This is a genomic window from Ferrimonas aestuarii (genome assembly GCF_005116665.1).
Taxonomy (GTDB): Bacteria; Pseudomonadota; Gammaproteobacteria; order Enterobacterales; family Shewanellaceae; genus Ferrimonas; species Ferrimonas aestuarii.
Window position 1 is genome coordinate 1 of record NZ_SWCJ01000013.1, and the last position, 57,671, is coordinate 57,671.

Consider the following 57,671-nt stretch of genomic DNA (forward strand, 5'->3'; position numbering starts at 1 on the left):
TGACGACCGTGCTTTCGGAGCCAAACCAACACGGTACTTCTTCCTTGGATACCGTACCGCTTTTGTGCCTGTTTGTATGTCATTTCGCCTTTTTCTACCTGTTCAACCACAGATAATTTAAAGGCCAATGGGTAATCACGCTGCGAGCGTCTGCGTCGCTTGGGCTCTACCTTTTCCATAATAGGTCTCCAATGTGTAAACCTATTTCAGGACGGGTCAGAGAGAACAAAAAAAGCCGAAGGTCTCCCTTCGGCTTTATACAAAATCGCTAATCTGTGGGCCGCCGAGCAAGGAACCAGCCCACCATCATCAACGCTTTTGCACCTCTTCGAACCACAGGTTGTGGTGTTGCTTGGCCCAGTTCTCGTCACACTTACCGGTCACCATGCACTCCATGCCACCTTCCGACATCACGGTGGCCATAAAGATGTGAACCACGGCAAAGGCACCCAGAATGACCGCACACACTAAGTGCAGCAGCAAGCTGAGGTTGGCTGCGTCCTTGGTTTCCACCAATGAAGGAAACATCATCACCAGTCCTGAACCAACAATGATGGCGCCGCCAATGGCAAAGGTCCAGAACCACAGTTTCTCACCGGCGTTAGCGAAACCTGCGTCTGGGTGCTGCCCTTTGAAGCTGCCAAAGTTTAGGTAACCACCGGCCTTGCCAAACCAAGCCAGATCACAAGATTCAGGCATCTGCTTAGGCATCCATTTGATCACCATCACTAGCCAGCCAACAATGAATGGCCACGCCATCATGTCATGCAAAGACACACTGGAGTTGATCACGCCAATCCAATGACTGGCGCCCATATTCGGTTCCAACAGGAAGCGTCCGGTGCCCATGATTAGGCCGGTCGCAATCAGGAACAAACAGGCGATGCCACCGAGCCAATGAACAAAGATGTCCATGCCACTCCAGCGATCCACCTTGTTACCGGAGAAGCCGCCGGCCAACTTGGATTTGCCGTTAAGCACAACAAACAGGCTTAAGACGGCGATCATGCCGAAGAACGAATAGGTCAGCATCCCAGACCAAAACGTGGCCGGTGCCAGCGCATCCAGATAGTTTGGTGCAACGACCGGGTCGATCACAGGCAGCTCTGGTGAGATTGGCATACCGCGAAACTCTGGAATATCGCCAGCAATTGCAATCTCTTCAATAGGTTGCCACTGCTGCGGCTGAAGTTCACCGGAAGCAGCCATCGCCTTGGCGGCGAATGCGGTGAGCAGCATACACTGCAATAACACCATCATGCGTTTCATTTTCTGTCCTTAAGTCTCCCAAGAGACCTGTTGTTGGGGAGCGAACTCCCCAGCATTAATGGGTAAAGCGGGTCGCAATAAAGCGCCCTAATGACAGAGCGTACTGGCGCCAGAACTCAAGCTGGGCCTGTTGCGCCATGCCATCAACAAACTCTTGGTACCAAGTCCCTAGGTGGGCAGCGAAGAACTCTTGAGCCAGTGCGTTAATGTCGGCCACGGTGGCATCGTTTCCCTTGGCGGCGTGTTCATGAGCCAACACCTCCAAGCAGTAGAGAAACTCCAGTTCGTTACCGATAAAATCCGCAGGCTCACTTAAGCCCTCATCCACCACCAAGCCGATATGCTGATAAAATTCAGCCACGGCAACGGTTTTGTCGGTATTGATCTGTCGGCCAGTGGCCCGATACACCGATTCATAGGGAGGTACCAGCAAACGAGTAGGACCAATGCACATGCGATTAAAGTCGCACTCAAGCTCCAGCGGATTGTCTTGATGCGCTTTCGCCGCTTCAAGGAGCGCTGGCGCGCCCCCCTGGGCCTCAAAATAAGCTATTAATCGCTCAAGGGACTCTGGGTTTGAAGGCTCAAACAACATGCCTTTGAAGGCGTGAAAGGCCTGCGCGTTTGGCCCGAACTCGGTTTGCATCATGAGCGCTCCTTGATGATCACCATGTTAGGCTTAGTCAGGCAGTCGCCGTAGCCCACCCCCTGCTTGCTGGCTGACGTTTTCTGAGCCAGCACCTGGTTAACGTTGTCAGATTTCAAGCACTGCACCGGGCAACCATCGACACACGCTGGGTTCTTACCCTGATCGATAAGCTCGATGCACATGTTGCACTTGGCCGCCTTACCGTCGGTGTCGATCATCGCCACAGCATCATAAGGACAGGCAGAAACGCACAAGCCGCAACCGGTGCACTTTTCCCTGTCCAGCACCACTAGGCCATCGTGTCTTAAGGTGTACGCCTGAGCTGGACACACCATCAGACACGCTGGATTGCTGCAATGCATGCAGGAGTGGCTTAGCCATACGTCGACGATGCCATCGCCCTTTTGAACCTCATAACGGTCCACTTTACGAAAACGAACGTTTTCCGGCAGTTCGTTGTGGATTTGGCAGGCCACAGTACAAGCACCACAGCCGACACAGTTCTCTTGTCTAAAAACAAATCCACGTTGATGTTGGTTTTGCATCGATTACTCCTTACGCCTTGCTCAGGCCTACACGGGTTGAGTGATAGGCAGAGCAACCGCCCATATCGGTCAACTTGTCGGTGGTCAGGTTGTTGGTACAGCTGTTGAGCCCCTGAGGATCCATGCGACGCCAGTTATTCTTAGGTGCCATGATGGTTCCTGGGACAACCTGGCTGGTCACCTGGGCCACAAAGTAGGCCTCACCACGATGGTTGTTCAGGCGAATCCGGTCGTTGTTCTTAATGCCATATTTCTCGGCATCAACCGGGCTTATCTTGGCGAAGTAAGCTGGGAAGTTACGGATGTACTTCACGTTGTAGAAGGAGCTGTTGGCGCGCTGAGGAATGGCCGGCGACAGCAGTCTGAATGGCAACTCGCGCTCCTCTTTGATCATCTCCTCTTCTGGCAGACCCAGATCGATCACCGGATCGAAGCCAGCCTTCTTCATGTAGTCAGAGTAGAGTTCAATTTTGCCGGACTCGGTAAAGTACTTACCGTCACCGAAGAATGGCTTAGGCACGTTGACGCGCACGAACTTCTCTTTGGCGATCTTCTCGTAAGTGATGCCTTTATAGGCGTAATCATCGGTGTCGAGGAAGTCACGCAGAATGCCTTCATGGTCAACCTGGAATTCAGGATCGTCATAGCCCATGTGGTGAGCCAGTTCCTTAAAGAAGGTCCAGTTGTCTTTGGACTCACCCACAGGCTCAATCACCTTTTCACAGATCTGCTGGTAGTAGCAGTTGTAATCTGGGCAGTAATCATCGGACTCGAACTGGGTTGCCGCGGGCACAATAATGTCGGCCAGCTCGGCGGTGTCGGTCATGATGAAGTCATGAACCACTAGGAACAGATCGTCACGCATCGCCCCTTCTCGGCACGCGTTGGAATCTGGGGCAACCGCCACAAAGTTACCGTTGTAGTTGATCAGCGCATGAATAGGCTTACTTGGCTTGCCGTACGCGGTGGGGTTGGTTGGGTGAATCGCCTTGGCGATCTCAGTCATGTTAATGTGCTGAGCCGTCTTGTAGTTGGTCCGCAGATGGGACGCCGTACCCTTGGCGTAGTTCATGCCATCGTCGGCTTGAACGTTGTCGTAAACAAAGCCGTTTCCGATCTCACCAAAGTTACCGGTAATGGCGTGCATCATGGCGATGGCACGGGACATACGAGCACCGTTGAAGTTACGCTGCATGCCGTAGCCCAGACGCAATACCGACTTAGGCGACTCACCGTAGACTCGAGCAAACTCAAACATCTTCTCTCGAGGCACACCGGTAACCTGCTCGACTTCGTCGTAGCTGATGTCATTCAGACGTTGCAGCAGCTCGTCATAACCTAGGGTGTTTTTAGCGATAAATTCATGATCAACTAGGTCTTTTTCAACCAAGTATTTCATGATACCGGCTGCCAAGTGGGTATCCGTAGACGGCCGAGGTTGCAGCCAAATGTCAGCTTGAGAGGCGATCGGAGTACGAATTGGGTTAACCACCAGTAACTTGGCACCGTTATCCATGGCACGGTGGATGTACTTGATACCGTGGACGTTGGTGGCGGTCTCGTTCTGACCCCAAGCAATGTAGCAGTCGGTCAGAGGGTTATCCTCTGGATCGGGACCACGCCAGGTGCCGGTTACGGATTTCAGGCCCTCGTAAGCCGCAAATACACACACCAGACGATCCAGCTGAGAAGAGCCCAGCTTATGGAAGAAACGACATGGGCCGCCGTACTTACCGATCATCCCTTCGTGTCCGGAATAGGAGTATGGCAGCACCGCCTCTGGGCCATGCTCAGCAATCACCTGCTTGAGTCGGCTGGAGATCTCGGCGTAGGCTTCATCCCAACTGATGCGCTTCCATTTGCCTTCGCCCTTTTTGCCCACACGCTTCATTGGATGCAGGATACGGTCGGCGGCATAGGTGTACTGCACATAGGCATGGCCTTTCACGCAGGGGGAAGTACCGGTTTTTTCCTGCTCTTCCGCGCCGCTGACGTAGGTCATACGACCATCTTGAACGCGAAACTTTAATAAGCAACGGTCGGCACAGTTTCGAGCACAGGTGTGATACTTAATTTCACCATTACGCTTGTCCAACAAGCCCTCATGACTGCCTCGGGTTTTGGCGTTAGCCACACCGGGCGCAAGGCCTGAGAGTGAAGTAAACGCGGTGGTTGCTCCAAGGCCTTGGAGAAACTTACGTCTATCGAGTTTCATCATTATATTACCAACTTATTATGCTTTAGCTAATTCTATTTATTTACTTATTCAGGCCTAAAAATATAGGTGCGATGACGAATCGACTTAAGATGAGGATAAATCAAGGTTAACTAATACCAAGAGGATTAAAGTACCTTCATCACCGCACCAAGACTGAACAATTAATTATCTATTGCTAATTATTAAATCTCATACTGAAACAGCTTATTCACGCCGTTGTCGAATGAAACCAAATTGATTTTATTATCAACTTTTACTAAGCCGTGAGGATTGGCAGGAACTTTAATATTCATTCCTGATTCAATCACACCACTCTTATTATTTAGTACTAGGATCTCTGCGCCACTGTTGCTCAACAGGTAGCTGCGGTCATTGTCGATGCTGATGCCACTGATCATCGGCAGATTGTTCAACCAGCGCTGCTGACTGCCATCAAAGCCCAATGGCTGCTCTTGAGACAACATCATGTCATCCACCGCAAAGCGGGAAGCCACAAGGTTTTCAGTCTGTTCATTCTTAGCGGTAATGCTGACAAACTGAGCCGCTGCTTTATCATAGCCAAAAGCAATGGAGTAGCTGTACTTCGCTCGAACGGTAGCAAACTGACCACGCTCGGATTCACCAATGCCATCGGTGCTTTCATTAAAGCGGCGGTAGTTAAGCTCCCAAGTTTGGCCTTTATCCAGTGTTAGCTTGGCAAACGCCTTGTTGTCGCCCATCACCACCAATTCGCTTGGTGAAGTGAAGCCAACGCCAACCAGAGGCGAGATGTGCAGCATGTACATGCCATCGATGTGCGCCTTGGTCATCACCTTGGTCAGGCTAGCATCTAGGATGTAGACCCACATGTCTTCGGTGGTCACCGCATACAACTTGGCTTTCGGCTGGTAATCGATGCCGGTCACGCGGCTGCTGATCTCCGCTGGTAATGGGATGATATCAGATGCAGAAACCGCTTTACCGCTAAACAGAGGCTGAGTGGCTGCCACCGTATCGTAATCGGGATCCGACACCGCATAAGGACCTCGAGCATCCGGAGCATAGCTTGGCCAATGATCCAGTTCCCAGCTCATGTATTTCGGATTGAATGACACGCGACCAGGGCTGTCTTGACCAACGAATGGAGCAGGGCCGGTCTGAGTAAAGGCTTGGACAATGTTGCCGGCAATCACCGCAAGGAATACGTAAGCCGCAGGCTTAACCAGAGCTTCATTGGCTCGGCGACCAGTCTGAGGTGTACCAAACTTATCACCCAACATCAGCAGCAGCACGGCAACCACCACCAGCACCACTAGGAACACCAACAGTGCCCAAGAATAGGTGTGGGCACCCATGATCTTCACAGAGAAGCCCTGGCCGATGTCGCTAGCAAAGTTAAAGCCGGTGTGTACCGACGCCATATAGGCACCGTAGATCCCGAGGAATACCAGAGCCGCAATGTACTTTGGTTTGATGCCGTAACGCACAATGTAGATGGCGGTAAGAGCCACCAGCACCATGGCGGAACGCTCCTGCCAGCAGAACGCACAAGGGTTGTCCTTCATAATGAAGCCAAACACATAGCAGGCAATGCCCACAGGCAACGCCATAATTACCATGGAGGCAAAGGAGGCGAGTTTATTAAATAGCTCAGTTCGAGAATTCATCATGCTTCCTTAATAGTTTCCCATTGGCATCAAGGTACCCCAAGACATCATTATCCAAACAAAGAAACTTAACCCAATAGAGCCGAATAAAAGCCTATCCGCTAACTTTTCTTTCTCTGGTTTCTTTAAAACGATATAGGCTGCAAAAGCCATAATACAGAAGTTTACAAATTCCACTTAGCACCTCAATTAGGTACAACGAGCCCTTAACGGCTAAATATAATATTTAGCCATCACCATAGATTTATTTATTAGTTTTTAGATTAACGAGCGGCGGCCCTACGCCACTCCTGCTCTAAACCATAAATGAGTTTTGATTTAACCCAATTAAAAGACGCCGAGTTATTAATATCTCCATAGAGAATGTAGTTGCCCACATCTCGCTCACAGCTGCGGCGCTCCCGAATGGTTTGCGCTAGCTCATCAGGCAGACGCACGTAATCCACATCTGGCACCATGTCGACAAACTCGCGAGTAAACTGGTTGCAGCTTAGGGTGATGCTGTTTGAGTTTGCCAACAATCGCATGGCGGTCGCCACGCTGTCGGTATAGCCCGAGACCTCCATTTCACAGCCAATCTCACGACACAGGTTCACCAACAGAGGGCAGGTGAGATCGTTGTAGTTATCCAGCTCCAATAGTGGATAACGACTCAGCGATTCCAGTGTCACCTCCCGATTGAACAAGGGGTGAGTGCGATTGGCCAGAATGTACAGATCGGCGGTTTCCGCAAACATATCCCAATTCAGGTTCTTCCCTTCAAATCCTTCGTAAACCACCATAAAGTCGATGTCACCATTGGCCACCTCTGCGCTGCAGTCGTGGCTAAGGGTACGAATCTCGAACTTCAAGTTTGGGGCTTCAGGCAGAATGTGCTGATTCACCACCTGTTGTACGGCGTAGACAAATTCATCGTAAGCCAAAATGGTGAACTGACCACCGGACTCTAAAGGAGAGAACACAGAATAGTGCTGTTCAATTAAGCGGTACTGATTGACTAGGGTTTTTGCCAACGGAATCAGCTGTTGCGTCTTCTCCGTTGGAATCAACCCGCAGGAACGACGCACAAACAGTGAGTCTTTAAAGATATCCCGTAAGCCCTTCAAAGTACGGCTTACTGCAGAAGCGGTCATCCCTAACTCGTTCGCAGCTTGGTGTCCTTGTCCATGCTTATACACGGCCAAAAGCACTTTAAGTTGATTGTAGTTAAGTTGATCCAGCTTCATGACTCTCATACGCAATAATTGGGGTGCCAAGATAGTCTAACTTTCACAGAAATGTCTCCGTGACCCGCCTCACAATACAAACGAGCGAAATTCAAAGAACATGAACTCACCCCTAAGTTGCAAAATTCGATATTTCCTTATTGTCCTTTCGGCAATCCAGATGTGAGCGAAATCACCCGCCTGCCGTTAACATCCCTGCTTACGTCACCCTTCTAGAATCAGAGTCAAAAAAAAATCCGAGGACTAAGCCTCGGATTTATAAAGTAATTACTCTATTTATATTTAGCTATTCTGAACACTCGCTTGCGCTTCGACCGTATCCGGCTCAGTCTTATCAACGATGGTTACCACTGCGGTATCTCCCACCACATTGGTCGAGGTAATCACCATGTCGATGATGCGGTCCAGAGCCGCCACCAGAGCAAATGCCTCGACAGGCAGGCCCATCTGGTGAATCAGTACCCCAATCATCACCATGCCGCCCCCAGGAACCCCACCGGCACCCACTGACAACAAGAAACACGCCATCACCAGAGCAGGAAGTTGCTCCATGGTAATCGGTGCCCCATAGGCGTTGCCCAAGAAGAACGCCGCGATGGTAATGTAGATGGAGACCCCACTCATGTTCATTGTCGCACCAAGAGGCACACCAAAGCCTGCCGTTGCCTTACTCACACCCAGCTTCTCAACTAGGGTACGCATGGTCACCGGAATGGTGGCGTTTGAACTGGCAGTCGAGAACGAGAACATCATCTGCTCTCGAGTCTTACGGCGAAACTCAGATGCCGTCATGTTGGTGGTCATGCCAACCACAGTTGGGTAGAACACAAACAGCCAGAACACCAGAATCGATAGAATCACCCCAAGGTAGCTCATCACCGACAGGAAAGTGCCTACTTCTAAAGTTGCGCCCAGTTTCAACATCAAACAGAACACACCGTAAGGTGCCAGCCCCATTACCATAGTAATCAAGGTCATCATGATCTTGTTGCCGGTCGCAAATGCCTTGGCGACCCCATCAACCTCTTTACCCAGCTTCTTAATGGCCAAGCCAAGCAACAATGCCATAAAGATCACCTGCAGCATGTTGCCGGAGGCAAAAGCATCAATGGGATTACGTGGCACGATGCCCATGATCAGATCTTTGATGTTTGGTAGCTCCGTGGCCGTAATCTGCGCCGAACTGAACGTCGCTAGGTTGGCGCCCTTACCCGGCTCTAGCAATAGAGCCACGGCTACCGCAGCACTGATGGCGATGGTTGTGTTGGCAATATAAAGCCCAAAAGTTTTGCCACCTAAGCGCCCAAAGCTTTTGAGATCTGGCAACTCACAGATACCGCTGACGATAGAGACAAACACCAACGGCACAACCAGCAGCATGATCAGGTTAACGAACAGCTGCCCGCCCATGCTGGCCAAGCCCACAATGGTTTCGGAGAACAGGGAAACATCAGAGAGAACAAATTGAATCAGCGCACCGATGATAAAGCCGGAAAATAGACCGGTAAAAATGCGCTTTGATAGGTGTGTGGACTGCATAACTCTACCTTGTATACGTAGCATTCCCTCCTTGGCCCGAACACTTCACTCCTTGAAGTTGCGGTTATGGGTTCAGGACTATACGCAGCTGAGCAGTGAATTCCCATTGTTGAGATATTACAAAACAGAGGATTAAACCAACGCAAACGGGGAAACGAGACAGTTCATCTGGTTACCAGTTCACAAAATGGTAGAGATATAGGCTTCACAAAGGTAATTGACCAGCATAACTCACTAAGAGGTGCAGGTTGAATTCTGTGATCTACGCCCACAATGGTGAAAAATCAAACCGCGATCATTGCTCATTCGCTCTCATGGTTGAGGTGAGTCGACTTCAACCCATCGAAACTGAAAGTGAATACCAACCAAAACCACGCGATTGGCAATACGATCTAACCGCCGCAGCCAACCAATGTCGAAGCCCAGCCAACGTCGCTCTGACGAACGTCAGAGTCCAGTGACCTCAACCTTTAATAAGACACTGGCTACCGGCGTGCGCCGGCAATGCGCTTGCAAGTGCAGTAGGTGAAGATAAACCAGCCGTTATCCTCCATTCCTGTCCACGCTTCTCTGACGTACATCAGAGTCCAGTGACCTCAATCTTTAATAAGCCACTGGCTACCGGCGTGCGCCGGCAATGCGTTTGCAGGAGTAACAAACAAAAAAGCCGAGCACTGAGGCTCGGCTTCAATCACTAATTAAACCAAATACTTATTTGGCTTGCGGACGCATCGCTGGGAACAGGATTACGTCGCGGATAGTGTGAGTATTAGTGAACAGCATCGCCAGACGGTCGATACCGATACCCTGACCTGCTGTTGGCGGCAGACCGTGCTCCAGTGCGGTGATGTAGTCACCGTCGTAGAACATCGCTTCATCATCGCCAGCATCTTTAGCATCAACCTGCGCCTTGAAGCGAGCGTCTTGATCTTCAGCATCGTTAAGCTCAGAGAAGCCGTTGGCCACTTCACGACCACCGATGAAGAACTCGAAACGGTCGGTGATGAAGTGGTTGTCATCGTTACGACGCGCCAGTGGCGAGATGTCCGCTGGGTATTCCGTGATGAAGGTCGGCTGAATCAGCTTAGGCTCAGCAGTTTCACCGAAGATCTCCTCCAGCAGCTGGCCGCAGGTCCAGAAGCTTTCCACTTCCACGCCCACAGACTTAGCGATGGCTGCCATGTGGTCACGATCTTGAACCTTATCGTAATCCAGCGCCTGAATGTCAGCGTGATCCGGGTTGTAGTGCTTGATTGCGCCCAGCATGCTCATGCGGGCGTAGGTGCCACCAAACTCAACCGTCTCGTCGCCGTAAGGCATGGAAGAGCTACCCAGAACCTCGATGGCCACGGTGCGCAACATGTCTTCGGTCAGATCCATCAGATCGTTGTAGTCTGCGTACGCCATGTAGAATTCCATCATGGTGAACTCAGGGTTGTGACGCGGAGACAGACCTTCGTTACGGAAGTTACGGTTGATCTCAAACACGCGATCGAAACCACCAACCACAAGGCGCTTCAAGTACAGCTCAGGAGCAATACGCAGGAACATCTCTTGGTCCAGCGCATTGTGGTGAGTGATGAATGGACGCGCAGAGGCACCACCTGGGATCACCTGCATCATTGGGGTTTCCACTTCCATGAAGTCTTTAGACTCCATGTAACGGCGGATAGCCGCAACCAGCTTAGAGCGGATCTTAAAGGCGTTGCGAGAATCTTCGTTGACGATCAGATCCACGTAACGCTGACGGTAGCGCTGCTCTTGGTCGGTCAGACCGTGGAACTTCTCAGGCAATGGACGCAGTGCTTTGGTCAGCAACTGGTATTCACCCATATCCACATACAGGTCGCCTTTGCCAGACAGGTGCAGCTGACCTTTGATACCGATGATGTCACCGATGTCCAGGCCACCCATCTTCTTCAGCTCTTTCTGAACGTCTTTAGACGCGTAACCCTGAATGCGGCCTTCTACGTCTTGAATCGCCAGGAATGGACCACGCTTAGCCATGATACGGCCAGCAATGGATACCACATGGCCTAGCTCTTCCAGCTCCTCTTTGGTTTTGTCACCAAATTCCGCCTGCAATTCAGCAGACTTATGAGTTGGACGCCAGGTGTTTGGATGGCCATTGGCCGCGCAGTTTTCACGAATGCCGTCCAGCTTAGCGCGGCGCTCGGCAATCAACTTGTTTTCGTCTTGAACTTGTTCAGTCATTCTCTCTAATTCCTATTTCTAAGCCAGCCAGGCCAGCTATCAGCGCTGTCGTATGTGAAGCCACAGCTTGCACTACAGGCCGGATTTCAGGCTGGCTTCGATAAATCGATCCAGGTCGCCATCCAATACTTGCTGGGTGTTACGATTTTCAACACCGGTACGCAGATCTTTAATGCGGGAGTCATCCAGAACATAGGAACGGATCTGGCTGCCCCAACCGATGTCAGACTTAGCGTCTTCGGCGGCTTGCTTCTCGGCGTTCTGTTTCAGCATCTCGTGCTCAAACAGCTTCGCTCGCAGCTGCTTCATCGCTTGGTCTTTGTTCTTGTGCTGAGAACGTTCGTTCTGACACTGCACCACGATGTTGGTCGGCATGTGGGTAATACGTACCGCCGATTCCGTGGTGTTTACGTGCTGACCACCGGCGCCGGAAGCGCGGTATACGTCAATACGCAAATCAGACGGATTGATCTCGATGTCGATGTTGTCATCCACTTCTGGGTAGGCAAACGCCGACGAGAACGAGGTGTGACGACGACCACCGGAATCAAACGGCGACTTACGCACCAAACGGTGCACGCCAGTCTCTGTGCGCAGCCAACCAAAGGCATACTCACCAGAGAATTTAACGGTCGCAGATTTCAAACCCGCCACGTCACCTTCGGACACTTCGATGATCTCAGTCTTAAAGCCTTTGGCTTCACCCCAGCGCAGGTACATACGCAGCAGCATGTTGCACCAATCTTGAGCTTCAGTACCGCCGGAGCCAGCCTGCAGATCCAGATAGGCATCATTGGCATCCTGCGGGCCAGAGAACATACGGCGGAACTCCAGTTTCGCCAGACGGGCTTCCAGAGTTTCCAGCTCAACGCCGGTCTCATCGAAGCTGTCCTGATCGCCCTCTTCCACTGCCAACTCCAGCAGCTCAGCGACATCTTCCAGACCTTGGTCTAGATCATCGATGGTTTTCACCACCTCTTCTAGGGCGCCGCGCTCACGGCCAAGACCTTGAGCTCGCTCGGGTTCATTCCAAACGTCAGGCTGTTCCAGCTCAGCGTTTACCTCTTCTAGACGCTCTTTCTTGGCGTCATAGTCAAAGGTACCCCCTAAGGAGATCTGTCCGCTCAGACAACTCCTTAATTTTGTTTTGTACTGGATTGATTTCGAACATCTCGATCCTACAAATTGGTGACAGTATGCAAACGGGGAATTTTAACGTAATTGCCCAGAAATCGCACCTAGCCCGTGCGGTTTTCTTGCAACAATCTTAGGGGTAATGGGGCTTTGGGGACGAATCGAGCCAGTAACCGGAGAAATTGACCACTTCACTGGTAAATCAACGCCCGAAAGGTCACCATAAAGCGAATTCGACTCGAGCATAGAAAGCCCATGATTTCCAACGACCTACTAAGCGTCATTCCGGTTTTACTCACCATCTCCATGGCCTTGTTGCTGCGTAAAACTCTGGTCGCCTTAGGTCTGGGTATCCTATCCGCCGCCTTAATTCTGCATTGGGGTGAGCCGCTTCAGGCGGCAGCTTACATTTTCGAAAACGCCGCCGGGCAGTTGATTCAGGGTGAGGCGCTGAAGATGTGGCACCTGAATGTGATGGCCACCATCGCCCTACTTGGGGTGCTCACCCAGCTGCTGTATCAAAGTGGTGCCGTTGAACAGTTTGCCTTAAGTTTGCACCAACGGATCAAGAGCGGCCGTCAGGCTCGTCTGGCGATCATCGCCCTAGGCTGGTTGCTGTTTATTGATGGCATTTTTAGTTGTCTGGCCAACGGCAATGTTAGCCGCCCTCTCGCCAAACGCTATGGCATCTCCAGTCCACAACTGGCCTATCTGGTTGATAGCACCGCATCGCCGCTTTGCGCCATCTTGCCGTTCTCCAGTTGGGGCCCCTATGTGATGACGCTGCTTGCGGGAATCACCTTTCTTCCGGTGACGCCACTATCGGCATTTCTCAGTATTGCCAGCACCAATTTTTACGCCATTGCCACTTTGGTCATCGCTTTTCTGGTGGCTTGGACTGGCTGGAGATTCACGCCTGTCGAGGCCGAGGTCTCAAATGGTGAGTCTGAAATCAGCGCCAGCGTCTGGCCACTGGGGTTGCCCATCGCCATCATCACCTTGGGCAGCTTGCTACTGGCCCTCGCCAACGGCTACCTCAGCACCAACGAATCTGGTGTATTAGCTTGGTTTGCTGCCGCCGACATCGGTGCAGCCATGCGTAATGCCTGCCTTATTGCGGTATTAGTGGCGATGCGCCCCTACCTGAAGTTGGGCATCGGTGGATTGGACAAAACACTGTCCCATGGACTCATGAAGGTGGCACCGGCGCTGGCCATTTTAATGATGACTTGGATGATTGGCACCGCCATTGGCGATCTAAAGACAGGGAAGGTGATGGCTCAGTGGGCGGCGGAGTTTCTGTCACCGCAACTGCTGCTCCCTGGCATGTTTCTGCTCTGCGCGGTGACCGCCTTCGCCACCGGTTCCAGTTGGGGCACCTTCGCCCTGATGCTCCCCATCGGCGCCGAGATCGCTTGGCAGCTAAACTCTGAGCTATTGTTGGTGGCGCTGAGCGCGGTGATGGCCGGTTCAGTATTTGGCGATCACTGCTCGCCCATCTCCGACACCACGGTATTAGCAGCCACATCCAGTGGCTGCCAACCGGTGGAGCACGTACAAACCCAGCTGTCACTGGCAATCACCGGCGCGCTGGTTGCCCTTATCGGCTTTAGTACGGTCAATCTGCTCCACTAAGCGGGACGAATAAGCTCCACCATCAGCTGAACACTGTCATTACCGCGCCAGTGATTGACGTCGAGCTTGTACGCCAGCTCGACCCATTGAATAGCAGCGTTAGGCCATTGTTTCAGGTCAACGTTGAAGGCGATGGCATCCAACTGCACGGTGCCACAGGGAGATTCCACCACCATTTTCAGATGTTTTTGGCCAACCAAACGCTGATCCAATAGCTTAAAATGACCATCGAACAGCGGCTCAGGGAACCCTTGACCCCATGGGCCGCCGTGGCGCAATAGCTGGGCCGTCTTTAGCGTCAGCTCGCTGCCACTGAGCTCACCATCACTAAGAAGTTGGCCGGTCAGTTGAGATTCATCCAACATCTGATGCACCGCATCATCATAGGCCTTTTCGAACTGCTCAAAACACTCGGCTTTGAGGCTGAGTCCCGCCGCCATGGCGTGACCACCATATTTGATGATCATTCCTGGGTGCTGAGTATCCACTCGCTCCAGCAGATCCCGCATATGTAGGCCAGGAATTGAACGTGCGGATCCCTTAAGCTCGCCTTTTCCCGCATCGGCAAAAGCGATAACCGGTCGGTGGTACTTCTCTTTAATACGAGACGCCAGAATGCCAATCACCCCTTGGTGCCAATCTGCTTGAAACAGGGCTACGCCCCAAGGCAGGTCCTGAGCCGAGAGCTGCAGCGATTCCAGAGTGCGAACCGCCTCCTCTTGCATGTCCGCCTCAATCTCTCGACGTTCGGCATTGAGGTTATCCAACCGACTTGCGAGCTGGCGAGCACTGATGAAATCATCCGCCAGCAGACACTCGATGCCTAAGGACATATCCTCAAGTCGTCCAGCGGCATTCAAACGGGGACCAACGGCAAAGCCGAGATCCGAGGCCACCATCCGCTGCGCCGGGCGATTGGCCACCTCAAGTAGAGCGGTAATGCCTGGGCGACAGCGACCAGCACGAATGCGATTGAGCCCCTGCGCCACCAACAGACGATTATTGGCATCCAGTGGCACCACATCGGCCACGGTTCCCAGCGCCACGATATCAAGCAAGTTAGCCATATTGGGCATCGGCAGATTATTGGCTTCAAACCAACCCCGCTGACGCAATTCGCCCCGCAGGGCCAACATCAAGTAAAACGCCACCCCAACACCTGCCATGGCTTTGGAGGCGAATTCACACCCAGGCTGCACCGGATTAACGATGGCATCGGCCTCAGGCAAGGTCGCGCCCGGCAAGTGGTGATCCGTTACCACCACGGTCATGCCCGCGGTTTTGGCGGCCTCCACACCCGCATGAGCCGAGATGCCATTGTCCACGGTCAACAACACTTTGGCACCCATCTGCTCTGCCACTTCCACCAATTCCGGACTCAAGCCATACCCAAAATCGAAGCGATTGGGTACCAAATAGTCCACTTTCTGCGCCCCCAGCATTCGCAGTGCCAATAAACTCAGCGCGCTGGAGGTGGCACCGTCAGCATCAAAATCGCCCACAATCAAAATCGGCAACTGTTGAGCTAAAGCGTCCGCCAAGATAACCGCCGCTTGCTGCGCGCCCTTAAGCGAATTCGGGTTAAGCAGCCCCTTAAGCTCTTGGGTTAATTCCAGATCACTGAGTACTCCGCGGCGCGCGTAGATCTGCTTGAGCAACGGTGGCAAGGATTCGGAAAGGTGGCGGTCATCGACCTGGGGACGGCGTAGAATCTGGGTTTGCATAGAACTCGGCTTAGGATTGAGCAAAATAAAAGCGAGCCTAAGCTCGCTTTTTTGAATCAGGCTTGAGGGAACAAGCTTAACGGCTACCTAGCTGCATCTGCAAGCGCTCTGCAGGAACGTAGCCCGGAACCAAGGTACCGTCTTCCAGCACCATCGCTGGAGTACCATTTACGCCAAAGAGATTACCCAATTGATAATGCTCTGCAATGGCCTTGGCTTTGTCACAGCTGTCGTTAGTGAGCTTTTCACCGGCTTTAGCATCACCCATGGCAGCCTTAGGATCGGCGGCACACCAAAGCTTCTCCATCTGAGCCCAAGCCGCACTGCGCTCACCACCACGAGGGAAAGCTAGGTAGCGGATGGTGATACCCGCATCCAGATAATTCTGCATCTCGTTGTGCAGCTTGCGGCAGTAACCGCAGCTGATGTCAGTAAACACCGTCACCACGTGCTTTTCATTAGGAGCTTTAAACTCAATGGCACTGCCTTTGACTTTCTCCAATGCCGCTACACGCATGCCGTTCATGCGAGTTTCGGTCAGGTTCTTCATTGAATCGTTAATGTCGTAGATCTGGCCGTGCACCAATTTGCTGCCATCTTCAGAGACGTAAAACAGGCCTTGAGGTGTGACTACCTCATACAGGCCAGCCACTGGAGATGGGCTGATGTCAGCCTCGGTCACTTCAAAACCGACTTTGCTCTTTAGGACAGAGATCACCTCTTTCTCGCCGGCCTGAGCGCCAGTGGCGATCATGGTCAAAGCTGCCAGCAGGGTAACCATTTTAGTTTTCATATTCGGACTCCGTTATGCCTCAGCAGTTAAGACCGAGGATTGAGGCAAGAAATTACAGGATGCGTGCAACTTATTAAACCCCGTTTGTTTCTCTAGGGTGATGTTGCTCATGGATTTTTTGTAACCTGGCTTGTGCAACGTGGGTGTAGATCTGAGTTGTCGACAGGTCGCTGTGTCCTAATAGTAGCTGTACCACTCGCAGATCGGCGCCGTGGTTAAGCAGGTGAGTGGCAAAGGCGTGGCGCAATGTGTGGGCAGAGATATCAAGGCTGATACCGGCTCTAAGTGCGTAAAGTTTAATGCGGTGCCAAAAGGTCTGCCGCTGCATCATCAACCCTCGCTTACTGGGAAACAGCACGTCGGAGTTTACGCCAGACAACAGCTGCGGCCGGGAGAGAGACAGGTATTTCAGCATCAATGCCATCGCCGGTTCACCCATAGGAACCAAACGCTCTTTGCCGCCCTTACCCACGATGCGCACCACCCCTTGACGCAAACTGACCTGATCCAGCTCAAGACTCACCAGTTCAGACACCCGCAACCCAGTGGCGTATAGCAGCTCCAACATGGCGGCATCTCGAAGCTCAAGGGTATCCTCCTGATTGGGCTCAGACAGCAGGCGTTCCACTTGCTCTTCGGAGATCGTTTTTGGAATCGGTTTGGGCAATTTTGGCTGCTTGATGGTGGCCATGGGGTCGTCCTCGCGCAGCTTATTGGCCAAACAATCCCGATAGAAGGCTCTAAGCGCACTTAAACAGCGCGCCGTGCTGGTTTTGGCCAGCTGCTGCTCCTGTCGCTGTGCAAGGTACTGCTTAATGTGCTCGGTGGTGGCATCAGGCAACGGAACCTGCTTGGGCAGTAAAAATTCCCCAAAGCGCAACAGATCGCTGCGATAGGCATCAAGGCTGTGCTGTGATACCCCGCGCTCCGCCCAGAAACGATCAAGAAACTGCTCTATTTGTTGAAGATTCTTCTTAAGCAGTGGATCAGCTAACAACTGTCAAACCCCTTTACAATTAACCGATGACGATAAAACCAACATTCTGTTAACCTTGCATCCTATTAATAGAATGACTCAGACAAGGAACGCAACCATGTCGGTTTGGATACGCCGCCTCCTACCTATCATCATCATACTGGGTTTGGTGACCTTCTTAATGATAATTATCATCGCCAATGCTCCCCAGCCAGAAGAGAAACAACAGGTTACCCCATTGCCTTTGGTTGAAGTGCGCGAAATCAAGAGCGACAACATCACCTTAGAGCTCAAATCCTACGGAGTGGTTCAACCTCGACATCAAACTCAATTGGTCGCCGAGGTTCGTGGTCGTATTGTCGAACTCAACCCTAACTTCATCGCCGGTGGTTCAGTAAAGCAGGGACAGATCTTGGCCCGCATTGAGCCTGCAGATTATCAAGCGGATCTGATGCAAGCGGAGGCGGGTTTGGCTCAGGCTCAAGCCGCCCTTGAAGAGGAGATTGCTCGCGGTAAGGTTGCAGAGAAAGAGTGGAAAGGCGTTGTTGACGGTGTTGCCCCAGAGCTGGGATTGCGCAAACCACAGCTGGCCCAGCAGCAAGCGCTGCTTCGCTCCGCCCAAGCTGACTTGGCTCGCGCCAAACGAAACCTAGAGCGCACCATCATTCGCGCCCCCTTTGACGGCTTGATCAAATCCCGCGACGTCGATTTAGGCCAGTTTGTTAGCACCGGCACCAATATGGGCGAACTTCTGGGTACCGACATCGCAGAGGTCCGGCTGCCCCTGAGCGTGCAGCAGTTCCAGTTTATTGATAACCCTGACACCCCAACGGCTAAGGTCGAACTGCTGCAAACCACGGCCATTGATCCCCAGCAGTGGAACGCCAAGTTAGTGCGCTCCGAGCAGGTAATCGATGCCCAAAGCCGGATGATCTACTTGGTGGCAGAGCTCAAAGATCCCTACAACCTAAGCCAAGATGCCGATCGCACCCCGCTGAAATTTGGCAGCTTCGTTAACGCCAAAATCGAAGGGCGCACCCTGAAAGATATTATCCGTCTACCCAGCCACAGCGTTAGGGACGGTAAGGTGATGATGATCGATGCCGACAACAAGGTGCAGCACCGCGACGTGCAGGTGGTTCACCGCGATCTGGATTCGGTGTACGTGCGCGGCGACATCCACCGAGGCGAACGTATCTCTCTCACGGCACTAAACAGCTATCAGGGCGGCTCCGAAGTTCGGATTATGGGGGAACCGTCTCAAATTCAGCCATCCGGTGGTGCCATGACTGCTGAGGTGGACACCAATGAATAAGATCGACACAAAATCCGGCATCATCGCTTGGTTTGCGCGCAACAGCGTCGCTGCCAATCTGTTGATGTTCGGGCTTATCATCGGCGGCCTGTTCTCCGCATTCACCATCAATAAAGAGGTCTTTCCCCGCTTTGAACTTAACCTTCTGAATGTGCACGTTGGTTACCCAGGTGGTGCGCCTCAGGAGATTGAAGAGGGGATCACCATCAAAATTGAAGAGGCGATCAAAGACGTTCAAGGAATCAAAAAGGTCACCTCCATTGCCTCAGACTCTACCGGCACCGTTACCATCGAGGTGGATGATGACGCCGATCCGGCGGAGGTGCTTAACGAAGTCAAACTTCGGGTGGACACCATCTCTACCTTTCCCGCCAGCATCGAACAGCCAGAGGTTTACCGCATCCGCCCAGAGCAGGACGTAATCTGGCTCTCCATCTACGGCGATGCCCCCCTCACAGAGCTGAAAGAGTTGGCGAAAACCATCCGCGACCAGATGACCGCCCTGCCTTCGGTAAGTCGAGCCAATGTGGTTGGCGCACCGAGTTACGAGATCAGCATCGAAGTCACCGAAGACAAACTGCGTGAATATGGACTGAGCTTCGAGCAGGTCGCCCAAGCGGTGCAGCGCAACTCATTGGATCTCCCAGCAGGCTCCATCCGTACCGACAGTGGCGACATTCTGCTGAGAACCAAAGGGCAGTCCTACACTCAGGAAGATTTCGATAAGATTCTAATTCTCACCCGCAACGACGGTACCCGAGTCACTTTGGGCGACGTGGCTCACATCAAAGATGAATTCGTCGAGGGGCTGCGTTATACCCGCTTTAACGGCAAACCTTCGGTGTTTGTCTCCATCAAAAGTGTCGGAGAGCAAAACGCACTGGCGATCTCCCAACAGGTGAGAGACAAGGTGGCGGAGCTCAAACAAACTCTGCCCGAAGCCATTGAGATTGAGCATTGGGGTGACTCCACCTTCTACCTCAAAGGCCGCCTCAATATGATGTTAGAAAACATGGCCATGGGCGCCCTGTTGGTATTCATCATCTTGGCTCTGTTCCTCGAATTCAAAGTGGCGTTTTGGGTGATGATGGGTCTGCCTGTCTGCTTCCTAGGCGCACTATTCCTGATGCCGTCGGTGGGAATGAGCATCAACCTATTGAGCTTATTCGCCTTTATTTTGGTGCTCGGCATCGTGGTGGACGACGCCATTGTCATTGGCGAGTCCGCCTACTCAGAGATTGAAAAACATGGCCACACCACAGACAACGTTGTGGCCGGCGCCAAACGGGTGGCGATGCCAGCCACCTTTGGGGTACTCACCACCATCGCCGCTTTTGTGCCGATGTTGCTGGTGTCGGGCCCATTCGGCGTAATCTGGAAAACCATCGGCTTTGTGGTGATCCTCTGTTTGGCGTTTTCATTGGTGGAGTCCAAGTGGATTCTCCCCGCTCACCTTGCTCACGCCAAATTGCAAACTAATAAGCGTCGCTCCTGGCTAAGCCAAAGGCAGCACCGTTTTAACCTCTGGGTTCGTGAACGCATAGAACACACCTACAAGCCCGCTCTGGAACTGTGTATCGAGCGACGTTACACCGTACTCACCACCTTCATCAGCGGACTGGTGCTGGTGGGCGCCATGATGGGCACTGGGCACATTCGCTTTGTGTTCTTCCCAGATATCCCATCTGACTTCATGCAAGCCAGCATCACCATGGAGCAAGGCACCTCTGAAACCAGTACCCTAAATGCCCTTAAGCACATGGAAATCGAACTGGAAAAGCTGGAGACGCAGTGGGAACAGGAGTTTGGAGAACGCATGACCAAACAGGTGCTTGTTGATCTGGACTCTCGAGACTCGGGCAGCTTCTTCATTGAGCTGACTAAGGGTGAAGAGCGCATGCTCGACACCCACCAGATCGCCAACCTATGGCGCGATGCCATCGGCGATCTTCCCGGAGTTAAATCACTGCAACTGGATACCGGCACCGGCGGTGACGGCGGCGCGGACATCGCCTTCCGCCTGCAAGGGGTCAACATGGAAGACCTGTCTTTGGCAGCCACAGAGCTCAAGCAGCACCTGCAGCAATATCAAGGCTTGTATGACATCAACGACAACTACAGCAGCGGCTCACAAGAACTGCGTCTGGCCATCAAGCCGGAAGCAGAGGCGTTGGGATTAACTCTGTCGGATCTGGCTCGCCAAGTGCGCTACGGCTTTTATGGCTACGAAGCTCAGCGAATGCTGCGCAACAAAGAGGAGGTCAAGGTGATGGTGCGCTATCCACTAAATGAGCGCCAATCCCAAGGCCATCTTGAAAACATGCGCATTCGTACCCCATCAGGCGTTGAAGTGCCATTCTCTGCCGTGGCTGAAATTGAGATGGCCGATAGCTACAGCGCCATTACCCGAACCAATGGTCAACGAGCCATCACCATCACAGCCCGCGCCGACAAAGACGTGGTTGAGCCAGGAAAGGTCGCCAATGAGGTCAACACCGAGTTTATGCCAGATCTGCTCGCCAACTACCCAGGGGTCAGCTCTGAGCTTGACGGTGCCAGCGCCGAGGAGAGCAGCGCCCTGATCAGCCTAGCTCAAGGGGCCGTATTGGCACTGTTCGTGATTTTTGCCCTGATGGCGATTCCCCTGAAATCCTACAGCCAGCCACTTATCATCATGTCGGTAATTCCATTTGGCATGATTGGCGCAGCCCTTGGTCACTACATTCAGGGCATCAGCCTCAATGTACTGAGCCTGTGTGGCATCATCGCCCTAGCTGGGGTGGTAGTAAACGACTCCCTTATCATGGTGGATTTCGTCAACCAGGCTCGCCGAGCTGGTCATCGCATGAAAGACGCGGTAATCAGTGCCGGTACTCAGCGTTTTCGCGCCATTGTGCTGACATCATTAACCACCTTCTTAGGGCTGGTGCCAATTCTGCTGGAGAAGAGCCTACAAGCCAAAATCGTGATTCCAATGGCGACATCACTGGCGTTCGGTATTCTATTCTCCACCTTGGTAACTCTTATTCTGGTGCCCTGTCTGTATTTGGTGCTTGAAGACATCAAACGCTTCTTCGTCTGGTGGTGGAAGCCTCAAAGCAGTGCCAAAACCACGGAGCAGCCGCACTAGTCAGTCAACGGCGACACACAACGCAAAAGGGGCCTGTTGGCCCCTTTTATTTATCTCCATTACCCAGCTCAATTTGCAGCCTCAGCCCCCCTCAACTAGCCTTTACTATTAAATCATCAAGGAATTCAAGGTGTCCTCTAAGTTATGGTCACCTTCACTGGGAAAGGATTGCCCGGAGGAAAGATGCGTTGGTTTTGTCTGGCCTTTCTGGTGGCGCTACTCTGCGCTTGCCAGCCCCATCAGTCTCAACACCCCGCTCCACAGAGCCTCAATGGGTTATGGCACTTTGATCCCGAATTGGCTACGGATCTGGCTCCCATTGAGCCCAGCTTTGATCACAGCCATTGGCCCCACATTCAGGTGCCCGGAAACTGGTTTTCACAAGGCTTTGATACCCACGGAGCCCATTGGTACCGCACTGAATTTGAGTGGACACCCAGTCAACAACACAGCACAACGGCGCTGCAGTTTGAGGGAGTCGACTACCAAGCCGAAGTCTGGTTAAACGGCCATTACCTAGGTGGTCATCAAGGCTACTTTGCCCAGTTCGAACTCGATGCCTCCCACGCGTTGATATCAGGAACCAATGTGTTGGCGGTGAAGGTAAATAGCCCCTTAGAGTCACAAAATGGCCCCTCATGGTCACTGCACAAAACCCTGATTAAAGGGGTTCTCGGCCACCACGACACTCGAGCTGGAGGTGCTTGGAGTGAGCGTGGCCAGGAGCAAAATACCGGCGGCATTTGGGGGCAAGTCAATCTGATCTCCCGCGCCGAGGTGCCCATTACTGGCTCCCATTGGCAGACGCCCATTGGGGCTAATGGTCCTCAAGGCCAATTGGCACTCAACTACCGCTCTTCGCGAACCCTAAATGGGGAGTGGCAAATTAAACTCAAACCGATCAACTTTGACGGGCCAACGCACCGATTTCAGTTCAAAGCCACCCTAGAAGTTGGCGAGCATCAAACTACAATCCACCTCCCCCCTGATGGCTATCAATTGTGGTGGCCAGCAGAGCGTGGCCAGCCTAACCTCTACCAATTAAAGGCCGAATTTCTCAGTCGGGGTAAAGTCGCTGCGCAATATCAACGACGCGTTGGCTTTCGAAGTGTGGATTATGATGGTCAACTCGGCCGCTGGACCATTAATGGCCAACCGCTGTTTCTTAGGGGCACCAACTACATCGCCCATCAATACCTGTCATTGGCCGATCACCAGTTGCTACAACAAGATCTTAGGTTGATGCAGCGAGCCAATATCAATGCAGTGCGAGTACACGCCCACATTCTGCCCCAACGCTTTTACGATCTCGCCGATGAGATGGGTATGCTAGTTTGGCAAGATTTCCCTTTGCAATGGGGATACCTCGACAGCCCCGCATTCCATCGGCAAGCGGAGGTTCAGTTAAAGCAGATGGTAGACCAATTTCACCATCACCCAAGCATCATTACCTGGTCAGCACATAATGAGCCGCCTTGGGATGCCGACTGGATGCAGTATCGCTATCCAGACTATGACCCGAACCAAAACCGAGAGCTGGACTTAAGGCTGTACCGCCAATTACGAAACTTGGACAACAGCCGTCCCAGCTTCGCCCTCTCTCGAACCGCTGAACACCCTTGGTATGGCTGGTATGGGGGAAAGTGGCAAGATTATGGTAAGCCAACTCAAGAAAAGCTCATTACCGAATTTGGTGCCCAAGCACTGCCCGATGCGCCCATCCTGCGGCAACTGCTTGGCGCTCCCGACGATTGGCCTAGCCTGCCTGATGACTGGAGCCTCTGGCAATTTCATAACTTCCAGCCCCACGAAACCTTTGAATTGGCCAAAGTGGAGAGAGGCGCTGACGCCTTAGCGCTGATTGAAAACACGCAGCGCTATCAGGCCAAACTTACCCGCTATGCCGCCGAAAGCTATCGCCGTCAGAAATATCAGCCAGTTGGGGGAATTTTCCAATTCATGTTTGTTGAGCACTGGCCATCCATGAACTGGGGCATCATGGATTATAAACGCAATCCCAAGCCAGGTTATCACGCCTTGGCGCAAGCGTTTCAGCCACTACTTCCCAGTATTGTTCACCACCAAAGTGAGTTCTCTGTGGATGAACCAGTGCCGTTGCCAGTACACATTATCAATGATCACTTGAACCCATTTAATGACGCTCAGCTCACCCTGTCTCTCCTCAAAGAGGGAAGCTTAGTCGAGCACAAGCAGCAACAGCTCTCTATCGCACCGGATTCCGTCAGCACACTCCCTCAGTTTCCAAATCGCAAACTGAAGCCGGGCAACTATCGCCTAAATGCCACCCTCTATGACCAGCAAGGAAATAAGCTGGCTAGCAGCCACTTTGACTTCGAGGTACAGCTATGAGTCGTGCATTTCTGCTCGGTCTACTGCTTGTAAGCCTCTGGGCCAACGCCAAACCGTCGATTCTGATCAATCACAGTGGTTATCTTAGCCAGCAGGATGGCAGCTTTTATGGGGATAAAGATCAACGGTGGCAGCTGCGAGCGCTGGGCAGTTCTGAGGTATTGGCTCAGTTATCAACCGACGAAAAAGGCCATGGGCAACTGCCCAAAAACCTAAAACCCGGCTGGTACCAGTTAAGTCATGGTGATACCGAGGTCACCTTAAGTGTTGGGCTAGATGGCCCCCTACAAACCCTAAAGCTACTGCTCAATGCCTACCAATATCAGCATGCTGGTAAAGCGCTCTTCGATCCCGTTACCGGTATTCGCCGTCCCCCAGCACACCTAAAGCCGGCAGTGGCCGCTCATCAAGACAGCTACACCAACAAAGGGCAAGCTTGGGATGCCAGTGGCGGTTGGTACGACGCGGGTGACTACGGAGTCTACGTAGCCACCACGGCCATCACCGCGGCTCGGTTGTTAGAGGCAGCCAATGTGCTAGAGACCAGTCAATTGGAGCTCGCCAAGCAGCTTCGCAGCGAAGCGCGGGTAGGGTTGGATTGGCTGCTGAAAATGCAGCGAAGCGACGGCGCCTTTTATCGCAAGATTGGCGGTGCCAATTGGCCGCCATTGATCCCTCCTCATCAAGACACGCAGCCTCGGTACCTGTATGGCATTTCAACTCCAGATTCCGCCAAAGCGGTGGCCGTTTTGGCCCTAGCCAGCCGCGTTATGGATGATACTCAGGCACAAAGCCGGTACCTCAGGGCGGCCCAACTGGGCTGGCAATATCTCAATACCCAAGCACAGCAGAAAATCGATTGGCATCAAGGGGACGATGGTGGCACCGGTCCCTATATGTTTAACCAATGGGATCAACAAAGCTCGCTGACTCACGATGTCGATGATCGCTTTTGGGCTGCTGCCGAACTGTTTCTGAGTCACCCCTCAGACTCGTTACAACGTTTTTTAGAAACCCACCTTCCGGAACAGATAGTCCTATTCGAATGGAAAGATCCTAGGGCTCTGGGCGTGCAGCATCTTCTGCAAAGTGGCCAGCTCCCGAAGCTCAATGAAAGACTCCGTCAGCTATTGCTAGAACGTTGCAACACCTTGAGGGAGCACGCACTCAAAAATCCATATTCAGTGGCCAACTCTCGGTTCATCTGGGGCTCAAATAAGATGGTAGCGGAACAGGGAATACTGCTGGCGCAGTGTCAACGCTTAGCACCACAGCAGGACTATTTAAGCTGGGCGTGGCGGCAATGGCACTACCTTGCAGGCTTAAACCCTTTTGGCATCGCCTACATCACAGGTTTAGGATCAAACTCAGTTCAAAATCTACATCATATTTGGGGGCGCGCGGTGGGTTTTGTGCCTGCGGGCATGATGGTAGGTGGCCCAAATCAAGACAGCCAAGCCAACATTGCTCCCAAGGGACTGGGGATGCTGAGCTATGTGGATGACGCCAAAGATTACTCGGTGAATGAATTTGCCATCGATTACAACGGGGCCGCCATTGGACTGCTAGCCGAACTCATCAGCCAGCAAAGCCCAATACAAGAGAAGGCTGCCGCCAATTAACGGCAACCCGTGGTGTGATTGCAGCGGCTGTGACTGCAATCCCGAGAGCGGGGCTGATTATTCAGTGCGTAGCTTTGATCGGATTTCAGTTTCGCCCAAAGCTGGTCTCGCTCGGTGGAGCTAGCTGTGAGTTCTTTGCAAGGATTGCAATCATGGTGCATCAGGGTACTGCAGCCACTGACAAAGACCGCCATCAGCACAATTAGGGACAACTTATTCAACATCTCTGGGTTCCTCCGTGACTCCCATGAGTTGAGTATAGACAAAGGGAACACTAATGAAGCGACAACCGTTACATATCTACTCAAAGATTGCCGGCCCACTGCCTTGGAAGATCAGCAATCAAATCATTCTGATGGCCATCACCTTCAGCCTTGTCAGTGGTGGGCAGTTCTATCTGTTCTACAACCACATTTTAACGGAGCTGGCTGAATTACTGACGTTTCAGCTGCTTCCCCATGAGCTTGAGATCGTCAACGACGCCCTTCCCAGTCTGCACCATGCGGTTTATGCCTGGGTATTGCCTCTGGCTCTGTTCAACCTAGCCCTCGCCGCAGCCGCGGCCTTTTGGCTGAGCAATCGCATCGCCGGGCCGGCCATCGCCATCCGTAACCACTTGAAGTTAATCGGGGATGGTGACCTCACCAAAGAGCTTAACCTTAGGGAAAAAGATGAGCTCAAAGAGGTCGCCGACGAGATAAATCAAAGCACCACCAAACTTCAAGTGATGGTGATGGGTTTAAAGCAAAACTTAGTCTCACTTGAAGCGGTCAATCGCCGTATTCAAAGTGAAAATCAACATGCCATCGACAGCGATCTTAACGCCATTCGCATGAATCTGGAGTGGTTTGACACCGTAGAACTTGAAAGTGATGAACCTGAAGATAAATCCGTGGATTCTCTGGCTTAACCTTAGCCTAATTAGTATGGCGCTAAATGCCTCCAGTTTGCATCAGTCAATGCTCCACCTCTATCGAGGTCAGTTTGAGCAGGCTCAAGCTCTGCTTGAAATGCAGCCAACCATAGAGGGGGACTGGCTCTATATTCAAGGCCGGTTGGCACTGCAGCAACACCATTGGCAGCAGGCTAAAACAAGCCTTAGTACCTATCTGGCTTCAGGACATGACAGTGTCCATCGCCTAGAAGCCCGCTACCTATTTGGATTGATACGCAAACATCAAGACCGGCCGCAATTAGCCCAGTATCTCGCCCTGCACCACTACCTAGAACAAGGCCTCCCCTTGGAGTGGCAACGCGGTGCCCACGCCTTTATTAAGGCCTATCCCCAAAGCGAGCTTGCTAAGCAAGTACAACTGCAGCAAGCACAAATTTGGCTTGAGTGGTTTAATCAACCACAGCAGGCCGTTGAGCACTACCAAAGGCTCATTTCTGAGTTTCAGGGCGGCGAGCAAGAGCTGGAAGCGCGGCTTGGACTGGCTTATGCCCACCTCTATCTTCAGCAGCCGTTACTGGGCAAAACACAGATCAACCAGATTGAATCCCAATTAGCCTCTCTCGTCCCAAGCACACTCAAGCGGCGAGTTTGGCGTAGGCGCACTCAAGCTGCTCAGCAGAGCATGAACCCGGGCAACGGCCAACACCCTATTCGTTTTGGTGTCGGCAGTCAGCTAAACCTAGATAAACCAACAGGATCAGGACAAAATTTTCGGCCAATTTGGAATCACCTACCTAAATCGGATCTCCCTGTGCAGCATCTTACCCTATGGATCACCCGTCATAGTGACTGGGGCTGGTTACAACCGGATCTGCTCAAAGCCGCATCTAGGGCGGGATACACCCCAGTGATCGCCTTTTGGTATTTTGGCGATGAGATCTCCCCAGAGTTCGTCGACCAGCATCGACAGGCCTATCTGGATACGCTGTCCCAAAAGCTGCTGCCTCTCATCAAAGATCTGCCTCAAGCTTACCTATTGCTGGAGCCTGAATTTAATAAAAATGGCATCAGCGACTGGGCTGGGTGGCCTAAACTAATGAAAACCAGCTTCGCTCTTATCCGCCAACACGCGCCCAACACCAAAGCAGCACTAGTGTTAGGCGACTGGCAACCCTTGGGCCAGCAGCAGCCTCTGGTGGATGAGGTCGTTGCCATGGGCGACTTTACTGCCTCGATGCTAATGATCTCTCCCCATACCGAACTGGCGCATCAATCGCCTGACTGGTCTCCCTGGGTGCGAACCTTAAGGCTCAGCCAGCAGTTGAATAAACGGTTCAATAAACCCTATATGTTGGCCTATGCCGCCCTGCCGTCAGAGCCACGTTGGCAGCAACGCCAAGCCATTGAGCTGGAAAAACTCAAGCGGTTACTGCCAGCGCTTCAGCATCAGCAGCTGTTCTCCATAAACTGGTTCAATGCCACTGATAATCCTCAGCAGCAGGGTTGGTTTGCCGAATCAGAACCCTACTTTGGCTTGTTTGATATTCACCATCAACCCAAAGCCGCCCTCAGAGCCTTTAAACACCTTGGCCCAATTACCTCAGCCTCTGCTACCGTGACCGATGTCTCTCAGAGCAGCCATAGACTAGAGATCGAATTTGACTCATGGCAACACTGGACCCTAGTTGACCAGCAGGGACGACGCCACTCGGGTGCCGGAGATGCACTGTCGTTGCCGCTTCCCATTGCGGATCTTAGCGGTCAAACCCAGTTGATGTTTGAGCGTTCGTCGGCATTAACCCTGACTCTACCGAAGCAACAGACGCACCCCAATCAAGCTCGCAACAGTCATCATTTCTCCCTGGTGCAGTGGCAGCAACTGCGACTTCCATTGGTGCCCAATAGCGGCATCGAAGGAATTTGGTTACGCCTTGAATTAACTCAGCCGCTAGATGATGGACTGCTTGTTGGCTTATCTGATGACCAAGGATTTGAGCGCACCGCCCGCCTTATCGGTTACGCCGATGCCAATCAAACCCAATTTACTGCCTTTGTGCCCCTGCATGAGCTCTCCTACCCATGGCGAAAATACCAGCCAGGTAGCGGTTTCATCTGGCACCATAGGCCAAGCCAGTCGCCATCATTACTGCTAATGAATCAAGGAACTCAATCCGTTATCGGCAAGATCACCGCTTACGGCTGGTTTTGAGATGGAATAAACAGGTTGGCTGGAGTGGTGGCCGGTTGGCAACGACCAGGGTGATAGAACTCATCCCCACGTAATCTCTCCAATCTGGAACTAGGAGGGGGATTCTTAAATAACTTGCCTTGACGCTTATAAAGCAGGCTTTGTAATACCGCAGCATTGGTACTCAGTGTCACCGATTGTTCATAGCCTCCAGTAAGCTCCTTGCGACCTTCATACCACCCCTTCTCTGGGTCATAGAGATGACGGGTAATCCACATCAGCTTATCGGTGTACTCGGTCTCAAATAGCGACCACATCATAAAAGTGGCTTTGGTAGACACCAGTGCCACATCATCATGAAAGTTGCCATCGCCATCCAAGGTCGCAAAAGGGGTTCCTAAACCAAATACCGAGTCATAAACAAAGAATGGCGCCTCACTTAATACATGCTCGGCACGAGCGGTGTAGAGTTTATCCCGTTGCCAGCGGCGCTCCTGAATCAGATAGAGGTTGCGAGCTTGGCGAGCCATGTCCAAGCGGCTGTAACTGGTATCACTGGACTCCAAATCATCCCAACGATCCCAGTTAAATTCCATCCCTGCGTACCAATAGGGGGTGGGAAGCAGAGGATCATAAACGCCATCGACCCGAGGATCGCGGCCATCCGCCAGCAGAGTGACCTGATAAAAGCGGCGAGATTGATAAGGCTCAAACTGATCCGCCTGAGACGGCTCAAATCCCCATAGATAGTAACCATAGGCGGCATACTCTTCGTAACCCAGTCTGCCCTCCTGATAACGCTCTAACTGACCATCCACCACTCGACCGCCGGTTAAGCTACCGGAGTCATCAATCAACCGACAGAAATCCCAGCGCAGCACCGCTTTATCAATGTACTCAGCAAACCTTGGATAGTGACGACGATAATAATTAAGCCAGATAAGCAGACGCCCGATCTCGATGGCTGACCAGCCAACAGCGCCGGGCTGAGCACCAAAATCCACCATGTTACCGGTTTCAATGTGGTACACCCGATTAGGCAGAGCGTTGTCGTATAAGGGCATGGTGTTCAAAAACTTAAGCAGAGCCGACAGCCGCTCGTCAAACTCCTTCTCCTTAAGAAGTTCGAATTCATTGGCCGCGTGGAGCGCCACTAAGTACTCCGCCAGATTGGTCATGGTAAAACTGGAATACCCATCCAGGGCTCCCACCAAGCCAGTGCCCGGATGGGTATTATTGCCGACGTAAGTCCATGCCAGCTCTATCCAGAGCTGTTCAGATTCATCCAGCTCTCCATGACGGCCATGCCAAAATAGATCCGAATTGGCAATGTTGTCATAACCATCTTTGACGCTGCGAGCCACCACCCCGCAGCCCGCGACCAAACTAGCCGCAATTAGTACAAGGACGGCAGGTCGAACAGCTGTGGCGAGACGGCAAGCACTGACGAATGTGCGGGCTAAACTCATCACCTAATACAGAATCCCAACGGCTTGGCGGATTCCAAGGGTGTGGCTCGGCCAATTTTCCAAATGCTTTGTAGCCCAATGCTTCGAGCAAGATGCCGTTATTGTTGGAGGTATAGGTGTTAATAAGACCTGTGCCATTTTCATAGATCCCCTCATAAAAGCCTTTCTCAGGGTTATAGAGATCAGCAATATGTTCAAACAAAATGTCGGTGTAGGGGGTATCCCATAATACCCATAGCCCGATAGCGCCTTTGATAGAAACCGCGGCAAACTGGGGCATATATTCGCCCTTTTCTGAGATGGTATTCCAGCTGTAGCCATCGGTATAAACGGTGTCGTACACGAAGTAAGGTGGTTGGTCTAACTGATGCTCGGTTCGAGCGGTGATGATCCCGGTATCCAGATAACGAGCCTCCTGTACCGCGTAAACCCGCTGAGCAAAGTCCGCCATCCACAAGTGGCTAAAATCTTCTCTCTCCGTTTGGGTATCCCAGGGGTGATCCCAAGCAAACTCGATGCCGTCTAAGGCGTAACTCTCGGTTACCACATAACTGTGAGCCGACAACTCCCGAGGGTCACGGGAATCGTAGGGGATATCGATGCCGTAGATATTCATAAACTCATAGGGCTCTGGCTTGGACGCGCGCTCAGTATGAAAGCCCCACAGCTGAAATCCTTTGGCAGCGTACTCTTCGTAGCCTAGGCGCCCCTCTTGCAGGTACTGAGTGGGCTCTCCATCGCTGCCCATGGCACCAAACATCATGCCGTGGTCGTCAATCATGTGGCAGAAATTCCAACGCAAAATAGCTGCATCAATGCCCGGAGCGTGTTCTGGATAGCGCTCTTTGATGATCCACATCCAGATAAGAAATCGCCCTAAATCCAGTGCTGAATAACCGATCTCACCAGGGTTGTTACCGTAATCCACTTTTGCGGCAGTCATGGTGTTGTACGCTTTGTTCGGCACCTCTCCCCGATATAGATCTAAGGTATTGAGCGTTTTGATCATCCTTACCATGCGATCATCAAACTCTCGTTTACCAACGATGCCAAGTTCTCGCGCAACCACCATTCCCCCGAGATAGGAAGCGGTATCCCAAAGCGTGGTGGAGGGATAGCCATCCACCGCATTCACCAAGCCTGTCGACGGCTGATAGTTGTTTTCAAAGTACTTCCATGCCACCCGCGCCATGGCCATCTCTCGCTCGGTCAAAGGGCCCCGACGCGGCTGAGGCACAGCCACTTCTGGTGGTGTTGGTTTCGGCCTGTCCACTCCAATGCCATCGCCTGGCTCGGTAGCGACAAGCTCAGCCTCTTGAACAGGCTCTAATGGTTGTGCGCACGCCGTCAGCAATAATGTTCCCAAAACAATTCGTCGCATGCTATTCCTCCTTCAATGCTAACTGCACCGGCTCACTTTGGCGGCCGACTTTCAGCAGTTGCCCCTCTCGGATAAACAGCAATGACTCCAAAATAATGCCGTTTGTATTGGCAGTGATAGCGGTATTGGTTTGATCTAACTTTTCATACCAGCCGGAATAGAAACCTTTGCCTTCGCTATCTAGGGTAGACACTTTGTCGATCAGCTTTTGAGCGTATTCATCCTGATAAAGGGCGTACCAACCAAAAGCGGCCTTGGTTGAGATGCTGCGAAACTCATCGGCATCCTCTCCCGTATCCGTGGTGGCATGCCAAGCTTGGCCACTGGAAAACACCGTGTTGTAGACAAAATATGGAGGGCGATCGATGTTATCTTCGCTGACCGCCGTAAGCTGCCCAGTGCGCTGATAACGCCCCTGCTGAGCCTGATAGACTCGCCAAGCAAACTCATGAGAAATACGATCCCAGCCAAACTCGAGTCCATCAAGAATGTAGGATTCACTCACCACATAGTTGTGGGCCTTATACCGTCGTGGATCGCGTTTATCGGTAGGTACCTGGACCCCATCAATTTCAACTAAGCGTAAAAAATCGGTATACCTCAATGCCTGAGAAACGTCCTGGCCCATCAATGACAAGGATTTGGACGCGTACTCCTCATAGCCAATTCGCCCCTCTTGAACGAATTCAGTCAGTTCATTGGTTACCCTTGCACCGTACATTACCCCCTCTTGCAACATGGGAGCGATGTTCCAACGTGCCAACACTTTCTGAACTTGGGCAGTGAATTGTGGGTACTCCCAAACCAGAATATTGAAGGGCACCAACACTCGGCCAATATCGATAGCAGACCAACCAATGCCTCTGGGATTCGGCGTGTTATCGTAGTTCACCATGGCCAGAGAACGGGTGTCATACACCTTGTTAGGAAGGGTGTCATCGAACAGAGGCAGCAAGGCTAAACTGGTAAGCGCCTTACCCATTCGTTGTTCAAATTCATCGCCATCGATGAGCGCAAGGCGCTGAGCAGAGATAAGTCCCATTAAGTAAGAGGCGGTATCCCACAACGTGGTTGAGGGGTAACCATCCACCGAATTGGCCAGCCCGGTAACCGGTTGCGTATTCTGCTCAAAGTAAGCCCATGCCGCCTGAGCCCATTGACGCTCTTCTGCAGTCAACGGCCTAGGGTCAATGTCTGGTATCTCCTCAGAGAAGTGGAGCTTGTCCACCAGATCATTGTTGAACTCCTGCTGCTCAAGGCTAAGCACCAACGAAAAAGCGACGCCCAAGCCAACCAAAAACACCAAATGATGCCGTGCATTTAACAAGTCCTGTTTGAAAGCCATCCCCGCTTTCTCCTGTTAATATTGAGCCAAGGCTCAAGAATCCCAATGTCCCTATGCGGGGCTTTGTTCCAGTTTTTGCTCCGGTTTCCAGAATGCCGCCATCACCAAGCCCGACATGGCAATCACGTTATTCAGTCCCCAGAAGGTATTCACAATCATGCCGCTTAAGCTGTGATCGCCATACCAGTTAAACTCCATGTTGAGCCACCCAAGCATCAATGCCAGTAACGTCATCACCATCACCCCCGCTTGAGGGAGTACCAGATGGAAAAAATTCCCCTCCTGCCGCTCTTTCGGCGTAGTCGGGAACTTGATCTCCTGACCTTTCAGCACCGTCCATATCGCCCGTAGGTTGACCGGGAAGAATGCCAAATAATTAGCCTTACCTTTGAACCCAGCCAATCCCCAAGTCGCCGCCATGGTGGCCAGTTCATTACAGATAATGAAGGGGATGAAGTGCAGGTAGAAAGACTGAGAATAAGCCGAGACCGGCGCAATTCCCGTCAGCAGGTAGACAATGGGCGACAATAAAAATACAACGTTCCAAAGCGCGCCGAGGTAACTCCACACTGTAGTGGCGTACATCAATCGCTGTTTAAATGACATTCCAGGGCGAAACAGTGGATTGTCGTTCTTGGCGATGTCCAAGGTGCCGCCGGCGTATTTGAATCGCTGGATAACCCAAGTCTGTAGATCCTGAGGTGACAACATCTTGGATTCCACCTGAGGATGCATCACCGACTTCCAGTCTCGATCTGGGTCGGCATGCAGAACCACTGAAGTGTAGATGTCCTCAGAAACGTGAAACTTATAGGGGGTAAATTCCGTATCCAGAATAGTCTGAGTATCCATCATCTGCTGCAGCTCAGCATCCAGTTCCGCCTCGCCAGTGAACTGTTTGATCTGCTTGTCCTGATGGCTACGCTGCTTATCGATGTTTTCAGAGTAGGACTTTAATGCCGCTTCCATCACCGCCTCCCGACGATGAATGGATCCCGCACCACAGCAGAACGACGCATTAGCCCAATTGCGGCGGCGCTGAATCACGTCATAAAACATCTGCGGATCGTTTACAAACGGGTCTTGCCCTATGGTAATTGGGCCATAAACCCGCTCTGCCAATTTCCCCATCCAACGGCCTGGGGCTCCAATTTTCCCCTGTAGCCACAAAGGTAATCGCTTGCCCTCGGGCAGATCGAAGAACCACTGCGGCGTCTGCACCCAAGCCACATCAGGGTCTCGGAAGTACCCTAAGCAATGCTCCAACATGGTAGGAAAAGGACGGGTGTCAGCGTCGCAAATGACAATAAAGTCGCCACTGGTTTGCTCCATGGCATTTCTAAGATTACCGGCTTTAAAGCCAATATTGCCCTCGCGAGTGATGTAATCGACCCCCTCCTCTTCAGCCATCGCCTGCATTGCTGGCCGCTTGCCGTCATCGAGAACCGCAATGCGAATGTCGATATTATGGGGATAGTTCATCCGCTTGGCGTCTTGTACCGACAGACGAACCAGCTCCACCTCTTCATCGTAGGACGGGAAAAACAGATCAACGTAGATAACCCGATCCTCCTCTAGAGGAAGGCTTAGGCAGTCGTTGATGGTCTTAGGCGGCGGCTGTTGTTGATAATCTCTAGTTTTCCAGAGATTTATGGAAAACAGCACTAAGCCAATGTAGGCGCACGTCTCAGCAACCACCAAAGGAATGGCGAACCATAGAGCGTCATAATTGAGCGACTCAGTCCAGCGCCACCAGATGTACCATGCGCCAACCGTCAGGTTTACTGTGGCTAGAAACTGAAACAACAGCTCTCGCCAGGGGCTATGTTTGAGCGGTTTTGGAGGCTTCCTGCCTTCAAACTCTTCGAAATAAAATCCCATCTTGGTATCCCTACACCGATTTTGTCATCCGAAAATAGTTACGTTCATCGAGACGTTCGTAACTTTGGGTATCCATTACCTGATCAACTATCCCCAAACCCCGTCCACTGGTTAGCCAAGTGGAAGGGTCATCCAGATCCAATTCCACTAGCTGGGGATTTTTCACCTTATCGATCTGCTCTTCGGGCATCGGAATGCCACTGTCTACCAAGGTAATCTCAATCCCTGTTGCCAACTGCTGGTATCGAATCTCCAGTTGACCACCGGGCTTATCCTGATAGGCATGCTCTACCACGTTGTTGCCAATTTCTGCTACCGCCAACTCAATCATGCTGGCTTCCTCTTCTGGCAGGGCAGACAGCAGGTACATGGCCGAAATCGACTTCGCCATCAAAGCCACAACTTCATAACTGGCGGGTCCTGATAAGGTGATTCCGCAATCCATTGCGCCCCTCCCAATACCTGAGTTACTCAACCGAACGGAGTCGCACCACATCACCGACGGCCATGGGTAACACTCGGCTATCTTTCACCGTATGATTCATACCGCACTCGTAGACCGTGCAGTGGTTTCCCTCATGATCAATACAATGATCATCAATGATCATGCGATCGGTCACATAGGCCTTAGAACACACCCTGGAGTAATCATCTACCGAGGCATTTTCCAACACCGCACCACTTTCAATGACACAGTTATTGCCAATCACCAACGGGCCGCGCAGTTTTGCGCCGGTATGAATTCGGCAACCATTGCCGATAACCACAGGCCCTTTAATATCGAGCATCTCCAGATCCATCACACAATTGATCCCCACATACACCCCAGGCGCTATCTCTTTTCCTGGAATGGGGTAATTTTGGATCTCGCCCGTTAGAATCTCTTTCGTTACCTGCCACACATCGGATAAGCGCCCTACGTCAACCCATTGAAAATCAAAAGCCTTGGCGTAGAAGGGCAGATTGCGGCGCACTAGATCTGGGAACAGATCGCCGCCGATATCGTATTCACCATTAGCGGGAATGTAATTGAAGATCTCAGGCTCGAAGATGTAGATGCCGGTATTGATGATGTCGCTTTTGGCATCTTCGGTCTTCGGCTTCTCCTGAAAACCAACCACCCGGCCATCGGGCAAGGTGTTTACCACACCGTATTTATGCAGCTCATGTTTAGGCATTTTCTTGGTAACGATGGTGGCAAGGCCGCCTTTCTTTTTATGCCAAGCGATCGCTTCCGTGAAGTCCAGATCGATCCACGCATCGCCACAGACCACCACAAAGGTGTCGTGAAAGAATCCCGACGTTTGCTGAACACGGCGCATGCCGCCCGCACTGCCCAGCGCCTTACCCTCTAATGAGCCATCTTCCAGTTTTTTACCCTCATAGGAGTAACAGAGGTCGACACCGTACTGTTTTCCATCTCGAAAATAATCTTCCAAGACGGGCGCCATGTAGCAGGTGTTAACAATGATTTCATCAATTCCATGGCGCTTAAAATGCCCGATAATGCTCTCCATCAATGGACGGCGCAAAATGGGGATCATCGGTTTAGGAATTTTTTCGGTGATGGGCCGCACTCGTGTGCCTGAACCCGCTCCTAAAATCATGCCTCTCATAACTTCTACTCCCTAAGCAGACAGCGCCGTCGACACGTCTTTATGGCACTGAAAGATTCGATCCATCCGGGTGAGCCGGAACAGCTCCTCCACCGCTTTCTGCAGCCCGACAATCTGCAACTTGCCATTCCCCTTAAGGGACTTTAAAACTGCAACCACGGCGCCTAAGCCACTTGAATCCATGAATTTAACCTCAGATAGATCCAACACAATGTGTTCATGTCCTTGCTCGATAATGGTTTCCACTTCAGAGCGAAAACTGGGCGCTGAACTGGCATCCAAACGGGGCTGTTTTAAGGTAACGATTAAGTGGCCTTTGCGGCTTTCAGTATGAAGTTCCATAGCATAGATCCTTTATTCACCTAGCCACTCAATGGCTAATATGGAGACGTCGTCATCGTAATCTGGACCCACATTCCATAGGTCCAACTTGGCTTTCAAACTCTTTAACTGATCGTCAATGGGCAGAGCTTTATCAGACTCCAGAGACGCCATCATTCGCTCAACACCAAACTCCTCCTTGGTGGCATTGAAGCATTCAGTTACACCATCAGAATAGAGATAGAGCCGCTCTCCTGGCTGCAGCTGTATCTGGTAGGAGTCATACTCAAGGTTGGGCAACATGCCCACAGGAAACCCTTCCTGATTGTGCTCTTGTATTCCTGACTTCCCCTGCTGAATTGGACCCGGATGACCCGCCTGACACAGGGTAACCACACCGGTTTTTACATTTAAAATGGCATTGACCATCGTGAAGTACTGACTGTTATCCACCTCACCCTGAAAACGATCATTGAGCGTTTCCACCACCTGAGCGGGGTCTGCAATCTCGTAAAAAGGCGCTTGAGGAAGGTAGCGTTTCATCACGCTGCGTCCTTTCTGCGACGGGGACATCACATGCTTGAGTGTAAACGACAGCAACGCCGCCGGCAGGCCATGACCAGAAACATCCAGCAAGTAAAAGCTGACGTGCTGCTCATCCAATCGCTGGTAATCGAACATGTCCCCACCCAGAAATGCCGAACTGGTGGCGAGCCAGCCAAACTCAACGCCTGGGAGTGATTTGATCGTTGGCAACAGCTTGTAGTGCATGTCTGCAGCGACCAAAACGTCATTTTCGATACTGGCGTAGGCCTTCTCTAGTTTCTCTTGTTTCAACTGCAACTGATTGTGCAAATCAATAAGACGGCCACCGGCTCGGATTCGAGCGTTGAGTTCCGCTTTAGGTGCCTGTTTGGCAATAAAATCGTCTGCGCCTACATTGAGGCCGGAGATGATCCTCTCCTCATCGTCATTGGAGGAGAACATGATGAAATAGATAAAGCGATCGACTGCCTTCTCCTGCTTAATCAACCGACAAAGCTCGAAGCCATCCATGATCGGCATGGACCAGTCAGAGATGACTAACTGAATCGATTGATCTTGCTGCAGTGCCTCAAGGCCAGCCTGTCCATCGGCCGCCTGCACCACGTCGTGACCAAATCGCTTTAACGATGCCGCCAATACCATCCGCACGTCAGCAGCATCTTCAACTATCAGCAGTTTCATTAAGCCTCAATTCCTTCTGAGCACCTTCGCTATTCGCAAATTTAACGCTAGTAGAGAATCATGAAGTCGGCAAACCAAATTAGGAAAAAACCACTCAATTACAATCAATTCAATTGTTATCCAGCGGGGATTTTTTATGACAAAAATTGGCTTAATTACGGTTCTATGGTCTATCTCTTTAACACCAGAGGTAGGCATCAATCAGGGAGTGGTAGGGCCGTCATGGATGAGGCGATGATTGGGACTCGACTAAGAATGGCAGTTTGGGGGGCACTGATGCTACTGGTGCTCTCGGTAGCAGGCTGCCTGAATCAAAAACAACACCAACAGCAATTGGCACATAAGCGTGTACACCAACAACAACTGATGCTACACCTACTTGAAGATCGGCTTAACCAGGTCAAAAGCCAAAAAGATCCCGATTGGCAAAGCGTTATCAAGCTGTCTCGATACCTAAAAGAGCAATCTCCACTGGATTTTGATGAGTACCTCGCTCTGTTCCTTGTTACTCAGCCCAAAGGCCCCAATCAACAACAGCTTCACGATCTCATAAAACAACATCGCACACCGGTTAAGTACGCTTCTCGAGCTTCTTTACCATTGGATAAAGATTGGCAGCATCGTATTCAAGAGCTGGAAGAGCTACAGATGGCGCTAATTACCAAGGTCAATGAACAAAACAAACTCATCCAATCACAAAGCCTGACCATCTCACAGCTCACAAACCAGCAATCACAACAGCAAGCACAGTTAGAGCTTTGGCAACAGGAACAACAGCTTCAGCAACATGAAGTCTCCATGAGCCCCTTGTATGTACGCACTTTCCCCGAAAATGCCAAAATTGAGGTGCTCAACATTACTCCCCGATTTGTCCAAGGGATCGCCCTTCCCACCGGCAAGTATTTAGTCCAGGTGTCGGCGACCGGATACAACACCAGTAACCGTTGGATAGAGCTCGCACCACTGCAGAACCGATTTTGCATCGGCCTGAGCCCAAACACCGCCCTACAAGGCCCAACTCCAAGCCAACATCAGAGCGCCATCTTTGAAACGACCTGTGCCATCGACTGATGGATTCCACGGGTAACGGTTGCCCGAGTAGTTGTTGTACTGCAGTGAGAAGGTAAACGGGCGCCAATCAAAATAGCCAAATCCATAGGTAAAGTCAGGACTCCAAGGCTGCTTCTGAGCCGAATCGGGGTAGTGGAACAGCGCAAAACTTACATACCAATTCCCAGTTATCGTGTATTTACATCCTAAACTCAGGCTCTTACCATTTTTTAGGTACTCACTGCTCTCAAGATCAAAGTACTCAGGTGTGTGATTGTAATCCAGCTGACAGCCCATGGCGGCATCATCATAGATGGAAAAGGGGCGAATCAAGGATGAGGGAACCGGAAACTTCCAACCTAGAGACCAAGTACCCCGATTAAAATAGGTGGACTTTTCTCTTTCGTCTGGGCTAAATCGGTTACCTCCGTAATTGGAATAGAGCAAACTAAAGGTATACGGACGCCAATCACTGTAACCAAATACATAGGTATAATCTGGCTCCCAAGGCTGCTGCAGATCGCCATCAAAATAGTGATACAGAGTCACAGTGGCAAACCAGTTGCCAAAAGGCGTGTACTTTAAGGTCGCCGTTGCCGACGGGTTGGTTCCCTCAATACCACCAACGTTATTGTCTGGATCCGCCGCCATCACGCTCTCTTTAAGGGGATAATGCACCGCTAAGTTGCCAGACCAACCGGCATACCAAGGCTGAGATTCATCGAACAGTTCGCCGTATGGAACAGCAAATGAACTGCTAACGCCGTTCCAGATCGCCTCCCAGCTCTCTTCGGGCTCCTCCACCTCCGATGCTTTTTGCACCTCCATCGGCGCGGTGAGCACTTTTGGTCTGTCGGTCTTAGCTTGCTTCGCAGCCTGTTTGTAAAATTCCGACTCGCCCGCCTGTGCCCCAGCCGCTCCAAAGCACATCACAGTCAATACCGCCCTTATTCGAATCACCATCTTCATCCCTAAAGAAGCGCACAATCAAAGTATTCATCTAGTTTTATTGGAGAAAGCTGCAATCCTGTCCTAGCGTTAAAGTCATCAACAAAACAAACCCCAAGGAGGGGGTATGAGAGATACGTTAACGCAACTGCTCATGCAGCAAGGGGACATTACCCATCAACTCAATCTAAGTAACAGCCAGCATTTAGCAAAGTTAACCGCGATGGCAGAGTTTCTCTTATCTTCCAAGTTGGACTTGTTTCAACTTAAAGCGATGGAACAAGAGTTAATCCTCCACCAAGCACTTGCTGCAAAAATGGCAGTAAAATTAGCTATTTCCAAGATGCTCTTAAAACAGTGTAGACCTAATACACTGATTAGTGTGGTTTTTGCGATGTTCAAGGAGCATCAACGCATGCTCACTTCTCAGCAGCACCCCTACGGCGAAGATTTCATTCGCCGTAAAGTCGAACAACTTCAATGGCTGTGTGACGATAATCCAAACGTGGATTGGCGGATGATCATGGTGGATGACGGCTGCCCTAATGACAGTGGTCTTCAGGCCTGTAAGCAGATTAAAGAGCTTGAAGACGGTGAAAAGCTCGAAGTCTGCTTCCTGAAAGAGGCCATTGATCGGGGCTTAGGTCCTGCGGCCCAGTTGAAAACTACCGCCGACAGTCAGAAAGGAGGCTCCATCGCTTATGGTATCTGGCATGCGGCACAGCGCGAAGCCCATAAAGACCACTTTATCGCCTACACCGATGCCGACCTTTCCACCCACCTTGGTCAATTAGGCTTACTGGTTGATAACCTCACCCAGCATGACAACCTCATTGCCTGTGGCTCGCGCCGTGAACCGACTTCTGTTGTGGTCAAGCAGGGACTTAGAAATCATCGAGGCAAGCTATTCATCTATCTGTGGAAACGCTTGCTTCCTCAACTGGACAACATCATCGATACCCAGTGCGGGTTTAAGATGTTTCGTAGCGATCTTGTCAGTGAGTTAACTCAACACATGATAGAGAGCAAATTCGCCTTCGATCTTGAACTGCTGTTAAAAGCACAACTGTCACACCCCAATCGAATCGGCAAAGTGGGGGTGGGGTGGATCGACAGTGATGCGCTGTCCACCACAACCGAACTGTCGCCCTACCTCACCATGCTGAAATCCATCGTAAAAATGTACCGCAGCTACGTGCCAGCTCAAGCGGTTTCAGATCAGTTTGCTCAGTTAATTGATGCCCTTGAGGAACCCCAATGGGTACAGCTAGTGGAGGCGATGGCGGACCAAGTGGATAGCATGGACATCAATTTAATCTGCCAAAAAGAGCTGTTTAGTGCCAATAGTCTTGCCAGTGAAGCTGGGATTACCGAATCTGTGGTTTCACCTTAGTACCGAAGACACAAAAAAGGCAGCCCTGTGGCTGCCTTTCTCAATATCACGCTCCGCTTTAGCTGTTGTCAGCTTTGATGAAAAGCGCAATGAAAGTCGCAATGATCGTTGGTAGCAACCACGCCATACCCACATCGTACAAAGGCAGGAAGTTCAGCTGACTGGTATTAACGCCAGCTGCGCTGACGCCATCAATCAAGCCAAACAGGGTCGAAACCGCCACCATCAGAATCAAACCGACACGCTCGTTCTTCATGTAAGAGCGAGCAAAACAGAAGGCGATCAGTGCCATCGCAATGGGGTACACCATCATCAATACTGGAATACTGATGGCGATCAGCTGGCTCAGACCGACGTTAGCAACCACGGCACAGAACACCGCATTGATCACCACAAAGCCACGATAGCCAACCTGAGGTACCAACTCGCCGAAGTATTCTGAACACGCTGACAGCAAGCCAATAACCGTGGTAATGCACGCCAGAGTCACTACCGCGCCCAACATCACCACCCCAAAGGAACCAAATACCTGCTGCACAAAGGTCGTCAAGATAACGCCACCGGTATCTGCCCCCATGCCAAGTTCAGAACTGGTTGCGCCTAAGTAGAATAGAGGCACATATACGAAGCATAAGCCAGCGGCAGCGATGATCGCGGCGATGCTCAAATAACGAGCTTGCTGGCCACTTTCGGTAACGCCCTTCTTACGCAGAAGATCCACAATCAGCATACCGAACACCAGAGATGCCAGCGCGTCCATGGTACCGTACCCTTCAAGGAAGCCCTTGGTAAAAGGCTCGGTTCCATAGGCACCCTGAGCGGCAACAATCGGATCCTGCGGAAACAGGAATGCCGCAATAGCCAAGATTGCAAAAAGCACAATCAATGCTGGGGTGAGAATCTTGCCCACGCTGTCGACCAGTTTGCCGGGAAACAGCGCCAGCACCATGGCTAGGCCGAAGAAGATCACGGAATACAGTGCTTGAGTGGTGGCATTCGCGCCATCTAAGAAAGGAACCGCCCCCATCTCATAGGCAACCAAGCCAGCACGAGGCGCTGCGAATGCCGGACCAATAATGATAAAAATGGCACAGGCGATGGCCAAGCCAACCCAACTAGGTAGCTTTTGGGTGATCACCGGAATACTGCCACCCGCTTTCGCAACGGCAATTAGACCCAACAGGGGTAGACCGACAGCAGTACAAAGGAAGCCAATCATGGCTGGCAGGTAGTTATCACCTGCTAAGAAACCCGCCATAGGCGGAAAAATCATGTTCCCCGCGCCCAAAAAGAACGCAAAGGTCATAAAGCCGACACTCAAAGTGTCCATTACTGACAACCGCTTTTCCAAACTTACCTCTTCATTTTCTCTTATTTGGTTCTTCCGAACCTGTGTAAACCTTAATTTACACTCATCATCTCAATTTCGCCCTCAGATTTGAGGGTTTTCTAACCAGCCGTTTGGTAAAAGCGAGCTTCCTTGGTGTTTTTTTCGTCCGTATCACACAAGTGTAATTTCGCGCACCGCAAAATCGCGTGGACACTAATACCATGACTCAAAACCCAGCTCAATAGCCTCACCACAAATTGAAACCAAGTAACACCAAACCATTAACATTCAAAAATGATAAGATTTGAATCGTTTTCAAGCCATTTTGGCAACAAAAACGGGTACCTATTGATCATTTTCGTTCAATATTGAGAGGTGCTAGCTAACAAGTTTCAAATCGAGATTTTCACAACCTCTATTGTGAATCGATCAAAATCGCGCTAGGCGCTTAAACGCAATAAAACTGCACAGTTTTACTGAACTTCCTCCATGGTCTTTGTTAGTATTCGCCCCCAGCTTTTAGCGAGACCTACCATGGGATTCACCTTCAAACAATTTCACGTCAATGATGACCAATGCGGAATGAAAGTCAGCACCGACTCTGTGCTGCTTGGCGCATGGGCACAGGTTGAGGAAGGCGAAACCATCCTAGATATTGGAACCGGCAGCGGCTTGCTATCCCTGATGGCAAGCCAACGTGGCGCTGGCCATGTTCTGGGCATCGAACTCGACGGCAGCGCCAGTCAACAAGCCCAAGCCAATGTGGCTGCCAGCCCATGGCCTACTCAGATTGACATCGTAAACACTGGCCTAGAGGCATTCTGTGAAAGCAGCGCCAATCAGTTTCAGCACATCATTAGTAACCCCCCCTATTTCGAATCAGGGTTGGTTTCGCCCTGCCAAAAGCGGGGGAGCGCTCGTCATGGACTAAGCTTTGAGACGCTGTTCCGTTGTGCGAGTCAGCTACTGGCCCCCAGTGGCAAAATGAGCCTGGTGCTGCCCACCCAAGCTTGGCTGTCAGCCCAGCAAGCAAGTCAGGCACAGCGCCTGTACCCAACAAGGGTTACCCAAGTCACAACACGCCCAAATAAGCCGGTTAAGCTGATGCTTATTGAACTGTCTCGTGCTGTTACCCCATGCCAAACCGAGTCGCTACTGATACACTCAGAAGCAGGCCAGTACAGCACCTCCTTTAAACGGCTAACCGCCGACTTTTATCTCAACGGATAATCCAAAGATGAGTTTTGACACTTTAGATCTTGATAGCCGTCTCATCGGCGCAATGAATAAGGCCGGCTATCAGGAGCCAACCGCGATCCAATCTGCCGTCGTTCCTGTGGCAATGGAGCAAAAAGACATCCTGGCGGATGCCCCAACAGGCACCGGAAAGACCGCAGCCTATCTTTTACCAGCGCTGCAACACCTTCTGGACTTTCCCCGTCGCGATCCCGGCCACCCACGAGTATTGATCTTGACGCCCACCCGCGAACTGGCGACTCAGGTTAAAAACTACGCCGACAAGCTCACTGGCAGCCTCAACCTGATCACCGGTGCTCTGACTGGCGGCGTCGATTTCGCTGCCGACAACGAGATGCTGTCTAAGAATCTGGATATCTTGGTGGCCACTCCTGGCCGCTTGATGGATTACATCGAAAAAGAGAAGATCGCCTGCCGCGATATTGAAGTTCTTATCATCGATGAAGCGGATCGCATGCTGGACATGGGCTTTGGCCCGACGGTAGATCGCATCGCCGCAGAAGCTCGCTGGCGCAAACAAACCATGCTGTTCTCCGCCACCCTTGAAGGCAAAGGGATCGACAGCTTTGCTAAAGAGATTCTCAACGAGCCAGAGTCGATCAGCGCCGACCCGTCTCGCCGCGAACGCAAGAAGATCAATCAATACTACTATCGCGCCGACGACGCTGCCCATAAGCTGGCACTGCTAAAACGCATCTTATCGGATCCAGAGTGCACCAAAGCCGTCGTATTTGCTCGCACTCGAGAGCGAGTCGAGTCCCTTATCGCCCAAATGGACCGTGCCAAAATTCGCACCAACTGCTTGAAAGGTGAAATGCCTCAAGCTAAGCGTGACGCTGCTGTGGCAAGATTTAAAGATGGTGAAATTGCGGTGTTGATCGCCACCGACGTCGCCGCACGAGGCCTAGACATCCACGGTATTACTCACGTAATCAACTACGATCTACCTCGTCACGCAGACACCTACGTACACCGCATCGGGCGAACTGCCCGCGCAGGAGCAAAAGGCACCGCGATCTCCATTGTAGAGGCCCATGACCACCCACAACTGGGTAAGATTGAGCGCTACACCAAAGACACCATTCGTCGCCGCGTCTTCCAGGATCTAAAGCCTAAGACTAAAGAGCCAAGCGCGCCGAAGAAGAGTAAGTCGAAGACCAAGACCAAGCCTAAAAAGGCCAAAAAGAAGAAGTAAGATCATCGAGCCGCCCGCACTGCGGGCGGTGGAGAGTTTCTCATGAATCAGCTCGTCTATGACATTCGCAACAGTCGCTACATCAACCTGACTGGCCGCTGTACTCTACGCTGCCAATTTTGCCCTAAGCACAATGGCAGCACCGAGGTTCATCAATACCAACTTAAGCTGGATCATCAGCCTAAGGCAGAAGAGATCATCCCGCTACTTGAAGACGTCACTCAGTTCGAAGAGATCGTCTTCTGTGGTTACGGTGAGCCCACCCTGAATCTGGACGCCCTATTGGGCATCGCCCAACATGTGAAGCAGCAAGGCGGGCGAACCCGGCTAAATACCGATGGGCTAGGCAACCTATTCCATCGACGCGATATTCTGCCGGAACTGGGCCAGTGCATCGATTCCGTATCGATATCCCTTAATGCTCAAAACGAAGCGGTTTACCAGCGCCACTGCCAACCAAAACTCAAAGGCAGCTATCAAGCAGTGCGGGAGTTTGTTGCCCGAGCACCTCGATACATTTCAACCGTTTGTGCTTCCGCGATTGACGGCCTAGACGGTGTAGATATTAACGCTTGCCAGCAAATCTGTGATGACGCAGGCGTGGAATTTAAGCACCGAAAACTGGACGTGGTTGGCTAAAATTGCGGCAAGATTAAGCCATAGGAAGGCAAAAACAATGGTGATACACTGATAACACTTGTTCAACAATTCAGTGTGTTATGAAGAATAAATTGAGTCGATTATTGGACTCACTGCCCCTTTCATCTCAGTCAAGGGATACCCACCACCAATCACTATGGGTACAGCTAGCTGCGGTCCTCGGCATCGCCGCGATCCTCCTTGGCTGGGGCTTGGGTCACACACTGGAACAACACCGCCAACAAATATCCGCTCAACGCTTCTCTCAAATTCAGCTGTTTAGCCACCGTTTAAGCGACAGCCTGTTAGCCCTGCAACAGCGAGGCGAGATCATCTCGCAGATCGGTGTGTTGAAATACCTACTTGCCCAGCCGAAAACCAATGCCAGAGACGTAGAGGTCTACCTGCAGGGCCTAGTTGATAAGCTCGATGCCATCGAGATGATTGAACTCTACGATAACTCAGGAGCTCTGGTTCTGCACACGCGTCCCTATCAGGATCGCAGCTACCGAGGCGAAGCCGATGCCAGACAGCCCCTAGGAGAAAGCCGAGCCCAGTTCTCACCCATGCTGCTTAATCAGGAACGTCATCAGATCGGGCACTGGCAGAAACTTCCAGTGGCAGACAACGATAAAGGGATTCAATACGCAACCATTTTTGCCGATCTTAGCACCCAATTTACCGCCTTTCATCGCAGCGACCCCTTAGGCGAAATTCCCCTTATTCTGTTTAGCGACAACGGCGATGCCCTGTCTCTATCCCAACATCCACTGCAGCAAACTGAAAAAACGCGCCTGTGGCAACGCATTGAACAACACGACTTTGGCCAGCAAGTTTTGCAAGACAAACACTATCTGTTTGTGAAGATCCAGGCGGGCAACTTTGATCCTTTCTATCTGGTCTCGTTTGTGGATGAACGTCAACTGCTCGACTTCAGCCGAGAGGCGCAGCAAAAACTGGTCATCGTCACGCTCATCTTTACTCTGCTGTTTTTCTGGCTGGTCATTCAGCGGCACGGTGTACGTAAACAGCAGCAACATTACCATCATGCTCTGACGGTAGTCGAAAACGTGTTTGAACAAGCCAATGCATTGATCCTGCTATCTCGGCAAGGAAAGCTGCTGCTGGCCAATCCAAATGCCCAACAGCTTCTGGCGGAACTGCAGCCGGACGAGCAACCCCTGTGGTTTTACCAACTGTTTTCGGAGGAGGATGGCGACTACGCTTGGTCTCAAGCCATCGAATTTGGCAATTGGCAAGGACGGCTAACAACTCGGCAGAACACCGGTGTTGAGGTGAAACTGCAATCAAATCAGCAACAAGGGTTTGGCCTTATTCTGATGACCCTCAACCCAAGCTCGAGCCTAGAGCTGCATCTACCGGACACCAGTTTGGGGCTAGCGCTGTTGAACGATGATCTGCTGCCAATTAAACAAAACAAACAGCTGTCCACGTGGTTAGTGGGCAGTAGTGAATGCCTAAGCAGCTTCTTAGGCACCCATCAAAATGAGATTCGCTGCGCCCTTGAGCAACATGGCCATTGGCAAAGTGAAGCCCCGGTGAAACTCAACCGCCACCATTGCTATCTGACCCTAGACCATCACCTAGACTCCGGCCACTGGCTGCTGGTGGCCATCCCAAATAACCACCAACACGAATCAGTCGCCACCAGCGGGATTTAAAACTTATACAGCAGCGTCATCGACGTTTCCGTATCCAGCTTCTCTTTGTCGTCTACCGGGCTGGTGGTGTGCTTAAGCTTGATGGCAAACTTCATCGCCAGTGAACCAATTAAGTTAGCAATAACCGCCGTTTCTGAGCGAGAGATGGTGGCATAACCACTCAGGCTGATGTCTGACGAGATGGTCTGCTTGAACTCCGCATTCTCGGAGAACTCCCACCAATACTCCGCATTCACTCGAGCGATGATGGCCGACTCATTGCCATTATCTGGGGCTTGAGAGCGGTCCACACGCTTGTAGGAGTAACCAGGGCCCGCTTCAATATCGAAGTACATCTTCGGCTCATGATAGAGGCGGTGACCATAGCCCGCTGCAGCGGTCGCTACGTACTTGTAACCAGAGAACTTATCGATGTCATCAGAGATAAAGCCAAACATGTAGGATTTATCATTAAAACGGTAATTGGTTTGCGCTTCTCCATAGTAGCGCTCACTGGAGACCTCATCTTCATCTTCAACGTAAAGCGCTTCCAACAGATAACGATTTTCAAACTTATTGATCCAGTGCTTGTACTCCACCTTGCCTTTAACGGTGGTTACTTCACTGTTACCGCTGGTGTTTGAAAAACCCAGCTCGGCATTTCCTGAAGGCAGGTTTGCCTCCTCGGCGGCTACTTGAGCGGACAATACAGCAACCGTTAACAGTCCCAAAGTTCCTTTCATAGGTCTTATCCTTGTCGATTATTGGTATCGCTTTTCGCCACAACAAAATAACATAACTCCACTGAAAACTAACAAAAACGCCCGCATAAATGCGGGCGTTGGTGTAATCAATTCAGATAAACAGTTAGATGTTTACTTTAGGATCCAGATCACCAGCAAGGTAACGCTTATACATCGCCTGCAGAGACAATGGCTTCATTTTAGAAGCTTGACCCGCACAACCGAAGGCTTCATAACGATCGGTACAGATCTGAGCCATGGCATCCATGGACGCCTTCAGGAATTTACGAGGGTCAAACTCAGATGGATTTTCCGCTAGGAACTTACGAACCGCACCGGTTGATGCCAGGCGCAGGTCAGTATCGATGTTCACTTTACGCACACCGTACTTAATGCCTTCCACGATCTCAGATACTGGAACGCCGTAAGTTTCAGGGATCTCACCACCAAACTCGTTGATGATTGCCAGCCACTCCTGAGGAACCGAGGAGGAACCGTGCATCACCAGATGGGTATCAGGGATGCGAGCGTGGATCTCTTTGATGCGATCGATACGCAGCACTTCACCGGTTGGCTTCTTGGAGAACTTGTAGGCACCGTGGCTGGTACCGATAGCAATGGCCAAGGCATCTACCTTAGTGGCGGCAACGAAGCGAGCGGCCTCTTCAGGATCGGTCAGCAGCTGGTCGTGGCTCAGAACGCCTTCAGCGCCAACGCCATCTTCTTCGCCAGCCATACCGGTTTCCAGACTACCCAAGCAGCCAATTTCACCTTCCACAGACACACCACAGGCGTGAGCGAAAGCCACAGTGCGCTGGGTTACCTGAACGTTATAACCGTAGTCTGCTGGGGTTTTGCCATCTTCACGCAGAGAGCCATCCATCATTACCGAGCTAAAGCCCATCTGGATAGAACGCTGACACACATCAGGAGAGGTACCGTGGTCCTGGTGAATACACACGGGTACATCTGGGTACTGTTCCAGAGCCGCATTCATCAGGTAACGTAAAAACTGAGGACGAGCATACTTACGGGCACCCGCAGAGGCTTGTACGATCACTGGGCTGTCGGTGGCTTCCGCCGCCTGCATAATCGCGCGCATCTGCTCTAGGTTATTGACGTTGAAGGCTGGAACACCGTAATTGTGTTCAGCGGCGTGATCCAGCATTTGGCGCAATGAGATTAGTGCCATGAGTTTGCTCCTATTTATATGTAAGGCATCTAGGCGCACTTACTTCCAGTGCGCCATTTATATTTATTTTAAACTAAATAAGTCAGTTAGGTCATAACGCTGCCTACACTGGTAAGCAGCGTCGTTCCCAAAATCAGGCGTCTTTGGCGCGCTGTTCCAACATGGCAACCGCAGGCAACTTCTTACCTTCCAAGAACTCAAGGAAAGCGCCGCCACCGGTAGAGATGTAGGACACCTTATCAGCGATGTCGTACTTATCAACCGCTGCCAGGGTGTCACCACCGCCAGCAATGGAGAACGCATCGGAGTCAGCGATGGCGCGAGCGATGGTTTTAGTGCCCTTACCAAACTGATCAAACTCGAACACGCCCACAGGGCCGTTCCATACGATGGTACCCGCAGATTTCAGAATCTCGGCCAGAGCTTCGGCGCTGTCAGGGCCGATGTCAAAGATCATGTCATCGTCAGCCACTTCAGCAACCGGTTTCAGAGTCGCTTCGGCGCTTTCTGAGAACTCTTTGCCCACAACCACATCAGTTGGTACAGGGATATCACCGCCACGACCTTGAGCCTGAGCCGTCAGGGTGTTGGCCTGATCAATCAGGTCAGCTTCAAACAGAGATTTACCCACACCATGACCTGCTGCGGCAATGAAGGTGTTGGCAATACCACCACCCACAACCAACTGATCCACGACCTGAGACAGAGACTCAAGCACAGTCAGTTTGGTAGAAACCTTAGAGCCACCCACAATGGCAACCATTGGGCGGGCAGGGTTATCCAGCGCCTTACCCAGAGCTTCCAGCTCACCAGCCAGCAGAGGGCCCGCGCAAGCAACTGGAGCAAACTTAGCCACACCATGGGTCGAAGCTTGAGCGCGGTGAGCGGTACCAAAGGCATCCATCACAAACACGTCGCACAATGACGCGTAAGCTTTAGACAACCCTTCATCATCTTTCTTCTCGCCTTGGTTAAAGCGAACGTTCTCCAGAACCACCAGCTCACCGTCGGCCACTTCAACCCCGTCTAGGTAGTCTTTAGCCAGACGCACAGAGCAATCCAAAGCGCCGTTCAAGTAGTCAACAACCGGTTGCAGGGAGAACTCATCTGCCGGCTCACCTTCAGTTGGGCGACCTAGGTGAGACATCACCATCACTTTAGCGCCCTGTTCCAGTGCCAGTTTGATGGTTGGCAGCGATGCACGGATGCGAGCATCAGACGTTACCTTGCCCTCTTTAACCGGAACATTAAGATCCTGACGGATCAGAACTCGTTTGCCGGTTAGGCTGAGGTCTTTCATCTTAATAACGCTCATTTTCTTTCCTCTTAAAACACATAATCGAATTCTATTTCGGTGTCGACATCGCCAGACAGGTGTCCAACATACGGTTCGCGAAGCCCCACTCGTTATCGCACCACAGCAATAACTTCACCAGATGACCATCGGCCACACGAGTCTGTGTGCCATCGATGATGCAAGAGTGAGGGTCATGATTAAAATCACTGGATACCAATGGCGATTCAGTATAGTCCACAATGCCTCTATACCGTCCGCCAGCGGCTTGGGATAAGCAGTGATTAATCGCGTTGATATCGACGCGCTGACTTAAGGTCAGCGACAGATCCATGGCCGTTACATTGATGGTTGGAACCCGAACGGCAATGGCCTCTAATTTATTCGCCAGATGGGGGAGTATTCGCTCAACCCCAAGGGCAAGCTTGGTGTCCACCGGAATGATGGACTGGCTGGCAGCACGGGTACGGCGCAGGTCACTGTGATACGCATCAATCACCTGCTGGTCGTGCATCGCCGAGTGAATCGTCGTCATTGCACCGCGCTCAATACCAAACTGCTCGTCCAGCAATGTAATTACCGGGACCGAGCAGTTGGTGGTGCACGAGGCATTGGAGACGATTCGATGTTCAGGGGTCAGGGTTGATTCATTGACCCCAAACACAATGGTGGCATCGACATCTGCCGAGGCGGGATGGGAAAACAGCACCTTACCCGCGCCCGCATCCAGATGCTTCTGAGCGTCTTCGCGGCTGCTAAAGTGACCGGTGCACTCCAGCACTATATCCACGTCGAGGCGTTGCCAAGGCAGTTGTTCGATCTCAGGAATGTGTAGCAGTTCAATGGTGTCAGACCCAACCACGAGATGGTTGTCTTCAAGGCTAACTTGTTGACCGAAGCGGCCGTGGGTGGTGTCAAACTGGGTCAGGTGGGCGATGGCTTCAGGATTGGCCAATTCATTGATGGCAACGATTTGAATCTGTTCCCGAAGGCCACTTTCGTACAGGGCTCTTAAGGTAGAACGGCCAATGCGGCCAAATCCATTGATGGCGACTCGTAGGGTCATGGGCTGCTTACTTAGATCGAATAGGCGGCTATTTTATCCTAAGTTGTTCAAGATGCTATAGGGTTATACCAATTCAATTAAGGATGTGATCCGCTTGGCGCACCAAACCCTCAGGTTTAGAATAGTCAAAAGGCGGCCAAGGCCGCCTTTTTCAATCTCCGCCTTAAGAGAGGCGGTATTCACTCACCACTTGGTTCAGTTCATTGGCTTGATGACCAATGCTCTCGCCCACCTGCCCAACGGTGTCGGCGTTGGATTTCACCACATCACCCAACTCTTTAACTCGTAACACATTCTGGCTGATGTCTTCACTCACCCGAGCTTGCTCAGCCGCCGCCGAGGCGATCTCCATGCTCATGCCATTTAGCTGATCCACCTCTTGAGTCACTTGGCCTAACATCTCGTCCACTTCCACCGATTGAGTTACACACAGATCCGCATAGCGCTGGCCATTTTGGATCGCCTCAACCGCTTCTTTACTTTCATGCTGCAGGCGCTCAATCATGGTTTGAATCTGCTGGGTAGACTCCTGAGTTCGCGAAGCCAGCGAACGCACCTCGTCGGCCACCACCGCAAAACCTCGCCCTTGGTCGCCAGCGCGAGCCGCTTCGATGGCCGCATTCAATGCCAGCAAATTGGTCTGCTCAGCAATATTGCGAATCACATCCAAGATGGCACCGATCTCTTGGCTTTCACGCTCTAAACGACCCATCACCTCGCCGGACTGGCTAACGGCACCTTGGAGCGACAAGATGTTCTGCTTGGTGTCATTGAGGTTCTTCTTACTGAGATTCAGATGTTCATTGGTCTGGGTGACGTTATCCGCCGCCAACTGAGCGCTGGCGCTAACCTGAGCCACCGAAGCCACCATCTCGGTCATGGCACTGGCCATGTGATCCGACAGCGAGTACTGCTCTTCGATGCCTAAGGTGGTTTCTCCCATCTCTTTTTGCATGGTGGAAGACTGATGGTTTAGATCGCCAGACATCTGCGACAACTGGTTCAATACCGCTACCTGACGCTCACGCAGATGCTCAGCATCTCGTGCCAGCTGACCAAACTCATCCTGTTGGCTAAGGCGGATGGGATGGGAAAAATCCCCTTCCGCCATCAAGCGAAGTGAGTTGGTGACCTGATTCATCGGTTGCACCACAAAACGCCGAATCACTGCGATGCCAAAGAAGATGGCCAACGTGAACGCCACCAATAAGATCGCCACTTCGATCTGCTCCTGGCGCTCGACACTGCGATATTGCGCCTCAAGAGATTTCTGCTGGCGCTCGTTCATGTGGGCAACGAGAGCCTGCAGACGTTCCAACGGCTCTCGATCGATGCCGCGTACCACCTTATCGGTGCCGGCTGCATCCAAACCACTGCGTTGATGGTAGTCATGGCCTTCGCGGTATTTCTGCCCCATCACCTGCATCGATTTAATGAATGCAGACATCTGAGTGGCGGCATCATTGTCGAGCTGCTGCAACTGCTCCAATGACAATTTGGAGTGTTCCAACACCTGTTGTTCAGACTTCAAAAACTTCTGCCAATACTTGCCTTTGTCTTTGTCGTCATAGGTACGAACCAGCAGGTTTTTCCACTCTTGGACCATGGTTTTAAACTCAACCTGAATGGTCATCACCTGCTCGCGGGCAACGGTCTCTTTTTCAAGGAAGTGTCGATACTGATTAGAAACGACGGTTTGAGTATAGAAGGTATAACCAACGCAACACAGCAGCAAAAACATGCCGGTTAAGTTAGCGAACATTAATTTCTTACTAATATTTAATTTATCGAAAAACTGCATTCACTATCCCCAATACACATCAATTCTAATTTATCTCTATATGGGAAGCGGTATTCCACGTATTCCATGCTGTCATTAAAAATCACACCAGCCACAACAAAATACGGAGTGAATTAGAGGCATAACCCTCCCACTTCACCGCCCATCAATCACCTTCCTTAGTCGTTGATTTGCGCATTACGTCGACATTATCTCCAATACTGAGTTAATTACCACCACATTTCACAATAAAATTAAACACCCTTTTTCATTCCTTTTGTTTAAATTTAACATTTGGTTATTTATTGATCTAAAAACACCTATTATCCATGAGGACAATTATCGGAATTCACGGCCTAAAATAAGAACTTAATGACAATAACCCGCTGATAAACAGCAACAAACCAACAAATTTAATTGCATTAATTTAATAATTAAGAAAAGCGTTTTTTAGAGAAGCTTATAAAGCATATTTCACGCATAAAAAAAGCCAGTCAGTAAAACTGACTGGCTTCTCCAATTGAGTTTACTCGATTAGGAGATGATTAACGGCTCCATACCCAATCGGTGATCTCTTTAGGGTCCACACCAAACTCTTTAATGTAGTTGCGGTGGTCAACCAGCTTCTGCAGCATGTCAGTGGTAATTTCAACGTGCTGAGCGTCAGTGATAACGCCTTGCTGGAACGCCTTGTATGCCATGTCGATAACCAGGTGGTAGCGAGAGGTACCGTTACGTACACCCATGTCGAATGGAGTCGTAGTAGAACCTTCTTCAACGTAGCCTTTAACACGGCAACGCTTGATGCCTGGGTAGTTGAACAGCAACTTGTGGATGGTGTTCGGGTAGCCGTGGTAGTTGATCACAACGCCCTTATCTTCAGTGAAGAACTCATCCAGCAGAGTTGGGTTCTGGCCATACTTCAGGCTACCAACGCCATCGGAAGTCAGCTCAGAGATGTTCACGAAGCGAACCTTCAGCTTAGGCAGTAGCTCACGAATGATAACCAGAGCAGCCATACACTCTTGGGTCACGTAGTCACCACAAGAAGCCAGTACCACATCAGGGTTTTCGTCTGAAGCGAAGTCCCAAGTCATGATGCCTTCAGCTGTCTGCTTGCGAGCTTCTTCCAGAGTCAGCCACTGAGGCAGCTCTTTCTTACCGGCAACGATAACGTTCAGCTTATCGCGGTCATCGAACGCTTTCTCGGTGTAGCACAAGGTGCTGTTACCATCAGCTGGCAGGTACGCAGAGATGATGGTTGGGTGCTTCTCAAGCATGGCGCCCAGCAGAGACGGGTTCTGGTGAGAGTAACCGTTGTGATCCTGACGCTCCAGCAGCGAGGACAGTACCACGTTGCAAGAAGGAACCGGCTTACGGAAAGGTACACCTTGAGATGCGTAAACGTACTTACAGTATTGGTCACACATGGAGGAAACCACCTGTGCGAACGCTTCGTAAGTTGGGAACATACCGTGACGACCGGTTACGGTGTAGCCGTGAAGCATACCGAACAGCAGGTTCTCAGACAGAAGCTCCATTACGCGGCCATCGCGAGACATGTCGTTGTCCCACTCTTTGATAGGCCACTGCCATGCACGGCTGGTCTCTTCGAACACCGCTTGCAGTTGGTTAGAGTAGGTTTCATCAGGAGAGAAGATACGCAGGTTCTTCTGCTCGGCGTTCAGACGGAATGCATCACGCATCCACTCGCCCATTTTGTTCATGGACACGCCACGCTGACCACGGGCAGTTTCAGCGCCGTAGCTCAGCTCGTCTAGGTTAGGCTTGTTCAGTGGACGAACCACTTCACCACCGTAGGACAGAATCTGACGGCCGATGCGGAGATCTTCACGCGGGATCAGAGATTGAATCTCTTTATCGAACTCCAGCTTGCCATCTTCGCCGATGCTGTACAGCTCATCAAAGCCGTAGCTTGCCATCCACTCGTTCAGCAGACGCAGGTGCTCAGGATCTTTGGCGCAGTTGTTGATGATAACCTGGTGAGAATCGCAGTTACCTTCCAGTTTCTTACCGTCGGCTTCTTTAGTACCAGTCCAACCTTTGGCAGTGCGCATGGCGATAACAGGCCACTTAGGCTTGCACACGTCTTCGCCGCTGCGAGCGCGTTTCTGGATGTCGTTAATGATTTCGTAAGCACGATCCATGGCAGTCGCCATCTGCTCGTACACATCTTCCTCTTTCTCGTCATCAACGAACAGCACTTCATAACCAAGACCGGTAAACTCCATGCGAATCTCTTCGTCGTCCATACGACCCAGACGGGTAGGACCAGAGATCTTGTAGCCGTTGATGTGCAGAATAGGCAGAACCGCACCGGAAGTTTTAGGATCCAGCAGACGGTTAGCGTACCAAGATGCCGCCAGAGGACCGGTTTCAGACTCACCATCACCAACCAGTACTACGTTGATCAGGTCTGGGTTATCCAGAGCCGCACCGTAGCCTACTGACAGTGAGTAACCCAGCTCACCACCTTCCAGAATCTGGCCAGGGGCTTCAGGGTTTGCGTGAGATGGGTAGCCGTAAGCTGCAGAGAATTTCTCACAAATCTGCTTCATACCCGCTTCCGCGTACGGAATTGTGTCGGGGTAGAAGTGAGACAGAGAACCTTCGATAAACAGGTTAGCTTGAACCGCTGGGAAACCGTGGCCTGGGCCAACTAGGTATAAGAAAGGACGGTTGTGTTTGCAGATAAGACGGTTGATGTGAGCGTAAACAAATGCGATGCCTGGGCAGGTACCCCAGTGGCCAAGTAGACGAGGCTTAATGTCTTCGTGGGCCAAATCGCGCTGAAGTAGAACGTTCTGCTTCAAATAAATTTGCGCTACCGAGAGAAAGTTACTAGCGCGAACCAATTTTTTTAGTGCGCCGATTTCTTTCTGAGTTGCCATGTTTCGTTGCTCCCTTACAGTTGATGCCTTAACTTAACCCGATAACTGGTCAAATTTTGTGACATCGATCGAATTACGGTGAAATAAAATTACAATCTGCGTCAAAAAGTGACGTCACTTCCAAAACAGGTAAAGGCTGAATAAGCGTAGTTCATTTGCTAGAGTTGGCGGCAGAGAATTTGTTGGAAGCCAATATGAAATACAGTGACTTCAATGAGTATCCTTACCTATGGGTATTCAAACGCGAAGACATGGGAGTCGCCGAAAACGACCTGTCGCAGATTAAACCGTTAACCCCGAGAGCTGCAGACGAATTGTGGCAAAACCACATCAGCCACAACAGCAACCACTGCACCGACCTGAGAAAGGGGGATTGGGCCAGAAATCAAAACAGTTGGACCGAGCTTCTACGCTGGGATCAGGCTTTTGATAGTGACAACCCGCAGTTACCAGAAGGCACCACAGAGTTCATCGATTGGGATCCCAACACGGTGATCTGGGTCTGCTACGGCAGCGACCATGTTGTTGAAACCAACTGGGGCGTTTTCAAGCGCAACTGGAAGTGTTTCCTGTTTGCTGATGAAGCGGCGCTCATTATTGGCAAACGTCGCCAACAAGCCCTGTTCTTTGTTGACGAGACCCAACTAAAGCTGGGCAATCGCCCCAAGTCCCAGTAACCCCTATAGACGCCCCCAAGTTTCAGTCCCTCCAAGGCAGCGCCCTTCTTGCGCTGCCAACCTTAACACCCCCACTTTGGGCAATGTAAATTATGCAAACTTCATTGATTCTCATTCCCGAGAAATAGAGCCTGTTGCCACTCAAAACAACCCAAGCCTTACCCCAAACCGATTAAGTCAGCGTGCTCCAGTACGACCAATCACAG

43 protein-coding genes and 1 pseudogene are annotated in these 57,671 nt (G+C 51.4%); 14 read left to right on the forward strand and 30 right to left on the reverse strand.

Features of this window, described 5'->3' with window-relative positions; genetic code table 11:
- The 10 genes and pseudogenes from FCL42_RS14990 to prfB all read right to left on the reverse strand — a co-directional run.
- Window positions 1-179, reverse strand: a pseudogene (locus FCL42_RS14990) (helix-turn-helix domain-containing protein); the annotation flags it as partial.
- A 130-nt stretch (window positions 180-309) separates the two neighbouring features.
- Complete coding sequence (locus FCL42_RS14995; RefSeq protein ID WP_136864244.1) at window positions 310-1,269, reverse strand: formate dehydrogenase subunit gamma; 960 nt, start codon at window positions 1,267-1,269, stop codon at window positions 310-312.
- A 55-nt stretch (window positions 1,270-1,324) separates the two neighbouring features.
- Window positions 1,325-1,918, reverse strand: a complete 594-nt coding sequence (locus tag FCL42_RS15000) for a TorD/DmsD family molecular chaperone (protein WP_136864245.1) — start codon at window positions 1,916-1,918, stop codon at window positions 1,325-1,327.
- Complete coding sequence (locus FCL42_RS15005; RefSeq protein WP_136864246.1) at window positions 1,915-2,463, reverse strand: 4Fe-4S dicluster domain-containing protein; 549 nt, start codon at window positions 2,461-2,463, stop codon at window positions 1,915-1,917. Before FCL42_RS15005 ends, FCL42_RS15000 begins: the two co-directional genes overlap by 4 nt.
- A 10-nt stretch (window positions 2,464-2,473) precedes the next feature.
- Window positions 2,474-4,678 (reverse strand): molybdopterin-containing oxidoreductase family protein, encoded by a 2,205-nt coding sequence (locus FCL42_RS15010; protein WP_136864339.1) that lies wholly within the window; start codon window positions 4,676-4,678, stop codon window positions 2,474-2,476.
- Window positions 4,679-4,863: 185 nt separating this feature from the next.
- Window positions 4,864-6,327 (reverse strand): disulfide bond formation protein B, encoded by a 1,464-nt coding sequence (locus FCL42_RS15015; RefSeq protein ID WP_136864247.1) that lies wholly within the window; start codon window positions 6,325-6,327, stop codon window positions 4,864-4,866.
- 263 nt (window positions 6,328-6,590) lie between these two features.
- A complete protein-coding gene (locus tag FCL42_RS15020) occupies window positions 6,591-7,553 on the reverse strand; it encodes a LysR family transcriptional regulator (protein ID WP_136864248.1) in 963 nt (320 codons plus the stop codon).
- Window positions 7,554-7,835: 282 nt separating this feature from the next.
- Entirely contained in the window at window positions 7,836-9,092 is a 1,257-nt protein-coding gene (locus FCL42_RS15025; RefSeq protein WP_136864249.1) for a dicarboxylate/amino acid:cation symporter, read from the reverse strand.
- Between the two features lie 711 nt (window positions 9,093-9,803).
- The gene (gene lysS, locus FCL42_RS15030) at window positions 9,804-11,306 is read right to left on the reverse strand and encodes a lysine--tRNA ligase (protein WP_136864250.1); all 1,503 of its coding nucleotides are present in this window, start codon (window positions 11,304-11,306) and stop codon (window positions 9,804-9,806) included.
- Window positions 11,307-11,378: 72 nt separating this feature from the next.
- A protein-coding gene (prfB, locus tag FCL42_RS15035; RefSeq protein WP_136864251.1) for a peptide chain release factor 2 occupies window positions 11,379-12,477 on the reverse strand; the annotation gives its coding sequence in 2 pieces (ribosomal slippage) (window positions 11,379-12,401 and window positions 12,403-12,477; 1,098 coding nt in all).
- Between the two features lie 218 nt (window positions 12,478-12,695).
- On the opposite strand from prfB, the gene FCL42_RS15040 reads away from it, so the two are divergent.
- A complete protein-coding gene (locus FCL42_RS15040) occupies window positions 12,696-14,075 on the forward strand; it encodes a Na+/H+ antiporter NhaC family protein (protein WP_136864252.1) in 1,380 nt (459 codons plus the stop codon).
- Here the strand turns inward: FCL42_RS15040 and recJ are convergent.
- The 3 genes from recJ to xerD form a co-directional block, all read right to left on the reverse strand.
- Window positions 14,072-15,799, reverse strand: a complete 1,728-nt coding sequence (recJ, locus tag FCL42_RS15045; protein WP_136864253.1) for a single-stranded-DNA-specific exonuclease RecJ — start codon at window positions 15,797-15,799, stop codon at window positions 14,072-14,074. The genes FCL42_RS15040 and recJ overlap by 4 nt on opposite strands.
- A gap of 76 nt (window positions 15,800-15,875) precedes the next feature.
- Window positions 15,876-16,592, reverse strand: a complete 717-nt coding sequence (dsbC, locus tag FCL42_RS15050) for a bifunctional protein-disulfide isomerase/oxidoreductase DsbC (protein WP_136864254.1) — start codon at window positions 16,590-16,592, stop codon at window positions 15,876-15,878.
- Window positions 16,593-16,665: 73 nt separating this feature from the next.
- The gene (gene xerD, locus FCL42_RS15055; protein ID WP_229359879.1) at window positions 16,666-17,589 is read right to left on the reverse strand and encodes a site-specific tyrosine recombinase XerD; all 924 of its coding nucleotides are present in this window, start codon (window positions 17,587-17,589) and stop codon (window positions 16,666-16,668) included.
- Window positions 17,590-17,686: 97 nt separating this feature from the next.
- Between xerD and FCL42_RS15060 the strand changes: the two genes are divergently transcribed.
- The 4 genes from FCL42_RS15060 to FCL42_RS15075 all read left to right on the forward strand — a co-directional run bounded on the left by FCL42_RS15060 (window position 17,687) and on the right by FCL42_RS15075 (window position 26,005).
- Window positions 17,687-18,883, forward strand: coding sequence for an efflux RND transporter periplasmic adaptor subunit (locus tag FCL42_RS15060; RefSeq protein ID WP_136864255.1), 1,197 nt, complete (start codon window positions 17,687-17,689; stop codon window positions 18,881-18,883).
- A gap of 1 nt (window position 18,884) precedes the next feature.
- Window positions 18,885-22,013: an efflux RND transporter permease subunit gene (locus FCL42_RS15065; RefSeq protein ID WP_136864341.1), complete on the forward strand. Its 3,129-nt coding sequence runs from the start codon at window positions 18,885-18,887 to the stop codon at window positions 22,011-22,013.
- A 183-nt stretch (window positions 22,014-22,196) separates the two neighbouring features.
- Window positions 22,197-24,383: a glycosyl hydrolase 2 galactose-binding domain-containing protein gene (locus FCL42_RS15070; RefSeq protein ID WP_169308406.1), complete on the forward strand. Its 2,187-nt coding sequence runs from the start codon at window positions 22,197-22,199 to the stop codon at window positions 24,381-24,383.
- Window positions 24,380-26,005, forward strand: a complete 1,626-nt coding sequence (locus tag FCL42_RS15075; RefSeq protein ID WP_136864257.1) for a glycoside hydrolase family 9 protein — start codon at window positions 24,380-24,382, stop codon at window positions 26,003-26,005. The genes FCL42_RS15070 and FCL42_RS15075 overlap by 4 nt, the downstream gene beginning before the upstream one ends.
- On the opposite strand, the gene FCL42_RS15080 is transcribed toward FCL42_RS15075, so the two are convergent.
- Window positions 26,002-26,229: a hypothetical protein gene (locus FCL42_RS15080; RefSeq protein WP_136864258.1), complete on the reverse strand. Its 228-nt coding sequence runs from the start codon at window positions 26,227-26,229 to the stop codon at window positions 26,002-26,004. The genes FCL42_RS15075 and FCL42_RS15080 overlap by 4 nt on opposite strands.
- A gap of 53 nt (window positions 26,230-26,282) precedes the next feature.
- On the opposite strand from FCL42_RS15080, the gene FCL42_RS15085 reads away from it, so the two are divergent.
- The gene (locus tag FCL42_RS15085) at window positions 26,283-26,915 is read left to right on the forward strand and encodes a methyl-accepting chemotaxis protein (RefSeq protein WP_136864259.1); all 633 of its coding nucleotides are present in this window, start codon (window positions 26,283-26,285) and stop codon (window positions 26,913-26,915) included.
- Complete coding sequence (locus FCL42_RS15090; RefSeq protein ID WP_136864260.1) at window positions 26,878-29,109, forward strand: tetratricopeptide repeat protein; 2,232 nt, start codon at window positions 26,878-26,880, stop codon at window positions 29,107-29,109. The genes FCL42_RS15085 and FCL42_RS15090 overlap by 38 nt, the downstream gene beginning before the upstream one ends.
- On the opposite strand, the gene FCL42_RS15095 is transcribed toward FCL42_RS15090, so the two are convergent.
- The 8 genes from FCL42_RS15095 to FCL42_RS15130 are packed head-to-tail and all read right to left on the reverse strand — an operon-like array spanning window position 29,094 to window position 38,328.
- Window positions 29,094-30,473: a DUF3131 domain-containing protein gene (locus FCL42_RS15095; RefSeq protein ID WP_169308407.1), complete on the reverse strand. Its 1,380-nt coding sequence runs from the start codon at window positions 30,471-30,473 to the stop codon at window positions 29,094-29,096. The genes FCL42_RS15090 and FCL42_RS15095 overlap by 16 nt on opposite strands.
- A gap of 1 nt (window position 30,474) precedes the next feature.
- A complete protein-coding gene (locus FCL42_RS15100) occupies window positions 30,475-31,938 on the reverse strand; it encodes a DUF3131 domain-containing protein (RefSeq protein WP_136864262.1) in 1,464 nt (487 codons plus the stop codon).
- A 1-nt stretch (window position 31,939) separates the two neighbouring features.
- The gene (locus tag FCL42_RS15105; RefSeq protein ID WP_136864263.1) at window positions 31,940-33,283 is read right to left on the reverse strand and encodes a DUF3131 domain-containing protein; all 1,344 of its coding nucleotides are present in this window, start codon (window positions 33,281-33,283) and stop codon (window positions 31,940-31,942) included.
- A 51-nt stretch (window positions 33,284-33,334) separates the two neighbouring features.
- Window positions 33,335-35,164 carry a glycosyltransferase family 2 protein gene (locus tag FCL42_RS15110; RefSeq protein WP_136864264.1) on the reverse strand — a complete coding sequence of 610 codons (1,830 nt, stop codon included), beginning with the start codon at window positions 35,162-35,164 and terminating at the stop codon, window positions 33,335-33,337.
- A gap of 10 nt (window positions 35,165-35,174) precedes the next feature.
- Window positions 35,175-35,609: an ATP-binding protein gene (locus FCL42_RS15115; protein ID WP_169308408.1), complete on the reverse strand. Its 435-nt coding sequence runs from the start codon at window positions 35,607-35,609 to the stop codon at window positions 35,175-35,177.
- 22 nt (window positions 35,610-35,631) lie between these two features.
- Window positions 35,632-36,780, reverse strand: coding sequence for a nucleotidyltransferase family protein (locus tag FCL42_RS15120; protein WP_136864266.1), 1,149 nt, complete (start codon window positions 36,778-36,780; stop codon window positions 35,632-35,634).
- Between the two features lie 12 nt (window positions 36,781-36,792).
- Window positions 36,793-37,122, reverse strand: coding sequence for an STAS domain-containing protein (locus tag FCL42_RS15125; protein WP_136864267.1), 330 nt, complete (start codon window positions 37,120-37,122; stop codon window positions 36,793-36,795).
- Window positions 37,123-37,134: 12 nt separating this feature from the next.
- Window positions 37,135-38,328, reverse strand: coding sequence for a PP2C family protein-serine/threonine phosphatase (locus FCL42_RS15130; RefSeq protein ID WP_136864268.1), 1,194 nt, complete (start codon window positions 38,326-38,328; stop codon window positions 37,135-37,137).
- Between the two features lie 234 nt (window positions 38,329-38,562).
- On the opposite strand from FCL42_RS15130, the gene FCL42_RS15135 reads away from it, so the two are divergent.
- Entirely contained in the window at window positions 38,563-39,399 is an 837-nt protein-coding gene (locus FCL42_RS15135) for a hypothetical protein (protein WP_136864269.1), read from the forward strand.
- On the opposite strand, the gene FCL42_RS15140 is transcribed toward FCL42_RS15135, so the two are convergent.
- Window positions 39,334-40,341, reverse strand: coding sequence for a hypothetical protein (locus FCL42_RS15140; RefSeq protein WP_205729276.1), 1,008 nt, complete (start codon window positions 40,339-40,341; stop codon window positions 39,334-39,336). The two genes, FCL42_RS15135 and FCL42_RS15140, sit on opposite strands and share 66 nt — an antisense overlap.
- Before the next feature lie 400 nt (window positions 40,342-40,741).
- Here FCL42_RS15140 and FCL42_RS15145 point away from each other — a divergent pair, with 400 nt between their 5' ends.
- Window positions 40,742-41,719 carry a glycosyltransferase gene (locus tag FCL42_RS15145; RefSeq protein WP_136864270.1) on the forward strand — a complete coding sequence of 326 codons (978 nt, stop codon included), beginning with the start codon at window positions 40,742-40,744 and terminating at the stop codon, window positions 41,717-41,719.
- A gap of 58 nt (window positions 41,720-41,777) precedes the next feature.
- On the opposite strand, the gene brnQ is transcribed toward FCL42_RS15145, so the two are convergent.
- On the reverse strand, window positions 41,778-43,049 hold the full coding sequence (gene brnQ / locus FCL42_RS15150; protein WP_136864343.1) for a branched-chain amino acid transport system II carrier protein: 1,272 nt from the start codon (window positions 43,047-43,049) through the stop codon (window positions 41,778-41,780).
- A 534-nt stretch (window positions 43,050-43,583) separates the two neighbouring features.
- On the opposite strand from brnQ, the gene FCL42_RS15155 reads away from it, so the two are divergent.
- The 4 genes from FCL42_RS15155 (at window position 43,584) to FCL42_RS15170 (ending at window position 47,822) form a co-directional block, all read left to right on the forward strand.
- Window positions 43,584-44,279 carry a tRNA1(Val) (adenine(37)-N6)-methyltransferase gene (locus FCL42_RS15155; protein ID WP_169308409.1) on the forward strand — a complete coding sequence of 232 codons (696 nt, stop codon included), beginning with the start codon at window positions 43,584-43,586 and terminating at the stop codon, window positions 44,277-44,279.
- 7 nt (window positions 44,280-44,286) lie between these two features.
- The gene (gene srmB / locus FCL42_RS15160; RefSeq protein WP_136864272.1) at window positions 44,287-45,501 is read left to right on the forward strand and encodes an ATP-dependent RNA helicase SrmB; all 1,215 of its coding nucleotides are present in this window, start codon (window positions 44,287-44,289) and stop codon (window positions 45,499-45,501) included.
- Between the two features lie 42 nt (window positions 45,502-45,543).
- On the forward strand, window positions 45,544-46,140 hold the full coding sequence (locus FCL42_RS15165; protein WP_136864273.1) for a TatD family nuclease-associated radical SAM protein: 597 nt from the start codon (window positions 45,544-45,546) through the stop codon (window positions 46,138-46,140).
- An 80-nt stretch (window positions 46,141-46,220) separates the two neighbouring features.
- Window positions 46,221-47,822 (forward strand): hypothetical protein, encoded by a 1,602-nt coding sequence (locus tag FCL42_RS15170; RefSeq protein ID WP_136864274.1) that lies wholly within the window; start codon window positions 46,221-46,223, stop codon window positions 47,820-47,822.
- On the opposite strand, the gene FCL42_RS15175 is transcribed toward FCL42_RS15170, so the two are convergent.
- From FCL42_RS15175 to FCL42_RS15200, 6 genes are all read right to left on the reverse strand, one after another.
- Complete coding sequence (locus tag FCL42_RS15175) at window positions 47,819-48,544, reverse strand: DUF481 domain-containing protein (protein WP_136864275.1); 726 nt, start codon at window positions 48,542-48,544, stop codon at window positions 47,819-47,821. The two genes, FCL42_RS15170 and FCL42_RS15175, sit on opposite strands and share 4 nt — an antisense overlap.
- Window positions 48,545-48,668: 124 nt before the next feature.
- Window positions 48,669-49,736, reverse strand: a complete 1,068-nt coding sequence (gene fba, locus FCL42_RS15180) for a class II fructose-bisphosphate aldolase (protein WP_136864276.1) — start codon at window positions 49,734-49,736, stop codon at window positions 48,669-48,671.
- 133 nt (window positions 49,737-49,869) lie between these two features.
- Window positions 49,870-51,051: a phosphoglycerate kinase gene (locus FCL42_RS15185; protein WP_136864277.1), complete on the reverse strand. Its 1,182-nt coding sequence runs from the start codon at window positions 51,049-51,051 to the stop codon at window positions 49,870-49,872.
- 31 nt (window positions 51,052-51,082) lie between these two features.
- Entirely contained in the window at window positions 51,083-52,096 is a 1,014-nt protein-coding gene (gene epd, locus FCL42_RS15190; RefSeq protein WP_136864278.1) for an erythrose-4-phosphate dehydrogenase, read from the reverse strand.
- A gap of 163 nt (window positions 52,097-52,259) precedes the next feature.
- Complete coding sequence (locus FCL42_RS21720; protein ID WP_169308410.1) at window positions 52,260-53,858, reverse strand: methyl-accepting chemotaxis protein; 1,599 nt, start codon at window positions 53,856-53,858, stop codon at window positions 52,260-52,262.
- 563 nt (window positions 53,859-54,421) lie between these two features.
- Window positions 54,422-56,788, reverse strand: coding sequence for a phosphoketolase family protein (locus FCL42_RS15200; RefSeq protein WP_136864279.1), 2,367 nt, complete (start codon window positions 56,786-56,788; stop codon window positions 54,422-54,424).
- 194 nt (window positions 56,789-56,982) lie between these two features.
- Here FCL42_RS15200 and FCL42_RS15205 point away from each other — a divergent pair, with 194 nt between their 5' ends.
- Window positions 56,983-57,465, forward strand: coding sequence for a DUF2947 family protein (locus tag FCL42_RS15205; RefSeq protein ID WP_136864280.1), 483 nt, complete (start codon window positions 56,983-56,985; stop codon window positions 57,463-57,465).
- Window positions 57,466-57,671: the final 206 nt, after the last annotated feature.

What these genes read in the sequence shown, in the direction of transcription:
- FCL42_RS15170 (WP_136864274.1), top strand. Translation starts at nt 46,221, where the DNA reads ATGAAGAATAAATTGAGTCGATTATTGGACTCACTGCCCCTTTCATCT.
- FCL42_RS15145 (WP_136864270.1), top strand. Translation starts at nt 40,742, where the DNA reads ATGCTCACTTCTCAGCAGCACCCCTACGGCGAAGATTTCATTCGCCGT.
- FCL42_RS15100 (WP_136864262.1), bottom strand. Translation starts at nt 31,938, where the DNA reads ATGCGACGAATTGTTTTGGGAACATTATTGCTGACGGCGTGCGCACAA.
- FCL42_RS15025 (WP_136864249.1), bottom strand. Translation starts at nt 9,092, where the DNA reads ATGCAGTCCACACACCTATCAAAGCGCATTTTTACCGGTCTATTTTCC.
- FCL42_RS15085 (WP_136864259.1), top strand. Translation starts at nt 26,283, where the DNA reads ATGAAGCGACAACCGTTACATATCTACTCAAAGATTGCCGGCCCACTG.
- FCL42_RS15130 (WP_136864268.1), bottom strand. Translation starts at nt 38,328, where the DNA reads ATGAAACTGCTGATAGTTGAAGATGCTGCTGACGTGCGGATGGTATTG.
- FCL42_RS15090 (WP_136864260.1), top strand. Translation starts at nt 26,878, where the DNA reads ATGAACCTGAAGATAAATCCGTGGATTCTCTGGCTTAACCTTAGCCTA.
- FCL42_RS15185 (WP_136864277.1), bottom strand. Translation starts at nt 51,051, where the DNA reads ATGAGCGTTATTAAGATGAAAGACCTCAGCCTAACCGGCAAACGAGTT.
- FCL42_RS15070 (WP_169308406.1), top strand. Translation starts at nt 22,197, where the DNA reads ATGCGTTGGTTTTGTCTGGCCTTTCTGGTGGCGCTACTCTGCGCTTGC.
- FCL42_RS15135 (WP_136864269.1), top strand. Translation starts at nt 38,563, where the DNA reads ATGATTGGGACTCGACTAAGAATGGCAGTTTGGGGGGCACTGATGCTA.
- FCL42_RS15140 (WP_205729276.1), bottom strand. Translation starts at nt 40,341, where the DNA reads ATGGTGATTCGAATAAGGGCGGTATTGACTGTGATGTGCTTTGGAGCG.
- FCL42_RS15000 (WP_136864245.1), bottom strand. Translation starts at nt 1,918, where the DNA reads ATGATGCAAACCGAGTTCGGGCCAAACGCGCAGGCCTTTCACGCCTTC.
- FCL42_RS15200 (WP_136864279.1), bottom strand. Translation starts at nt 56,788, where the DNA reads ATGGCAACTCAGAAAGAAATCGGCGCACTAAAAAAATTGGTTCGCGCT.
- FCL42_RS15115 (WP_169308408.1), bottom strand. Translation starts at nt 35,609, where the DNA reads ATGGATTGCGGAATCACCTTATCAGGACCCGCCAGTTATGAAGTTGTG.
- FCL42_RS15020 (WP_136864248.1), bottom strand. Translation starts at nt 7,553, where the DNA reads ATGAAGCTGGATCAACTTAACTACAATCAACTTAAAGTGCTTTTGGCC.
- FCL42_RS15205 (WP_136864280.1), top strand. Translation starts at nt 56,983, where the DNA reads ATGAAATACAGTGACTTCAATGAGTATCCTTACCTATGGGTATTCAAA.
- epd (WP_136864278.1), bottom strand. Translation starts at nt 52,096, where the DNA reads ATGACCCTACGAGTCGCCATCAATGGATTTGGCCGCATTGGCCGTTCT.
- FCL42_RS14995 (WP_136864244.1), bottom strand. Translation starts at nt 1,269, where the DNA reads ATGAAACGCATGATGGTGTTATTGCAGTGTATGCTGCTCACCGCATTC.
- FCL42_RS21720 (WP_169308410.1), bottom strand. Translation starts at nt 53,858, where the DNA reads ATGTTCGCTAACTTAACCGGCATGTTTTTGCTGCTGTGTTGCGTTGGT.
- fba (WP_136864276.1), bottom strand. Translation starts at nt 49,736, where the DNA reads ATGGCACTAATCTCATTGCGCCAAATGCTGGATCACGCCGCTGAACAC.
- dsbC (WP_136864254.1), bottom strand. Translation starts at nt 16,592, where the DNA reads ATGAAAACTAAAATGGTTACCCTGCTGGCAGCTTTGACCATGATCGCC.
- FCL42_RS15040 (WP_136864252.1), top strand. Translation starts at nt 12,696, where the DNA reads ATGATTTCCAACGACCTACTAAGCGTCATTCCGGTTTTACTCACCATC.
- FCL42_RS15120 (WP_136864266.1), bottom strand. Translation starts at nt 36,780, where the DNA reads ATGAGAGGCATGATTTTAGGAGCGGGTTCAGGCACACGAGTGCGGCCC.
- FCL42_RS15060 (WP_136864255.1), top strand. Translation starts at nt 17,687, where the DNA reads ATGTCGGTTTGGATACGCCGCCTCCTACCTATCATCATCATACTGGGT.
- FCL42_RS15155 (WP_169308409.1), top strand. Translation starts at nt 43,584, where the DNA reads ATGGGATTCACCTTCAAACAATTTCACGTCAATGATGACCAATGCGGA.
- FCL42_RS15080 (WP_136864258.1), bottom strand. Translation starts at nt 26,229, where the DNA reads ATGTTGAATAAGTTGTCCCTAATTGTGCTGATGGCGGTCTTTGTCAGT.
- FCL42_RS15005 (WP_136864246.1), bottom strand. Translation starts at nt 2,463, where the DNA reads ATGCAAAACCAACATCAACGTGGATTTGTTTTTAGACAAGAGAACTGT.
- lysS (WP_136864250.1), bottom strand. Translation starts at nt 11,306, where the DNA reads ATGACTGAACAAGTTCAAGACGAAAACAAGTTGATTGCCGAGCGCCGC.
- FCL42_RS15110 (WP_136864264.1), bottom strand. Translation starts at nt 35,164, where the DNA reads ATGGGATTTTATTTCGAAGAGTTTGAAGGCAGGAAGCCTCCAAAACCG.
- FCL42_RS15165 (WP_136864273.1), top strand. Translation starts at nt 45,544, where the DNA reads ATGAATCAGCTCGTCTATGACATTCGCAACAGTCGCTACATCAACCTG.
- FCL42_RS15175 (WP_136864275.1), bottom strand. Translation starts at nt 48,544, where the DNA reads ATGAAAGGAACTTTGGGACTGTTAACGGTTGCTGTATTGTCCGCTCAA.
- FCL42_RS15010 (WP_136864339.1), bottom strand. Translation starts at nt 4,678, where the DNA reads ATGAAACTCGATAGACGTAAGTTTCTCCAAGGCCTTGGAGCAACCACC.
- recJ (WP_136864253.1), bottom strand. Translation starts at nt 15,799, where the DNA reads ATGCAAACCCAGATTCTACGCCGTCCCCAGGTCGATGACCGCCACCTT.
- FCL42_RS15015 (WP_136864247.1), bottom strand. Translation starts at nt 6,327, where the DNA reads ATGAATTCTCGAACTGAGCTATTTAATAAACTCGCCTCCTTTGCCTCC.
- srmB (WP_136864272.1), top strand. Translation starts at nt 44,287, where the DNA reads ATGAGTTTTGACACTTTAGATCTTGATAGCCGTCTCATCGGCGCAATG.
- FCL42_RS15125 (WP_136864267.1), bottom strand. Translation starts at nt 37,122, where the DNA reads ATGGAACTTCATACTGAAAGCCGCAAAGGCCACTTAATCGTTACCTTA.
- brnQ (WP_136864343.1), bottom strand. Translation starts at nt 43,049, where the DNA reads ATGGACACTTTGAGTGTCGGCTTTATGACCTTTGCGTTCTTTTTGGGC.
- FCL42_RS15075 (WP_136864257.1), top strand. Translation starts at nt 24,380, where the DNA reads ATGAGTCGTGCATTTCTGCTCGGTCTACTGCTTGTAAGCCTCTGGGCC.
- FCL42_RS15105 (WP_136864263.1), bottom strand. Translation starts at nt 33,283, where the DNA reads ATGGCTTTCAAACAGGACTTGTTAAATGCACGGCATCATTTGGTGTTT.